Source organism: Candidatus Manganitrophus morganii (genome assembly GCA_021651055.1).
GTDB lineage: Bacteria > Nitrospirota > Nitrospiria > SBBL01 > Manganitrophaceae > Manganitrophus > Manganitrophus morganii.
In genome coordinates this window covers 2936025-2993695 of record JAJHOH010000001.1, presented here as the reverse complement: position 1 = coordinate 2993695, position 57671 = coordinate 2936025, and the positions used below count along the sequence as shown (strand labels likewise).

Genomic DNA, 57671 nt, shown 5'->3' with positions numbered 1-57671 from the left:
TCCGCAGCGAAGGGATTCTTTCCATGATAGACGCTTTCAAGACCGACCTTCAGATATTTCCCGGAGTCATCAATACGAAATGGATTTTCCGCGGTTTGAAGGTTCAGGACTTTGTCGTGAACGTTGATGCTCGCAGGAGGAGCCGGATGAACGGTTCTTAACTCGATCGGCTCGTCAAACTTAGGGAGCATCTTGTTGTATGTCCCGTAGGCAAGAAGCAAAGGAATCGCTGCAAAGGTGAAGTAGCGCGACATCTTTGCCTTTCCACTGTCCTCTTGGAGCATAAACTTGATAGGACTGGTAAACTCTTCCCAGGAAGGCTGGCTGAGCGAGACATAGAGAAAACATGCAATCGTCACAACCGCCATATAGATTGCCAGAAGTGAAAATGGGATCGGCGGCTGCAGAACAAACCGAAAGACGATATAAGCCGCAACCCAGATGATCGGCGCCTGAATGATCTTCGGCAGGGGTATTCCCATCTTATCCTTGATAATCCAGGCCAAGATGATGATCCCGATTCCGACGCCCATTTGAATCAGCAAGGCGAACTTGCCGGCGTCGATAAATCCCGCTCCTCCCCCGGCCCAGACCACCATCGGTAGGGCCAGGACTGCGAAGAGGACTTGCAATGTAAGAGAAGTTGCTCTCTGCTTTAACATAAGATACGCGCCTCCCGTCCTCATACCATTCATTAAAATTTCCCTCCTGAAACCTGCCCTGTAACAGCGGCCTGCATCGAATCCGAATTCGGATTCGATGCAGTTTCAACAGATTTCCCTTCCGATGGGGTGAGGCTCGCCTTCTTTAAAGAGCCCTCCTTCTCGTTCGGCAGCCGGTCCAGTCCGCTTTTGATCGCCGCTTCCGCATCTTGCTGCAGAAGGTAATCAACAAGTTTATCCAGTCCGGAGACAGTGAATTTATGGCGGAAGTCCTTCATCATATCATCAGCAAATCCGGGAACAATGAAGGCCGCCGGATCCATGATAGATTCAATGACATACTCCCTCGGCGTTTTCGCCTTGGCCTTCCCTTCTTTCACCGCCTTCTGATATTCAGGAGATTTAATCCGATTGGGTGCGTTCGTCTTTTCGATCAAAAGAGGCCCCACCATCCCAGCTTTAGCAACTTCAAGACCCGGGATTTTATGGCAAGCGACACAGGCCATTTTGGTGACGATCTGATCAACCGTATCGGCTTCGAGAGCGACGGGAGGTCCCGCCACCACTTTGGCCTCTCCCTCTTTCGGTCCTGCATCTTGCTTCAACGGTTTTCCAAAATAAGCTTCCCAGTCATCCTTTGCGGTGATCTTGTTCATCTCCCCCGCATCTTTTGACTGTAGGAAGCTGACAACCGCGACGATTTCAGTATCGGTTAACTGAATGGGTGGCTTATTGATGATCGGCATGGGGCTTTCCTGATCGTTCGTCCCCTTGATACCAAAGCCTTCCACCACGTAACAGTTCGGGCAGTACTCCGATTCAAGGAGATACTCTCCACCGGTAGCCGCATGAGGCTTGAGTCCGCTATTCGGCTCACCGTTTGCGAGACGCGAAGCGAAAGCTTTATATCTTTCTTCCTTGACCCGATTGCCTGAGCGCTCTTCCTCACCGATCAAAACCGGGCAACGATCCGCCTTCTGCTCCTGGAAGAACATGTGGCAGAGCGGGCACTGACCTTTTCCGATCGGAACATCCCCTTTACCGAAGCTCGGATTTTCAGTTCCGAAAACGATCTTTTTTCCCATCGTCGCCAGCATTTCCGGCGTGACGGAACCAAGGTCTACCGCTTCCGCCGCCTCAGGCGCGTCTCCTCTGATTTGCGGCAACCAATTTGCGATTCCCGCAAAGACACCCAGAACAAAGACGTACCAGATGGCTACTTTTAAGATAGTTCCCCCTGTTTCTTTTTCCTTTTTCATTCTCTTCTCTTACCCCCCACGTATTTTGGGGGGGCGAACCGAATAGGTTGCCCCCCCATTTAAGAGAATTTAATGGCTCCCCGCCGGAATTGTCGCTTTTCCGACACCCGCTGTCTCTTCTGCCGTGACATGGGCCTTCTTCGCGGAGAGGGCGCCAAGCCAGAAGACGAAGAGGAGCATCGTCCAGAATAAGAGCACATTCATTGAGTTGATGTTACCCGCATAACCCAGCGGATTGGTAAATGCCCATGGGGAATTGTCGCGCAGAACCTCATTGACATGCCAATGCAACCGGACGGAAGAGCGGAGGTAACCCATCACCGCCATTGTCCAGGTAAAGGAGACGGCGAGCAAGAAGAGCGCATAGGCTCCCCTCGGGGACATTTGGCCCCATCGAACTTCGCCAAGCTGTCTTGCGTTCTTCAGCATCATCGTATTCACGGTCACCCCGACAAACAGACAGGTCAAGGTCGTGCAGACCTGAGGGACGGAAAGACCGATCCGAACGTTGGCGGGAATGAAGTAGCCGTAGATTCCGAGAAAGACGATGTTGATCGCCGCACCTGTGAAGAGCGCACCAAGGAAGGCATTTCCCATCGCCGCCCATTTCACTGTCGGGACCTTGTTACATCGTTGATAGATACAGAAGCAGAGGACCGTCGTCGAGATCATGATGTTGATCGCGGTATTTTTAGCCGACATAACACCGTAGTTTCCGACCACCGGATGCTGCGCGCCACCCATCGCCTTCAGCTCGGCGGGGGTCATGACCAGCGTATGAGGGGTCAACCAGGCGATCGTGGAAACGATCAGGACAAGGAGCATGTACTTAAAGAACCGGTAATAGCGTTCCGCTCCCGGCATTCTCCCCATCGCCTGCCAGAGGTAGTAGTTGGTGCTCACAAACAAGATTGCGATCATCATCGCCTGCATGATGAACACCCAGGCCAGAAGACCTCCCATCAAGGTGATCCCCATCTGCTGCCGGTAGCCGTAGATTTCCCGCATCAGCCAATAACCTGCGAATGGAAGAGGAATGAGGTTCAAGATCCCCATAAACATCGCGACATAGCTCATCCAGTCGTAATACGCTTTTTCTTCCGGCGTTTTGGCGGCCAGCAGTCGATAAGATGCATAAGCGGCCACCACACCTCCGCCAAACGCGGCATTTCCAAGAATGCGATGGATGTTCAGCGGATGCCAGAGGGCGGTATGCACTGCCTTCCAGATGTCGCCCAAGAAGCGGCCTTTTTCATCGACGCCCGCCGGAGACATCATGAACGCGATCCAGGAGTTGGCGAAGAACATCAGGATGATACCGATCGTGTTGAGAAGGAAGGAGATCGAGAGGTGGACCCACTTCAGGAATCCGCCGTCATTCATTCGATCCCAACCGTAGTAGTAGATATAGAGTGTTCCGCTCTCCAGGATAAAGAGGAGGGCATACACATGCATGATCGGCTTGAAGATTTTGGACAGATAACCGAAGAACCCGGGATAGAGGGCCAGGAAGGTAAAGATGAGAATACCGCCGAGGACCGCGGTGATCGAATAAGCGGTCAAGCTGATTTTCATCATCTCATGGGCCATATCATCATATTTCTTGGCCATCGTCTTGTCTTTTTGCATCATCCCGACCAGCTCCATCACGAACACGAACATGGGGACGGCGAGAACGAAGCTACCGAAATAGAGATGCTGCTGGTTTGCAACCCAGAGAATCGTGCGGCTCTGGAAGGTGCCGTAGGTTCCGTAATCGTCGGGATATTTCAGAGTGGGGGCCGGCGGACCCGAGACGATCCCAAACTCGCCCTCTCCCTTATAAAAAACGTCCTTTGCCTTCTCAACCTTTTGTTCCGTTCCAGCAGCCGCTTCTTTTTTTGCTTCTTCGGCTCCAGCCTGAAGGGGGATAAAGGGGAGGAGGAGGAGCAAGCCTATCACACCCAGAAGGACACCTGCTCCGATCTTCGCCTTTCTAGGATCGTTAAAGCTACGCATTTTAATACCTCCTTGAGAGATGATTAAGATGTGAAACACTTGAAACTGACGGGAAGGGAAGTCCCTCGCCCGAACTTCTGAGAAAACGCAATCAAACTATTTATAAGGAAACGGAAGGTTTTGCATGGGTCCCATCATGACCCAATCAAGAAAATAGTAATAGACTGCGGCAACAATCATAAATACGAAAAAGTAACCGAGCGTTTTGCCGGTCTCCTTACTGCCTGTCTCCTGATTTGACATCTCGCAACTCCTTTTATTCAACATTAATATCGTTGTAAGACTTAATACTCCAGAGCATTACTTGGGAAGTCGCTAAATTTAGTGCCCGAACCCCGGCGGCGGAGCGGAGATATACCAAATGGCCCACGAGCAGAAGATAAGTGTAACTAAGAATATAACTTTCCCTAATTTGACGCCTTGCTGTTGATCCATTTTTCCACCCCCAAGGAATAATGACTGCTACGGTAAACCGGAAAGAAAATTGACGGGACTATATACCAAAAAATAAAGCTTGTCAACAAAAAAGTAAACATGTTCAAACTCAAAAATCTTGACTCTTTTCTGAGTCGTATGATAGTGTACTTTTCACCTACAACACGCGGGAGGCTGAATAACATGGAACCCCCTAAACGCAAAGATCCTCAAATTTTCGATATGATTGTGATCGTCGGCTTGATCTTTAACGCCCTCATCGCGATCTTTCTTGTCCTCTACTGGCTGAATCTGGTTTAGCCGTCCACACCGGACAGCCGCACCAACCTACCGGTCAGTCGACTTGGCGCACCTAAATCCCACTGTAGTATCCCTGTAATCCGGAAACATTTTCATCCGCGCGGAAGTCCGTCCTGAAACCGCGGAGTCATTCCAGGAGCCCCCTCGAAGCGTTTTCATCTCCCCTTGATCCGGACCTTTCGGGTTTCGATTGGGCGCATGCCTGTAATAGTGCTCGTCATACCAATCTTGGACCCATTCCCGCACGTTACCCGCCATGTCATAGATCCGATAAGGACTCTTGTCCTGCTCAAACGAGCCGACAATCGCCGTATAATGCGCTTGATCCTCTCCCCCCAGGAAATTCGCAAAGATCGGCTTGGGCTCACTCCCCCAGGGCCATGCAGCCGCCTCTGCGCCTTTCGAAGCTTTTTCCCATTCCGCTTCTGTGGGAAGGCGCCCCCCCTTCCATCGGCAAAATGCGCCGGCATCTTCCCAGGTAACATATACGACCGGTTGATTCTGGTCATTAAAGCTCTCAATATTTTTCAGATAACGAGAGAGGGGAGAGCGGTGTCCTGTTGCTCGAACGAATTCAGCATAATCATATTGAGTTACTTCATACTGGTTCATCTCAAAAGCATCCACATAGACGCGGCGAGGCGGTTTTTCATCAAACCCACCCTCTTCGCTTCCCATGATGAATTCCCCCGCCGGCACTAAAATCATTGGGTTTTCCTTTGGATCCCCCGAGACTTTTACACTCTGAGTAACCGCCCTCTCTTCCGGGTCCTTTGGGCTGGTAACGCGGATTGCAACAAGGGCAATAAGGCACAAAAATGAAACAAAAAGAATCCAAGCTCTAATAAAAATTTTGTCCATAGACTTCCCTGGAAATCACGGTAGCACAAACAATTGCTACGAAGCAAAGCTTTTTTTACACTCTCCTACGGAGTAAACTCATACTCAATCGTGGAGAGAAGATCGACCTTTCCGGATGCAATCATACTAAATTCTTCTTGAACGAAGATCGTCACGATATCTTCATGACGAAGCGGAACTGGAATATCCCTCTTCACCCCCGCCGTCAGATCGGTCGAATTTAAAACAAGCTCGTCATTGACAAAAACCTTCGCGATAATATTTTCCGGCAACCCCTTTTGTACTTCTTCCGTCCCCGCCGCAATCATCGACTCAGGCGCATTATGGGTGACGCGAATCGATCCTTTTATTGTTCCAGACGGGTCCGGAAGCATTACCTTTAAATCCAAAGTCACCGCGCCTTTCATCGATGCGACGGGAGCGAGAAAATCAGTCGGCATTTTATCCGTCGTTTCCAGATTTCCCTTAAACCGGATGACGCCGTTCTCTATCTCCAAACGGGCTTCCGCTTTGGCGCTCCGGTCCGCTCCGGCTTGATCGGAACTGGCGGCTTGAAGAACCTGCGGAAGAGAAGCGAAATCGGGGAGGGTCGCCTTTTCCGTTTTTTCCGCTCCACCCGAAAAGTTTTGATTCGCCGTTGCAGAGACCATTCCCAATTTGGGTTGTGGAATTACTTTCCAATCGGCCGCTTCAGCGAGCGGAGCCGTGCTCATTGCCATAAAACCGATCATGATAAGGTATTTGATCATTCCTCTCCTCACAACGATGTTGAGTTGCGTGTCCTTTTATATATAATTCTTAACCGGTTGTCCAGTCGCATCCGTCCGACGCAATCGATTAAAAATCAATGATGAGGGTGTGCACTGATTCGGAAGCGTCTTCGGAGAGGTTGAGAATATCGGAGACCGATGCTATTTTCGTTCGTCGCGAGGGAAGACCTTGATCCAGGGGCTCTTGTCAGGTTTGCCCAGTTTTTTCAGCCGCTCCGTCAATTCCGCCCCCCAGGTACCGCTCAAAAGAACCTTCGAAAGCGCAAAAACATCGAGCGACGAGACCTCTTCCCATCGCCCCGCCTCTTTGATCGCCTTCTCCAAAGCGGGCCGCCCGGGATCATTTTTTCCCGGGAAGCGGACATTTTCATATATTTTTACCCGAACCTTATGGGTCTTCGAGAAGAGAACCTCGACCCCCTTTTTCTGCGTATAGGCCAGGAGGGCCTCCTTGACCTTTTCGATCTCTCCTTTGACCCTTGCCTCCTCGATTTGGAGGGCGGCCAGGCGCTCGACCAGGAAGACCCCCTCTTCATTCATATACTCATTTTTGGGAAGCGACGCGGTCTCATAAAGATGGCGGAAGAGGGGGCAGATCGCGCGATATTCGCACCAGCTGCAGAGGGCGCTCTGTTTGACGGGAAATTCGGTGGTCGTTTCGATCTCCTCGATCAAAGCGATCGTCTCCTGCCGCAACGTTTCCAAATCGTCCGTCGTCCGCCGCGAGCGGATCTCTTGATCGAAGATGAGATAATGCCAAATCAGCTCAACCTCTTTTGTTTCGGGCCAGAGCCGTTGCACCGCCATTTGATAATAAGCGAGCTGTCGATCCTGATCGAGATCTTGCTGTGTGGGAAAGAATCCTTTTGTCTTATAGTCATGAATCCAGATCACGCCGTCCTTCGGCTGGCTCAACCGGTCGATGAATCCCTTCATCGCATATCTTCCGTCGGGATCGAGATGAAACTGGACCGGATGCTCCAGGCCGAGCGTTCGTGTCTGATCGAAGGGAGCATACCGGCGATAGTAGTCGACCAAACATTTCTCCCCCAGGGCGCGGTATTCATCCGGGGTCAGCTCATCGCGGATGATCTGAATGTCGCCGTGCCACTCTTTTTCCCAGATTTCGCGATAGTAGGCGAGGAGATCTTCCAAGGACGTTAATTTGCAAAAACGCAGATCGGTATAGAGCTTATAGAGCGCCTCGTGAACGCGGGATCCCATGAAGGCCTCGATCCCCTCCAAGGAGGAAGGGACCTGGTCGATGTAGGTAAACTTAAACTTTTGAGGACATTGGCGGTAGGTCTCTAGCCGGGATGGAGAATAGGTCACTGGCGGCCGCTCCATTTTTTATGGCGATCGGTTCCGTCCGAATAAAGCGGTATCGACACCCTCCCTCGGGCGATTCACCGGGGGTATTCTTGGCCGACATTGTAACCGGGCGGGAAAGAGGAAGTCAAAAGATATTTGCCCCGTAGGGGCGAGGCGCGGCCTCGCCCTGATTTCCTGACCGGGAAAGAAGGGCGACCCACCGGGTCGACCCCTCCTGTAAGGAATTGCCTTTCCGCCCGACGTTACTTTAACATCGAACAAGTAAGGGGTGGTACTTGGACGCAAGCTCAGGGGATGTCCGATGGTAAAGCCGGGTCATACAAAAGAAGGAAAAAGCGCCGACCGCTGGCGTTTTCGCCATCCTTTATGGGTCCGCCTCGCCCATTGGCTGAATGTGCTCTGTCTTCCGATCCTTCTCATGAGCGGGTTTCAGATCTTTAATGCCCACCCTGCCCTCTATTGGGGCGAGCGGTCGGACCGCGATCGGCCGATTTTGGCGATGAAGGCCCTCCGCGCAGAAAACGGCGAGCTTCGGGGGGTCACCACCCTCTTCGGACATTCCTTCGATACAACCGGTCTCTTCGGCGCCTCCCGGAACGAGGCGGGCGCGCTCTACCGCCGCGGGTTCCCGGAATGGGCCACCCTGCCCAAGCACCAGTGGCTGGCGATGGGACGGCGCTGGCACTTCTTCTTCGGTTGGGTCTTCGTCCTCAATGGATTCATTTTTGCCGCCTATTCTCTGGTAAGCCGTCATCTCTGGAGTGACCTTCTTCCGAAAAAGGAAGAGATCCGAAAGATCGGGGCATCGATCCGCGACCACCTTCGCTTCCGCCACCCCTTCGGCGAGGAGGCCGCCCGTTACAATGTCCTTCAGAAAGTCGCCTACACCGGCGTCGTCTTTGTTCTGGCGCCCCTCATTGTTTTGACCGGCCTGACGATGTCGCCGAACCTCAACGCCGCTTTCCCTTGGATGTTGACCCTCTTCGGCGGTCGGCAGTCGGCCCGGACGATCCACTTCATCGCTGCGTTCGCCTTCATCGGCTACACCCTTCTCCACGTATTGATGGTGGCGATCACCGGCCTTTGGAACAATCTGAGATCGATGCTCACCGGATGGTATTTGATCCGGCAATCAGGAGAGAACCATGAAAAAACGAATTAGTCTCGGCCGGCGGGGGTTCCTTGCCCGCGCCGCCCAATTCTCCGGCCTCTTTCTCCTCGCCGGCTGTGACACGCTTTCCCGAAAAGCATGGTTTGAAGGCCTTCTCAGCAGCGCGGAAGGACTCACCCAACGGGCGCACCGACTCATCACCCCCCGCAAAGCGATGGCGCGGGAGTATACCGAAGCCGACCTCTCCCCGGTCTTCCCGGTCAACGGGACAACGCATCCCGGCACGGCCGAATATCTCGCCTGGGTCGAAAACAATTTCGCCGACTGGCAATTGGAGGTCGGCGGACGGGTCGAGCAGCCGGCCCGATTCTCCCTCGCCGCGCTTCGGGACCTCCGGTCGCGAACCCAGATCACCCGCCACGATTGCGTCGAGGGATGGAGCGCCATCGGCAAATGGAAAGGGGTTCCTCTCCGCCTGATTCTCGAACAGGTCCGCCCCCGCCCGGAGGCCCGCTACGTCGTCTTCCACTCGGCCGATCCCGACGAGCTCGGCCACTATTATTACGAGAGCATCGATTTCGAAGAGGCCTATCATCCCCAGACGATCCTCGCGTACGATCTGAACGACCAGTCTCTCCCGATCGGAAACGGCGCGCCGCTTCGTCTCCGTCTCGAACGACAGCTCGGTTACAAGATGGCAAAGTACATTATGCGGATTGAGCTGGTCGAGCGCTTCGACACCCTCGCCGGAGGAAAAGGAGGCTATTGGGAAGATCAAGGCTATGAATGGTATGCCGGGATCTGAACAAACCGAACAATATGAAGAAGGAGAGAATTGTGCTAATTTAGAGGGAGCAGACCCACCTGGAGGCGGGGGAGATTGTAATGAGCTGGACCCTTGGAATTTTAGCGATCGTCGCGGGCGCCTTCACCGTTTTAAGCCCCTGCATCCTGCCGATCCTTCCCCCGCTCTTAAGCGCCTCGATCTCCGGAGGGGATCACCGTCGCCCGCTCTGGATTGTCGCCGGTCTTGCAATCAGCTTTACCCTTTTCGGCGTCATCTTTGCGTTCTTCGGAAGCTTCCTCGGTCTCAGTAATAACGCCCTTCGACACGCGGCCCTCCTCATTTTATTCTTCCTTGGCCTCAGTCTTCTCTGGCCCTCGCTCTGGGAGCGAATCGGGACGAAGATCAGCGCCCTCATCCGACAGATCCCCGGAATGAATCGATCCTCCATCGAGAAAACGCCCCTCTCCGCCGCCTTCCTCGGCGCGTCGCTCGGACTGATCTGGGCCCCCTGCGCCGGGCCGGTCTTGGGGATCATTTTGACCTTGGCCGCCGTGCAGGCTTCGTTCGGACCAACCTTGATTTTGATGAGCGCTTACTCCCTCGGCGCCGCGGCGCCGATGCTTTTAATCGGGTACGGCGGGCGACGGATCTCGGACCGGATCACCTCCCTTCGCCGGTGGGGAGCGTTGACACACAAAGCGCTCGGCGCCCTGACCGTCGCAACGGTCGTCGCCCTCTTCTTTCAGTTCGATACCTTCCTCCTTGCCAAGCTGCCCGGTTCGCTCTTCGTCGCCAATCAAATCGAGAAGCGGCTGGTCGAAACCAAACCGCCGTCCGATGCCGGCAACCGCTCCGGCGCCGAGAACGCTCCCGGCGCCGGCAAGAAATCCCCCTACCCTGTCCTCGGAAAGATGCCGGAGTTCACGCAGATCACGACCTGGCTTAATTCATCGCCCCTGACCAAAGAGAGCCTGCGCGGAAAAGTAGTGCTGGTCGAATTCTGGACCTACTCCTGCATCAACTGCATCCGCGCGCTGCCGGCGGTCACCCGCTGGGACGCAACGTACCGCGACCAGGGTCTGGTCATCGTCGGCGTTCACACGCCGGAGTTTCAGTTCGAGAAGGAGATTGAAAACATCAAGCGGGCCATCGCGCGTCACGGGATCAAATATCCGGTCGCCGTCGACAACGACTACGGCACCTGGAAAGCCTTCCGCAATCAGTTCTGGCCGGCGAAATATCTGATCGATGCGGAGGGAAGGCTGCGGCTGACGCACTTCGGCGAGGGGGATGAGGATATCTTCGAAGGGGCGATCCAATCGGTCTTGATGGAGGCGAAGCTGCTTCACGCGCCGGTGACGATCGAGAAAGCGGAAAAAACGGTGAACGTCTTCAGGATCCGCTCCCCCGAAACCTACACTGGCTACAACCGCGCCGGCAATTTTTTCTCGAAAGAAAAGATGGCTCCCGACGTGACGGTCAACTATACCTCGCCTCCTTCCCTTCGACTCAACCAATGGGCCCTCGGCGGCACTTGGAAAGTCATCGATGAAGCGGCGATCCTCCAGGCCCCCGGAGGCAAAATCCAATTCCGCTTCCAGGCGCCGAAGCTGAATCTGGTGATGAAAGGGACGGAGAAAGGAATTCCGGCGAAGATTCTGATCGACGGCGCGCCGCTCCCGGCGAACATGCGCGGCGTCGATGTCGGAGCGGACGGCAAAGCGATCATTAACGATGCGCGGCTCTACAATCTGGTGACGCTCCCGAAGGAAGACGAGGGGGAGCATCTCTTCGAGATGATCTTCGAGAGTCCGAACGCGGAGCTTTACGCGTTCACATTTGGGTAAATCTCAATCAGCACATGATCCCTCTCAGATGACCCGATCACCGCTCCATTGAAACTAATTGAACACCCCCTCCTCATCGTGTTAACGTATCTCACTTATGTTGGAGTCTTCGATGTCAGAAACCCCCATCGCCATCCTCACCGAAAAGGCGGTCCAAAAGGTCCGCCAGGCCCTTCAAGGCCGCAGCGACATCGGCGTGCGGCTAACGGTGATACGCGAAGCGGGCGACTTCAAATATAAGTTCGACTATGTCGCGCCGGGCGGGGCCGATCCGCGGGACTTTGCCCTGCCGTGCGGAGAATATCAGTTTTTCATCAACCGGGAATCGGAAACCCTCATCAAAGGATCGACAATCGATTATTCGAGCACCGGGCTGGCGCAGGCGTGGGTGATCGATAATCCGAATCCGGCGTGGGACAGCGAGTTGGCGCGCGAAATCTCCAAGGTCTTCAACGAAACGATCAACCCCGGCCTCGCCGAGCATGGCGGGCACATCAAACTGGTCGACCTGAAAGAGAACATCGTCTACGTGGAGATGTCGGGCGGCTGTCAGGGATGCGCGATGGCCGGCAAGACCCTCCACCACGGCGTCATCCGAATCCTCTCCGAAAAATTCCCCGAAATCACCGGCCTGGTCGACACCACCAACCACACCGCCGGCGCCACCCCCTTTTTCACCACCGAATCAGGGACCATCCCCACATTTAAAAACTAATCCGATTCTCAGCCTCCCAAAACTGTAATCACTATCACATTACAAACCAATCATCCTGTCAGAGCCCAACGCCGTGCCATCCCTTGTTAAAAAGTGATAGGTTGTTGCCTCTTTTTGACATGCGCCCCAGTAAGGGAATCCACTTTTATCAGCCTTCAAACAGTCACCAGACCCTTCCCAAACGCCCTCCCCTTACAAAACGATGAGGAGGCATAAAACTTGCCCTTATTCTCGTTCAAAAAATTGGGGGATGAAAGGAAGAAGCCATGGTGTATGGATGTGAGCAAGCACTGATCGAAACCAACCCGGTCAAACGCCTCGCCTTTCGATGGCTGGGAGCCACCCATCTCGGAGACCGATCCCGCAACCATTACCTGATGCGGGCGCTCCGGAAAATTTCCCTTCCGGAGGATGCGAACGTCCTGAATGCCGGATGCGCAAACGGCGCCCATTCATTCTACCTGTCGGAGAGGCACCCGGGCTGGAAGATCACCGGGATCGAAATCGAGTCGGAACAGGTCACGCGGGCGGCGGCGATCGCCGAAAAAAAGAGAACAAGCAATCTCTCGTTCCACGTCGGAGACCTTCACCAGATCCGTTTTTCCGAGCTGTTCCACCTTATCTTTTCGATGCACGTTCTGACTTACCTTAAAGACGATCTGGAAGTATTAAAGCGGTTTTCCCGCGCGCTCAAACGGGGAGGCTATCTGATCCTCTCCATTCCGACCCCGCCGGCCCCCTCCCCCCTCCCTCGTCCGCTCCAAAGACTCTTCCAACCCGCCGCTCCTCCGGCGGGCGCCCCCCCCATTTCGATCGAGCGGAGCGGCTACTCGAATGAGGAGATCACCCACAAGCTCAATGAAGCCGGATTCCGCCCCCTCTCCATCACCCATCCGGCGGGACCGCTCTGGCAATCAGCTTGGGAAATTCATACGTTGATCGAGAACAAACGGCTCCTGCGGGCCATGGCCCATCCGTTTCTTCTCTTCCTCGTCGATCTGGACCAGTGGCTTTGTAAAGAGTACCCTTATCCAATGGGGAGAGATTCTTTGATCATTGCACAGAGATCCGTTTGAAATGTGATCGGAAGGGGGGATGCCTCAAGCCGCTTTGGGGTAGGACTCGGCCGCGCGCAGGATCGATTCGGCCACGGTGGGATAAACATGGATCGTCCGGCAGACATCCTCGACCGTGAGACCGTTCTTGACAATAAAGATCGCCTCATGGATCGCCTCCGCCGCCTTGGCGGCCAGGAGATGGACCCCCAAAATCCGGTGGCTTCCCTTTTCCACCACCAGCTTGACCCATCCGCGGTCGGCGATCGCCTTCGGCAGCTCTTCCGGCAGGGAGAGATCGACCTGCCGCAACGCGAAACCGGCGGCGCGCGCTTCTACCTCTTTTAATCCGACACTCGCCACCTGGGGAGAGGTCAAAATCGCATAGGGGACGCCGAGATATTCCATCGTCTGCCGGCTCCCTCTCAAGGCGTTTTCGGCCGCCAGCTCCCCTTCGCGATCGGCAACGGTCGCAAGCTTGCGGACATGCCCGCGGATATCCCCTGCCGCAAAAATATGGGAATGCGACGTTTCGAAAGAGGGGGTCGTCTCAACCGCGCCGTCCGGAAGGCGCTTCACGCCGGCCTCTTCCAGGCCGAGACCGTCGGTGTTCGGACGCCGTCCGGTGGCGACGAAAACGGCGGACCCTTCCAACAGGAGGATCTCTCCTCCCTTCCGTGCTGCGACCCGATAACCCCGCCGGCGGGGGAGCGGCTCGACCGCTTCGATCTCGACGCCGGTATGAATCTCCATCCCCTCTTCTCCCAGGTAACGGCGCAGCGCATTCGAAATCTCCGGCTCCTCCCTCGGCAAAATCCGCGCTTCTTTTTCGAGGACGATCACCCTCGCCCCGAAATGGAGAAAAAGCTGGCCGTATTCGAGGCCGATCTCACCGCCGCCGATCACGATCAGGCTTCGCGGTAAACGGGTGATGACCTGAACGCGGTCGCTGTTCAGAGGGGAAATGTCGGCCAAGCCGGGAATCGGCGGGGTGATCGGTGAAGAGCCGGTCGCAAGAAGCGTTTTATCGGCCGTAACCGGTTGACCGTCGATGGCGACATGATGCGGCGAGACAAGACGGCCCCTCCCCGGGAGAAACGTGATGTTCGGGTGGGCCGCGATCATCCGCTCCTTCTCCTTCCTCGCCTGTTGAACCACCGCTTCTTTCTCCCTCATCACCGCCGCAAAGTTGAGCCGGGCCTTGCGGGGCTTCACCCCCCGGAACGCAACCATCTGGCCGTAATAGTAACGCTCCGCCGCCGTCACCAAATGTTCGGTCGGAAGACAGCCCCGGTTCGGACAGGTTCCGCCGACATCACCCCCCTCGACCAGCGCCACCCGCGCGCCGAGCTGCGCGGCCTTGATCGCCCCGTAAAGCCCCGCGGAGCCCGACCCAAGCACCAGGAGATCGTAACGCTCCATTCCCATTCTCCAGCCTCTATAAATATATAGAAGATTTAGATCCCGATTACGCCGCCAACCGTTCGACTTTGGCTCCGCCGAGAAAGGCGATCAGATCCCTTTCAACCTCTCCCGGCTGGTCGATCATCACGAAATGGCATGCTTGTTCGATTCGGATCAGCCGGGCTCCGGGGATGTCCCAGGCAAGCCGCTCGCCATAATCGACCGGCTGCAACCGGTCGTCCTCTCCCCAGAGGATCAATGTGGGCACGGTGATCCGTTGAAGGAGCGGAACGATTTCCATCGTCTGATTCGTGTCGACCGCCACGGCATCCCGGATAAGCGACAGCTTTCCCGTCTCAGTGGCATAGGGGATGAGCAGACCGTCCAATAGATCGTTGGACGGGGAGGAGGTAAATCCCATCTTGAGGCCCTGTTTCATCAGCAGGATCGCGGTCCGGGCGGAGAGCCGCCGCCGCGTTTCGGGGTGGCCGAGTTGCAATATCGCTTCCACCGGCCAGGAATCGTAACAGACCGAGTTCATCAGACAGAGACGGTCAACCCGCCCGGGAAAGAGGGTCGCCAGCCGCAGGGCCACCCCGCCGCCGATGTCGTGCCCGACGAACGTCGCCCGCTCCATTCCGATTTTCTCCATCCAGACATGGATTGCCTCGGCCTGTTTTGCAATGGATCGATCGAACCCGTCCCGCTTGTCCGAGTAGCCGTAGCCGATCAGATCGGGAATCAGGACGCGGTGCGATTTGGAAAGAGAAGAAAAGAGGGGATGCCAAAGAAACCCCCAGGTCGGCATCCCATGAAGGAGGATCACCGGATCACCCGATCCCTCGTCGACATAGCTGATGAAACGATCTCCGATCTCGGCCACCCGCTGCTTTGCCTGATACTCTCTCCAGTTCACGCCATCCCTCCTGCCGCGACAACCTGTCGCCGGGAAGGGGCGGGAAAAGGGGAGGAGGCCAACGCGTCGGGGTCTCTCCAATCGCATTGGAGAAGGGCGATATTCAGGATGCAGCGGGCGTATGCGCGCTCGAAGTCCGACGTCAGCGTAGTGATTTCTCCAACATCAGAGACAACCCCCTTCACCTTCTCCCTCGGGATCGACACCGGATAGGGAAGGTTGCCCGCCTCTTTTCGCGCCGTCTGCTTCAGACGCTCTTCGGCCTGTTTATACTCCGGGCCGACGATGATCGGCATCAATCGCTTCCGGGCTTCAAACAAATAGTCGGGCCAGAGCGCCAGGGTACGGATCTCCATGACGACGCTCGGAAGCTTCGAGGTTTTTTTTATCTCTTCAAACAACGCTCGAAGGCGGGGGTCTTGCGGCTCTTCCGGCGCCAGCTCCATCGCAATCATTCCGGCAGGGGCGCCGCGTTCGATCCGCTCCAATTCCCGGTTCTCCTCTTTCCCGATCCGCTCGCCGGCGAGAGCGCGTTGAACGGCCGAAGTCAGCACGAGCAATTTTGGGTAGAGATAGTGATAGAGATCGAGGGAGGCCCGAAGGTGATACGTTTGACTCTCTCCCAGTCGCACGTGCGCAGAAACATCCGGTTTTTCCATCGGCTTGATCAGACGAGCCCCTTCCGCGCGAAGCCGGTCGGACGCTTCTTCATAGAGACGGGTCTCGGCATTCGGCCGAAGGGCGCTCCAGACCAAGGGAAGAAATTTTCCGTAGCCTGCCCAGCTGCAGAACAGTTGAGGAACGCCGGTGGAACGAAGGGTCTGGCGGATCTCATGATAGATCCGCTCGGTCTCTCCGGCGCTCTCCTGTTCCGGAATCGGCTTGGTTTTATTGAAAATCGCCATCCGCGCACTCCAAACCACTTTTTCTATTTTAGAGAGTTCACCCGGCGCGGACAACCTATCCGATAGGATTATCCCGGCAAAAGAAGGGGGCCGAGAAAATCAAAACCGAATCAGCCAGCGGGCCAGCTTCGGGAACCAGCCGGTGAAGAGTTTTTCGCGGAAGTATTGATCGGCCGCCTTCTTGACCCCCTGGGAGAGGGTCGGGTAGACATGGATCGTGGTGGAAAGGGAGGTGATTTTCAGATCGGCCTTCATCGCCAGAACATATTCATGGAGGAGATCTCCGGCGCTCGGGCCGATCAGGTGGGCGCCGACGATCCGGAGCCGCCGGTCGGCGATCAGCTTGATGAAGCCGGCCTCCTCCCCTTCGATGATCGCCCGATCGACCTGCTTGAAGGGAAAGCGGTAGACATGCACCGGGCCGGCCTTCTCTCTTGCCTCCGCCTCCGTGAGGCCGACCCGCGCCACCTCCGGATCGGTGAAGGTCACCCGGGGAACGACCCGGTAATCGACCTTCCGGCGGACGAACGGGAAGAGGGCGTTGGAGACGACGATTCCTCCCTGGTATTCCGCCATGTGGGTGAACTGATACGGTCCGACCAGATCGCCGCAGGCCCAGATATGCCGCGCCGTCGTCCGGAGGGCGGCGTCGACCTTCACCCCCTCCCGGTCATAGGCGACCCCGGCCGCTTCGAGTCCCAGCCCTTCGACGTTGGGCGCGCGGCCGACGGCAACCAGGATCTCCTCGGCGGCGATCCGCCGAACCCCCTCTTTACCTCCGACGAGGAGAACTTTTTGATTCCCCTCCCGCCGGACTTCTTGAACCGAAGCGCCGGTCAGAAAATCGATTCCTTCCTTTCGGAAGATTCCTTCGACCCCTTCGGAGATCTCCCGATCCTCATTCGGCAAGAGATGATCGCTTTTTTCGAGAATTGTAATCCGAACCCCCAGCCGGTGGAAGATCTGGGCGAATTCGAGACCAACCGGTCCCCCTCCGATGATCGCCATCGTCTCGGGACGCTGTTTGAGCGCCAGCGCGGTGACGTTCGTCAGAAATCCCGCCTCGGCCAGACCTGGAATCGGCGGGGCACCGGGTCGGGAGCCGGTGGCGAGGACAAACCGCCGCCCGGCAATCCTCCGGCCGGCGACTTCAAACGTTTTCGGATCGACAAAACGCCCCTCTCCGAAGAAGAGCCGAATCCCCATCGCCTCAAACCGTTTCGGATCGTCATGCTCGCCGATCCGCGCGACCATCCGCCGCATCCGTTCCATCGCCCCCGTGAAGCTCTCTTCGGACGGAATCACCCGGCCGAGGCCGAACTCCTCCGAGCGCCGGATCAATGAAAGGACCCGCGCGGAATGGACCAGCGTTTTCGTCGGGACGCACCCGTAATAAAGGCAATCTCCGCCGAGGCCGCGCTCTTTTTCAACCAGCGCCACCCGCGCCCCGAACTGCGCCGCCCCGCTTGCGACGACGAGCCCGCCGGCGCCCCCTCCGATGATCACAATATCGAATGGGTCAGACATTATTTCGCCTTTAAAAAAATATCGGCATAAAACGCCGTCGCCTCTTCACCCGTATCGTCGGTGTCGGTCATCACGGCGATGCCCGAAAGGGGCGGCGGCGCCTCATCGAAGAGCCATTGATAGTCGGCATACAGGCTCCGGGCTTGGCAGACCCATTCGCCGACCCGCTCATTCCCGCTCTCGACGGCGACCATCCGCGCCCGGTCGGTGTAAGCGTTTGCAATGGCCTCCCCTTTCGGAAGCCGGTTCGCCCAGATGTAGTTGATCGCCGCCTTCGGCGGATACTCCCCGTAGATCCGCTTCAGGACGCTGAACTTGGTCCGCTCCCAAAAGGTCGCCTTGTCCGGATCGAACCGGAAGGTGACGTAAACCCGCGCGGCGTAATCATCCCCCTTCTTCTCCGTCTCATCCCCCTTCGAAATAATCCGGTCGACCTTCCAGCACCAAGAGAGGGTTTCGTAGCGGCGAGGGTCAAGATCGAGCGGGTGAATCAAACCGGAGGCCGCCTGCCGGCTGACCGCCCGGATCACCGGGCGTCCTTCCTCTTCCAGAAGATGATAGTCGGTGTGGCGGGAGATCCGCTGGAACGTCAGCGGCCGCCATCCCTCCGGAAGGCCGCTCTCACCCTGCCGATTCGTGAGGAGGTCGATCCGCTCCTCCGCATCGGCTTTTTGAATCGCAAGAAACGGCAGAAGGAGCGCCGCCCCCCAGATGATCACTTTTGGAAGGGAGTCTTTCGATCCCTTCCAGCGCCGATAAAAAAAGGGGATGACGGAGAGGGCAACCAGCAGGACCAGCCCGATGAGAAACGCCGGCGAGAGATCCCCCTTGATCAGATCGAGGAGCGAGCTGGAAAAAATCACATACGCGGCGGTCCCGGGGAGCATGAAGAGCCAGGAGGTAAAAAGATAAATCGCAAAAGGAATTCGGGTCAGGCCGAAGGCATAGTTGAGAAGATTAAACGGGAAAAGCGGGATCAAGCGGGTGATGGCGACAAAGACCCAGCCCCGCTCCGCCACCCCCGCGTCGATCCGCTTCCATCGCTCTCCGAGCATTTCTGAAACGGCTTCCCGCGCAAAGTAGCGGGCCACCAGGAAAGCGAGCCCCGCCCCCAGCGTCGATCCGATCGAAGCGTAGACCGTCCCCCAGAGGGGGCCGAAGGCCAATCCCCCGGCGACGGTGATCGGGAGGCCCGGCAGAAAGAGGACCGGGGCGATCGCGAAGATCAGAATATAGAGAAGCGGTCCCCAGGCCCCCCATCGATCGATCCCGCTCCGGAGTTGCTGCTGATCGAGCGCGTCGTGCAACCCGAGCAGCCGGACGGCGGCGACCAGGACGATCAGGAGCAGCAAAAAGAAAAAGAAGCGTCTCTTCGAGGCCATACCCCTCCTGTTTTTGCTGATTGTATCGAATCGGGCCTGGAAGCGCCAGCGCAAAAACAGGGAGAGCTTCGAGCGCGGAGATTCGAAGAGAACGGATCTAGGAGGATCGCGCGTCGTTTTGATCCGGCGGGAAGAAGGTGAACATCTCGATACATCCGAAGAGGAGAAGGAGGAAACCCAAAAGCTCGCCGCTCTCCTCGACGATCCGGGCCACCGACCGGATATAGCGCTCCTGGAGCGCCGCCTGCCAGAAACGCTGTTGTCCCAGGAGAGGCGTAAAAAGGGTCACGACAAACAGGCCGGCCAAGAGCAATCCGAAGGGACGAGAAAAAATGAGAGACTGAAGCTGCGCCGCGATCTTCCTGCGCCGGGGCCAAGCGTAGAGCAAGCCGGAAAGGATCAACCCCGTCACCACCAGCTGCCAAGCGCCGTCGAAAACGTAGCGATCGAGATTGGCATCCATCTCGCGAACGGCCGCCATCAGAATGAAAAGGGTCCCGAGGTGGAAGATCTCGCGCCGCGATCCGGAGCGGACCGCGATCGCCTGCAGCCAGCCGCAGCAAGTGAGGAGGAGCAGGAATTGGCACCACTCTACCGGACCGTTCTCGGAGAAGAGCCGCTTCGCTTCGATAAAATAAGAGGCAAAGATAAATCCCTGAAAGAACCCGGCCGTGATCAAACCGTAGAAGCCGAAGCGGACCGCCGTCGGAAAAACGCGGCGCTCCTTGCGCCGGATCTGATCGGCGCTTCGCCGATGATCCCGGCGCCGCTCTTGATCGTCGGCCCTCCGCTCCCGAGAGAGCGGCAGGTCGAATACATGCGCCATTCCCCTTTCCCTCCTTAGAACGAGTCGACGCGAAAAAGAACACCTTCCATCCCTCTTGCGAGGGGAACGGCTCTCCGGTAAGACCTTCTTTCCCTTATACGCCGAACCCCTTGCCGATTTCAAGCGGTCCCTTTTTTCTGATTTAATCAGCAGGAGAATCAACCCCTTCAGGCGGGTCGCCTTATGGGGACCGGATCGGTGGCCGGGGGCCGCCCATGTTTGCCGACCTCATGGAGATAGGCCTCCTCTTTCGTTTTAAATTCCTCCCCGCAAACGGCGCATTCATAGCGGGGGGCATGCTCGAGTTCGTGGGCCAGCAGATCTTGCTGCGTTTTGAATACCTTGCCACAGTCCTGACATTTCCACTCGGCCATCTTCATTCCTCCCCTTGTCTTGACGATGCCTATCGGCTGTTATGAATAGGATAGTCTGTTAGCGGAACTTTGAAAGTAGCCCCGCTTACACCCTTCCGGAGCGCCACCTCAGCAAATATATTTGCAAGAATCAAGGAAACATGCTAAAAAACTGGCCAGTGAGGGACCTTCTTTGATCAGCGAACCCGCCATTGATCGAAAACCGGACGAGGGGACTCCATCGTCCGACCCCGAGAAGTGGGTCGAGATGCATGGCGATGCCCTCTATCGGTTTGCGCTTCTCCGGCTCCGCGATCCGAAGCTCGCCGAGGACGCCGTCCAAGAAACCCTTCTCTCCGCGTTTCAGGGCCGGAATCGTTTTTTAGGACAAGCCTCGGAGCGAAGCTGGCTGATCGGGATTCTCAAGCACAAGGTGATCGATTATTTCCGGAAGATCAGCCGGGAAACACCGATCGAGGACCTCTCCCGGTTTGAAGATCAGATGGAAGGAGCGTTCGACGAGAACGGCCATTGGAAGCGGGACGGAACCGGCCCGTGCGAGTGGAACGCCGACCCGGAACGCCTGCTTGAGAGAAAGCAGTTTTGGATCGCATTGGATCGATGCCTTTCCAAGCTTCCTTCCCGAATGGCCCACGTATTCTCGTTAAGAGAAATCGACGGCGTCAGCAGTGAGCAGGTCTGTGAAGTACTGAACCTGACGGCCTCGAACCTCTGGGTGCTGATGCATCGCGCCCGGATGCAACTGAGGCAGTGTCTGGAAATACACTTCTTTGGAAAAGAAAAACAGGTGAAAGAATGACCCGATGGCTCACGAATTTTCTGGCGCGTCATACCCCTTCCTGCAAGGAGATCATTCAGTTGATTTCCAATTCAATGGAACGGCCCCCCTCGATTCGGCAGCGGCTCTCCATCCGGCTCCATTTTCTGATCTGCAAATGGTGTTTTCGTTATCAAAAACAAATCCGCTTCATCCACAACATCCTGGGCGGTAATCCCGAGAAAGTCGGGGAGACCGCCCCCGGCGCTCTCTCCCCTGAAGCCCAGGAGCGAATCAAACAGGCCCTCCGTCCAAAAAGCAAATAACCTCCGTTCCTTTCCTGAGTATCTTTAGTAAGGATTTCATTTTTTCCCGACTCATTTTCCCCTGATCATTTCCAAAGCGCTCTCTAAAATCCTTTCTGTTTTTTTCCTACTTTGAAATGTAAGGATTTCAAAATGGGGCCGACATACGTCCGTGCAAGCGATAGATCACCCAACTCAACATAGGAGAAGAACAATGAAGACAACGAGACAAGCACTTGCCGCCTGGACGCTCCTCCTCTCCCTCTCCGCTCTTTCGCCGACAGCGTCGGCGTCGGCGATGGATGGGATGATGAAAGACGACAGGATGATGAAGAAGGGACACACGCTTCTTCTCCAGAGCGCGACCGAAAGCGCCGACCTGAGCAGCGTGACCCTGCCGATCTTCGAGGGAAAACGCGGGACGGAGACGGTCTGGTTTGTCGTGACCGAATCATCCAACAAAGAAGACGCCGCGCGGCGGAAGGTTCACTATTCGCCGAAGATGGCGAACGCCAAAGGAACCAATGCCGTCGAGAAGGTAAAAATCGTGAATGGGAGGATCGCGTTTACCGGGAGCGTCATCTTCTCTCCGGTGCGCAGCGTCGTTCCGGGACCGACCGGCTTTCCTCCGAAAGAGGCGAAGCCGGGGGCAATCGCCGAAGCCGGTTATACTCCGCTCATCGAGCTTCCGGACGGAACGGTCTTGAACGCCCCCCACGTGAAGAACAGCACGGGAGAACATGACCGGACCGTCTCCTTCGATCTTAAAAATAAAAAGGCAACGTTCAAGATGACCCAGGGCTTCTTTGAAGGGAAGGTCGTCCACTACACTTCGTTCAATGCCTCCGACCCCGGCGTCGCCGCGGTGGAAGCGGCCACCTACACCCCGCGGCTTGCAGCGACCCCGATGAAAGGGTCCAGCGGCCCGGGCTCCGCCTTGATCGGATTGATCCCCTTTGCAAACGGCCAGACCGGAAAAATGAACCCCGCCCGCCAGGGGCTTGCTTCGGCGCTGATGGGTGAAGGCGATCCTTTCAACATCGTTCAGGAAATCCCCTTCGGCGATCGCGCAGAGCTTTACACCCCCATGTGGGATGTCCATATCGCCGTTTGGAAAGCGGAGGCGATCGGCGCCAAAACCAACGCCGCCCAAAAAGACTTCAACACCGTCGCCCGCCTCGCCGCGGAAGGCCGCGTCACCGGTCCGGAAGGCATGCCCTGGGGGGCGATCGGGGTCGTCGTGAACTGCCCGATCGTCAGCATCGATCAGTAAGATAAACAGCATCAAGCTCGCCCTGCCGAGGAAGTGACCTCGTTGCTTCTCCGGCAGGGCTTTCCCTTTTCACCTCTCCCGAGACGGACACCGAAGAGGATTGCAAGAACGGCCGGGACATGGTACACATCATCAGAATGCATTCTTCGTTAGTCCAAATGATCGGACGACATACATCAAAAGGGGGAAGGAATGGAGACCTATTATCACCCGGGGGATCTTGGAAAATTTGCAGAGATGGGAAAAGGAAACAAAGAATTGTGGGAGAAGTTCACCAGCTATTACAACGCCGTTTTCGCCGAGGGGGCACTGACCGAGCGGGAGAAGGCGCTGATTGCCCTGGCGGTCTCCCACGCGGTACAATGTCCCTACTGCATCGATTCCTATACGCAGGCCTGCCTTGAGAAGGGCTCCAATGTCGAGGAGATGACCGAGGCGGTTCATGTCGCCTGTGCGATCCGCGGCGGCGCCTCGCTGGTCCATGGGGTCCAGATGCGGAACGTGGCTCACAAGCTCTCGATGTAGCAGGAGAAAGAATGTCTGAAACGAGACTCAGCCTAAAGGCCCGAGGGAGTTTATTAACCTCGGAAACCGAGCAGCTCCGGATTCTCTCGGAGATCAAAGGGTGTCCGCCGTTCGATGCGCCGATGCGACAGGCCGGTCTCGATCCGCTCCACGCCACCGGGATTTCGGTTTTTCAGATGAACCTCGGGAAACTCTGCAATCAGGCCTGCCGCCATTGCCATGTCGATGCCGCTCCCGACCGCCGGGAGATGATGACGCGTGAAACGGCCGAGGCGTGTATCGACGCGCTGGCTCAAACCGACATTCCGACCGTCGATATCACCGGCGGCGCGCCGGAGTTGAATTCGCACTTCCGATGGGTGGTCACCCAGGCGCGCGCCCTGGGCCGGCATGTGATCGATCGATGCAATTTGAGCGTCCTGCTCCTCCCCTCTCAGGCCGATCTTGCGGCGTTCCTGGCCGATCATCAGGTCGAAATCATCGCGTCGCTTCCCTACTATCGCCCCGCACAAACCGACGCGCAGCGGGGAGAGGGGATCTTCGAAAAGTCGATCGCCGCCCTGCGGCTCCTTAATCAAATCGGCTACGGCGTCGAAGGAAGCGGGCTGATTCTGAATCTGGTGCATAATCCGGTCGGCGCGTTTCTTCCCCCCAAACAGGAAGCGATCGAGGCGCAATTCCGGAAGGAGTTGGACCTCCGCTACGGCGTCGTCTTCAACCGGCTCTACACGATCACCAACATGCCGATCAGCCGCTTTCTGGAATTTCTGATCGAGACCGGCAATGTGGAAGGGTACATGGAACGGCTCGCCAACGCTTTCAACCCGGCCGCCGCGGCGGGGGTGATGTGCCGTTATACGATCTCGGTGGGATGGGACGGCACATTGTACGATTGCGACTTCAACCAAATGCTCGATCTGCCGGTGGACGGCGGCGCGCCCCGGCATCTCTCCGATTTCGATCCGGCGGCGCTTCACCACCGCCGGATCGTCACCGGCAACCATTGCTACGGCTGCACCGCCGGCGCCGGCTCTTCCTGCGGCGGGACGCTGACTTAATCATGCAAACATAAAACATGAATCTTGTAGGGGCCCGCCCCTGCCACAAAAAATAAAAAGGGGAAGCGGTTCAACCGCTTCCCCTTTTTTGTTGATCTTGAAAGGTGCTATTTGCCGGCAAACTCGAAATCGGCCGTTGCTTTTCCGCCGCCGGCCACTTCCACTTCTTTCTCCACAAATCCCAGCTTGGGGTGGAACGCCTCAATCTTATATTTCCCCGGAGGAACGTCCCCGATGGTGAAAGTGCCGTCCTCGCCGACGATGGCATAATAAGGATTTTCGATCGGGCGGAACCAGACGTTCATGTAGTTGTGCTGGTCGCACTCCACCTTCAGGAAGGAACCGTCCCTCTTGAAGTTGATCGGCTTGATTTTCTCGGTAATGGTTTGGCCCTTCTTGGGAAGCGGCTTGTTGAAGGTGGTGGAGCTCTTCGGTCCGACGATTTCGTAACCGTGCGGGTTGTGGAGCACCCCTTCCTTCGATTTCTCTTCGCTCGGATCGGCATCGTTATTGGTGAACGAGATCTCACCCTTCTTCACGACGACACCGACCGACTTGGAAGCTCCCCCCTCAACCAAGAAACGGCACTGGTCGGCCACCACCTTGGTGGCTTCGGGCTTGAACGGTTTTCCTTTTTCGATATTGGTGATGTAGACGACGACATCGGCCAACGCGCCGCCCTTTACCTTCACATCATGGCGGAGCCGGGTCATCCCCTCGGAATCAACACTGCTGCAGAATTTGGCCTGAGGAAACTTGGCTAGATCGAATTTCTCCGGTGGAGGAGGGGTCCCCTTAAAAGTGATCTTTCCCGACACCGACCCCCCGCCGGAGACGGGTGCTTCTGCGTAATCTGCGAAAGCAAACGTCGCAGACAACAGACTGACAGCAACTGTGGTACCGAATAGCTTGACGAACCTGTTCATCTGTTTATCTCCTTTTTTAAAGTAGTGAAACTTTCAGAGAGCCCCCCGGCTCCCCCGTTCCCTGATTCATGCTTACGACTGTTTCCAGGTGAATGATGGGAAACGCTTGGATATTGTTCTACTTTGCGCTTCCACAGTGAAGGGAGGATTATTTTTCTTCATACGAACGATTCCAAATCAGCCCCACTTCCCCTGCCGCCGTGGAAGGCACTTTCTAATCCATGTGATATGCCTTCTGTCTTGCATCGTACCCTGATGACTCAGGATCGGATGCCGCGTCCGAAGAAGCGCGCGGCCCGAATAAGGGTATGAAGCTGCCCCATCATATTTAAAATGGTTGACACTTGTCAAGAACCTTTTCAAAGAATGTCCTGGAAAAAAGGGGACAATCCGCAGGATCCACTCGGACAGAGGCCGGAAGAAGACGCATTGATCCGCCGGCTTGGAGCTGTCTGACAAATTGAGCATTGGCTTAAAAATCGGGGAAGGTGCCTGGAGATGCCCTCGCGAGGGGCCTCTCCAGGCATGAGGTCCGCTCTTTAACTGTTTAAGGAGCGGCGGTGACTTTAAAATTATCAAACCCGGTTGTCCCAACCGCACCCGCATAGGAACGGATTCCGGCATAATTTCCCGCCGTCAAGGAGTTGTCCGTGACGGTGATGGCCGGGGTACTCTCCCCGGCAAAGTAAACCCGAATCGTGTTCCCCTGGGTCACCAGGCGAACCCGATAATGAGTATTGAAGCTCAAGACCCGATTCGCCGTTGCCAATCGCGTAAAGACGCCATTCACCTTTTTGAAAAGAACTGTACTTCCCAGTCCCGGATCGAGCAACGCATAATAGAAATTATTTGCATTCGACCACCGCGCCATCACCCCGCAGCTGCTGCCGGCGGCGGTCGTCTTACAGTCGGCCGAGACATCTTGATCCGGTCCGATCGATTGGGTCCACCGCGCCTCCTGGCTGGCGGCATCACGGTTGCGGACCTGATTGCCGTTGATCTCGAAATCGACCATATACTCGTTCCAGTTCACTCCCAAGCTTGTGCCGTTGGCCCGATCGAACGAGTCGCTGAGCGAGCTGCCTGAGGCGGAGACCACATAGAAACGATCAAACCAGGTGGTCCCGACCGCGGAAGCGTGGGAACGAATCCCGGCGTATTCTCCCGTGCCAAGAGAGGAGTCGCTGACGGCGATCGCCGGCGCTCCTTCCCCTGCGAAGTAAACATTGATCGTGCTTCCTTTGATCACCAAACGGAGCCGGTAATAGGTGTTGTAGCCGATCGGCCGCGCCGTCATCGCCAGTTTCGTATAGACGCCGTTCACCTTCTTGAACAGAGCGATATCTCCCATCCCGGCATCGAGTCGAACATAATAGAAATTATTTGCATTCGACCACCGCGCCATCACCCCGCAGCTGCTGCCGGCGGCGGTCGTCTTACAGTCGGCCGAGACATCTTGATCCGGTCCGATCGATTGGGTCCACCGCGCCTCCTGGCTGGCGGCATCACGGTTGCGGACCTGATTGCCGTTGATCTCGAAATCGACCATATACTCGTTCCAGTTCGCCCCCAAGCTCGTGTTGTTGGCCCGATCGAACGTATCGCTGACGTTTGCGGGAGGCGGCGGGGCGGGAGCGGTCACCGTCAGCGCGAGGGTCGCCTGACGGAGCAGGCTTCCGGAGGCCCCTCTCACTGTGACCGAATAACTTCCGGCCGGAAGGGTGGCGAGCGTCCGGAGATTTACCGTGGTCGCGCCCGATCCGTTGGCCGGCGGGGTGACGGCGGCGCTGACATCGCTGCAGGTTACGCCGGGGTTGGAGGTCGTGCAGGTCAGGGAGACCGAAGAATTAAAGCTGTTGACCGATGAAACCGTCAGTGTAGAAGCCGCCGTCCCTCCCGCCGTTGTGCTGAGTGAGGCGGGGGAGACCGTCAACTGGAAATCGGGCGCCGGCCTCACCGTGAGGGTGAACGTCGCCGGGTGAGAAAGATCTCCCGCTGCCCCGTTCACCGTGATCGTGTGATTCCCAATCGGCGTCGTCGCCTGTGTTCTCACCGTCAGGGTGGAAGAGGCATTGCCGTTGATCGGCGGGAGGACGGAGGAAGGACTGTAACTGCATGTCACGGTCGGATGGGAGGCGTCGCAATTGATTCCGACAGAAGTATTAAAGCCGTCCTTCGAAGAGATCGTCACCGTCGATGCGGCCGTCCCTCCGGCCACCACCGAGGCGGAGGTGGGAGCGGCGGCGATCGTAAAATCGGGCTGTGCGGAGAGGACTTTGGCTAATTCTTCCCTCGCCCGCAGGAGTCCGCTGCTCGACGTGGGGCTTCCCGGATTTTTGTTCCAGACATAGGTGATCAATTTTCTCGCCCCGTCCGCCGGGTCGACCGCGGCCATATAAGGATCGAGGATGTTTTGTTTGATCCAGGCCTTTCCGTCGACTCCTTCCTCTTCCTTTTTTGTCTCGACGAGGGTGAGATATTCGTAATCCTCGATCCCTTCCCGGAGCATCTTCAGCCGGATGCTCGGGATCGGAATGTGCCTTGTCCCGCCGATCTTGTCGGGACGGCCCGGATAAAAGAAGGTGCCGTCGCCGTTGCCGCTGAAGTAGTAGATGTTTTTCCACGGATCGTTGGCCGGGAATTGATAGGCGTAGACCGTATCGAAATAGAGTTGAGTGCCGGGACCCGGCGCCGCGTAGCCGATTTGGTATTGATAGGTCAGCCACTCAAAGGCGCGGCTGTAGATCGCCGGCAGGTCGGCCATCGGGGTGGGATATCCGGTCTCCGACCCGCCGCAGCCGTGGCTGCCGCAGGCGTGATACCACCAGAGCTCCTTTCCGGGGGTGATGATCGTGTCATAGCTGCGCCGAAGGTTGGTGTTGAAAGGGAAACCGCCGGTCGGCTTTCCATTCATCCAGCTGTTCGGGACGGTCCAGATGTCGAGATAACGGGTATAATCGGGAACGCTCAGATAATTGGTGAAGCAATCTTCGCTCGCCTGCCGGCTGCTGGTGATCATGATCGGAATGTCGATGGCGTTGTCCTTGAAAAACTTCGCCTTCTGGTAGACCTCTCTCCAGGCGGCCGAGGCGCCGCCGCTGTAATTCTGGTCGCACCGCCGGACCCCGCTCACCGAGGGATAGGGAGGCTCATCCCAGAGATAATAGAAAAGCTGCGATTTCCATCCTTTGTCGGCGATGTACCGGGTATAATCCCGGTAATAAGCGACCGTTTCCACGCCGGTGGCGCTCAGCCCCGTTCCGTCCCGCATCCGGGCCCGGGTCAGCTTCGTCCCCGGGAGCTTTCCGTTCGGAAGGAGGTTGGGATCCCCGCCGCTGAGAAACTCCGGATACCGCTGGTTGCAGGTGGTCGAGATCGCCGGGAGCGACCAATTGATCCCTCCGAGGGAGTTGCTCCAGACCGGCCTCGGCCAGATGGCGTTTTCGTTCGAGACCCGATGGAGCAGCATCTCCTTTGTATAAAGACAGATGATCTCCCAGTACTTGTCATCCCCGACCGCGGCGGTACCGTAATGGCCGGTCTTCGCCTCGCCGATTCCGACCGCATAGGCTGTTTTTAAAGAAGGAATGGAGGGAAGGTCAAAATTGCGGACCGTCAGCTGGATCGGAATTGTGGCGGCGACGGCGCTCCCGATCGTCACCTGGGCCGTCCCCCGGTAGAGGCCGGCGGGGGTCCCCTGCGGAACATACAGATCGACCCAGATCCCCTGCTTCTGATTCGCGGCGACGTTAAACGGAAAGGCCGGCGCGGTCTCCCCCGGCATCCGCCGGACCTCGCCGAAATATTCATCGACCTTGGGAACCAAACCGTCCGGCCAGAGTCCTAATTTTCCTTCCGAAGAAGAGGTGGAAGTAACGGGGAGATAATGCTCGCGGTAAATAACGATATTCTTAGGACGGCCGTTGGCAAGCGCGGCGATGACGTTCCCCCGGCCGTCGGAAAGGTCGGTGATTGTGACGTTGACTTGAGAGAGCGCGGAAGAGGCGGCGGCAATAAAAATTTGAAATGGCTCGAACTCGTTTCTTCCTGCGGAGAGGGTTGCCCCCCCTTGGCTGCATCCGGTGCTGGTGCAGAGATCGATTCCAGCGGGGACCGGATCCCCTGTCGTCCCGCTGTTGGCTTGGCGGAGCTTGACCATCCCGGTATCCCACCAGATCGTCTGCGCCTCTGCAACACCGATCGAGAGGAAAAAAGAACTGACCAGAATCACCCACTGCCGCCATCGGTTCATGCCGCGCTCCACACATAAAGGTTTGGATGAAGACAAAGCGCAAGCATACCAAAACGTGATCGATCGGCTATAGGGCAACCGCTCTAATTCCTTTTGATATTTTCCTTAGATCGGATCAATCGGAACAAAAGGAGGGAGATACTCTACTGGAAAGTCGGACTGGGATGCCGGAAATGAATTGAAGAACGTGCCGAAGATTTCCTTTCCCCTTTTTCGTGTGACCGAAATCACACAAGCCGAAGGGATTCATCTCTTTTTCGAAGACCGGCACAGGCGTCCTTTAAAAAGCCGCGGTGGCCATGGAGCCGATGAGATATTTCAGATCATCATCTTCAAACCGGAGCCCGGCGCCGATGAAAAAGGTATTCAGATCATTGTTGAGGATCTGGTCGTAGCCGGCTTCGAAAGTGATGTATTTAAAGAGGGTATAGGCGGTGGTCAACTTCAGATGCGCCCGCTCCGACAAGGGATCGTCGCTGTTGAAATCCCAAACGTCGACGCTGACCCGGAAGGCCTCATTAAATAAAAAGTAGTCGGCCCCGGCGCCGAAGGTATTCTCAACGAGACCGATCCGGAGACCGAGGTTGGAAACCCGCTTTCCGAAGAGGGCGGAGAGCTTTAACCGGCGCTGCGTCTCCAGCTCGGTGATGGTGCTCGGCACCCCGTCGGTGGTGATGACCGTGGTTTTCTCGCGGACGCTCCCCCGCGGATCATCCACAATCTCCACCCGGTAGAATTTGTCGGCGCGGGGTTGAAGTTGAATCGTGAAGTAGCCTTTGTTTTGGCTCTCCTGAAGCTGATATTCGTTTCGGAAGCCGACATGGGTCCGGAATTTTTCGATCCGGCCGACCGCGTTGCCGATCCCTTCCAGGGCGCTGTTGATATTTTCGTACGCGGTCTCATCGGTAAAGAGCTTCCCGATGGTTCCCTCCCCCCGCTCGACCTTGGCCGTGAGTTTCTCCACCCCCTTCAACGAATGGCCGAGGTCGTCCAGGGCGCGGGTCAGCTTCTCATAAGCTTCATCATCGTTGATCAACTTGCCGAGGGTCCCCTCCCCTCGCTCCATCTTCTGGGCCATCCGGGTGAGGCTCTCCACAAGCTCATTCCCCTCCTCTTTGAGCGACGTGGAGAACGACTCGAAATTGCTGATGGAGCGGCTGAGCGGCTCCTGATTTTTCTGGACCCACTCGTTGATCCCTTTCGTCAGCCCCTTCGCATTTTCCAGGACTTCCTTTAGATTCTGTTTTCCCTCCTCGCTCCCGAGAACCTCCCGGAGCGACGTGGTGACCGCTTTCACATCGTCGGCGATGCTGGAAAAGCGCGTCATCAGATTTTCAAGGTCCGCGGAGGCCTCCTGGACCGGGATCGTCTCCCCGTTCCCCCAAAACGTATTCTCCGTGCCGGGGACGATCTCCACATAGCGATCCCCCAAGAGCCCTTCCGACCGGATCGCAGCGTGTCCCCCCTTTCGGATCTTGATTTCCGACTGAAGTTTGAGGATCACCTTCGCACCCCCGTCCACCAGTTCGATACTTTCCACCTGTCCAACCTCCACCCCCGCCACCCGGACGGGGGCCCGTCGATCAAGACCCGAAGCGGAGCTGAATGTGGCATTGAGGCGATACCCCTCTTCCTGAAGAAAGGCGAATCCGCCGACTTTGAAAGTCATATACGTGAGAAGAAGAAGACCGACAAGGACAGCGACTCCAACCTTCGCTTCAGTGGTGATTCCCTTCAATGGATCTCCTTATAGAAGTGAATAGGAATGAAAGATAAGCGCTTAGGCTTCCTTATCCTCGCTCTTTGGACCGCCGATCCCCTCCCCCACGGTGATCGGGCCGACCGCGCTCCCGGTGATGAACTGTTGGACCACCGGGTTGGGGCTGTTCCGAATCTCCTCGGGGGTGCCGACCTCTAAAATTTTACCCTGATAGAGCATCGCAATCCGATCGGCGATTTTATATGCGCTCTTCATGTCGTGCGTAATCGAAACCGAGGTCACCTGAAGCTGTTTGTTCATCCGGCAGATCAGCTCGTTGATGACGTCGGACATAATCGGATCGAGTCCGGTGGTCGGCTCGTCGTAAAGAATAATTTTCGGATCCATCGCGATCGCCCGCGCCAAGCCGACCCGCTTCTTCATCCCGCCGGAGAGATCGGCCGGCATCCGATCCTCGATCCCTTTCAACCCCACCATTTCCAATTTCTTGCGGGCGATCTCCCGGATTTTTTCAGCCCGCAAATCGGTATGCTCCCGGAGCCCGAAGCCGACATTCTCCCAAACGCTCAACGAGTCGAAGAGGGCCGCCCCTTGGAAGAGCATCCCGAACCGCTTCCGAAATTCGCTCAGCTCTCTCTCGGGAAGGGTCTCAATTTCGACCCCGTCGATGAGAATGCGTCCGGAATCGGGCCGCATCAGGCCGATGATGTGCTTTAGAATAACGCTCTTCCCGGTTCCGCTTCCCCCGATGACAACCATGTTTTCGCCGGCCTCGACCTGGAGGTTCACCCCCCGCAAGACATGGTTGTTGCCGAAACTTTTCTTTACATCGATCAGCTCTATCATCGGTTTCATGACCTTCCCCCTCCTAAAATCATTCTAAAAGAGAAAGGCGGTCAGGAAATAGTCGGAGATCAAAATGAGCATCTCCGCGATGACGACGGCCCCGGTGGTCGCCCGCCCGACCCCTTCGGCCCCCCCTTGCGTATTAAATCCCTTGTAGCAGCTGATCGTTGCGATGAGGGTGCCGAAAACCATCGCCTTCAAGAGCCCCCCCCAAATATCGTTCGGCTCCAGATACTGAATCGTCCGGCGGATATAGATCCCCGGATTCGCCTCCAGCATCTGCACCGAGATCAGGTATCCTCCGATGATGCCGATGAAATCCGAAAAGACGGTCAGGAGCGGAAGCATCAACATCCCCGCGAGCAATCTCGGCGTAATCAGATATTGGACCGGATCGACCGCCAGCGACGCCAGGGCGTCGATCTGCTCGGTCACCTTCATCGTCCCGAGTTCGGCGGCCATCGCCGCCCCCGCGCGCCCCGCCACGATCAGCCCGGTCAGGACCGGCCCGAGCTCCCGCGTCATCGAAAGGGCGACGACCGTCCCGACCAGCCCCTCGGCATTAAACCGCTGGAAACCGGTGTAGCTCTGCAGCGCCAGGACCATCCCGGTGAAGGTGGCGGTGATCAGGACGACCGGGATCGACTCGACCCCCACCGCCTCCATCTGCCGGGCGATGTTCCGAAAACGAAGCGGGGGCCGGAACGTCCAAAGGAACGCCTTGATGAAAAGGAGGGCAATCGCCCCCACCTCCGTCAAAAAGCCAAGAAGCCAACTCCCTATTTTTTCGAAGTAGCGCATAAGAGTATAGGTCTTATGGTCTTATACGACCTATATTTTGCCTCACCTCTCCTTGTATATTCTCGGCACCCGCTCCCCGATCCCGCAGAGAATCTCATACGGGATGGTCTCGGCCTGGCGGGCGAGTTCGTCGGCCCAGACCGCTTCGCCCCCTTCTTCCCCAATCACCGTGACCCAGTCGCCGACATTCAGGGAAGGGGCCTCGGTGACATCGAGCATCGTCATATCCATGCAGACCCGGCCCGCCACCGGCACCCGTTGTCCTTTGGCGATCATCACCCCGCGGTTGGAGAGAAGCCGCGGATAACCGTCTGCATAACCGACCGACACGGTGGCGATGAGACTCTCCCGCCGGGTGAAGAAGGTGCGCCCATAGCTGATGGAGCTTCCCGCGGGAACTTTTTTCACTGCGATGACGCGGGCCCGTAGCTGGAGGATCGGCTTCAGCGGGATCTCCGTTTCCTCTTCCAGAGGGGAATACCCGTAGAGCATCAATCCCGGCCGGACCAAGTTAAAGTGCGCCGCGCCGAAGTGCATAATAGCAGCGCTGTTGGCGAGATGGCAATAGCGGACTTTCATTTTTGCCTTCTGAAGCGCGGTCCAGATTTGCTTCAGCGCCTCAAACTGTTTCTTCGCAAAAGAGAGATCCTTCAGATCGGCCTCGGCAAAGTGGGTCAAAATCCCTTCCACCCGAATCCCTTTCTGTTCCGTCGCCGTTTGAATGAACGGGAGGGCTTCGGAAACCGGCAGGCCGATGCGTCCCATGCCGGTATCGAGTTTGACATGGACGTTCACCCGCTTTTCCCGCCGGACGGCATACCGGCTCAGGGCGGTGAGCGACGCCGCGTCGAAGAGGAGGGGGGTGAGTTGATATCGGACGATTTCAGGGATCTGCTCGATCGGGCAGCCGGTCATCAACAAAATCGGATGGGTGATCCCGGCCTTTCGAAGCTGGATGGCCTCTTCCAAATAAGCGACCCCGAGCAGGCTGATCTCCTTCGACCGTTTCTTTCCCACCAGAAATTGCGCGATCGGGACGGCGCCATGGCCATAGGCATTCGCCTTGATGACCGCCAAGATTTCCCTCCGGCCGATTCGCTTCTTGACCTGTTGAAGATTGTCCCGCAATGCCGAGAGATCCACTTCCGCCACGCTGGCCGAGCGCCTTCGAACATCCATCCTTATCCCCTGCTCAATCCACTCCCTCGCCGGCCCGGCCGTTCGGATTCGATTCCACCGGAGCGGCCACGCCGTTCGAGGTTTTTTCTTCGAGCAATTCTAGCACATGATTCTGTTGTTCGCTCAGCTGTTTCAGGAGAAGCGGATCGGAGGGAGCCAACGCTTTCGCCTCCCGGACCGCGGCGAGGGCCGGTTCGTATTCGGCGCGCGCCAGGTAAATGGCGGCGAGGGTGTCGAGATAGTAGGGCTTTCGCGCCGGGTCGATCTCGATCGCCTGCTGAACCCAGCGCTCCGCTTCGAGCAGATCTCTCTCTTCGATCAGATAAAGCGACGCCAGATTATTGAGAATGGGAGCGTTCCGAGAGTCGAGACGGAGTGACTTTCGATAGGCCTGTTCCGCGGCGGCGTAATTTTTCTTTGCGTAGTAAACGTTTCCCAAGTAGCCCTGGATCACCGAGGGGGATCCTCCCTTGTCGAGCGCCGCTTGATATTCAACGACCGCCAGGTCCCACGCCCCCCGCGCTTCATAGGAAAGCCCGAGTTGAAGATGCTCTTCACCGGAGAGCGGGTCGTTGAGAATGACGACTTTGGGAACGGCGCCGCAGCCGGCGAGCCCGAACAGGAGAAGGAGAAGCAGCGTCCGTGCAAGTCCCAACAGGGCTAGCTTGAGCTTCGGGGAACGACTTGAAGCGTCCAATAATTCGTCTTCTCCCAGGCTGCGACAAAGGTTGGATACGGAATCGGTTTGTTCTCTTCTGATCCGGAGTGGACGATCACCTCTTCCCGCGTTTCATCCAGACCGGTAATGACGACAAAATGACCGACGGGGAAAACACGTCCCCCCAGATTCAAAAATGCGATCAGCGGAATGCCTTGCGAGAGATGTTTCTTGATATCGGGGAGGCTGCCGGCGTAACTCTCGGCCCGCATCCCCTTCTTCCGCGCGAAATGGGTGAGATCGATCCCCAACGCCCCGTTTAACTCCGGAAGATAGACGGCGCGCGTCACCTCCTCCACCGAAATCTCCTCCCGCCAGTAATGGAAGACGGAGGTCAACGACGCCGGACCGCAGAGTCCGACCTGCTGGGGGAAATAAGGAACGTTTAACCGAAGCGCCTCCGGGGAGGGAGAACGCATTTGACCCGGGGCACAGGCTGAAACGAGTGTAAGGAAAAGAATCGCCAGAGAAGACCGCAACAGAACTGGGATCATCCCGGAAGAAATCGGCTGGATCTCATCAGCAAGCCCCGTACGATGAAGTCGACTCACATTCGATCTACTTTGTGATGATGACTTTATGCCCGGTCAGTTGAAGTAGAATCACCACGAGGATCGCAATCACCAGAAGCGCGATCACCACGCCGAGCCCGTCCCCTCCGGCATAGAGGGAATCGATTTGACTGGCGACTTGATGGACTTCCTGATCGGAGAGCTGCGCCAGCCGGGAAGTGATTTCTTCTTGGCTTAAACCGAGATCGGCCAGGCGTTGGTGAATCATTTTTGATTCGAGAACGGTCTGTATCTTGGAAAGATCCTCTTGGCGGATCGAAGAGGTCTGATTGGAGGGGAGAAACATCGCCCAACCTTCGGACGTTGGGAAAGCGGAAAGGAGTCCAAGAACCACTGTTGCAACCACCAAATAACCGACCAAAGATCGTTTAAAGAAAAGCTGAACCCGAAAACCCATCGACGACCTCCTATCCGCAACTGTGAGAACCGTGAAACGACACGCCGTCTAGACTTTCACTTAAACTTCCAGAATCTCCGCTTCTTTCTTCTTTAAGATTTCATCGACCTTGGTGATCGTTTGGTCGGTCATTTTTTGAACTTCATCCTGCGCCTTGCGGAGCGCGTCCTCCGTCAGCGTTCCGTCCTTCTGCAGCGATTTGAGCTCTTCGTTTGTATCGCGCCGGATGTTTCGGATCGCCACCTTCGACTCTTCCCCGATCCTTTTCACCAGCTTCACGAGATCTTTTCTTCGCTCTTCGGTCAGAGGAGGGATGCTGATCCGGATGACCTTTCCATCGTTGGAGGGGGTGAGTCCCAGCCCGGAGCCCAAGATCGCTTTTTCCATCTCGGGAAGCTGGCTGGTATCCCATGGCTGAATGAGGACCGTTCTGCTGTCGGGGATGGAAAGGGTCGCGATCTGCTTTAAAGGAGTGGTTGCTCCATAATAATTAACCTGAACGGAATCGAAGAGAACCAAGGAGGCGCGGCCGGTTCGAACGCCGGAGAGCTCCACCTTCAGGTGTTGGAGGGAAGCCTCCATCTTCTCGACCATTTTCTTTTTCGCGTCAGAAAGCATGAAATCCTTTTATAGATCTTATAGGTTTTATAGGTCCTATAAGTCGTATAGGACCTATAAAATCATCGCGACTTTCTAATAATCGTTCCCACACGCTCGCCGGTGAGGACCTTGCGGATGTTTTCTTTTTCTTTGACGTTGAAGACGATCAGCGGAAGGTTATTATCCATGCAAAGAGTCACCGCGGTGGAATCCATGATCTTCAATCCCTTCTCGATCACCTCGAAGAAGGTCAGCTCGGAGAACTTGCGGGCCGCCGGATCTTTCATCGGGTCCCGGTCGAACACGCCGTCGACCTTGGTTCCCTTTAAGATTACTTCGGCGCCGATTTCCATCGCTCGGAGCACTGCTGCGGTATCGGTTGAGAAGTAAGGATTGCCGGTCCCGGCCGCGAAGATGACCACCCGTTTTTTTTCCAAATGACGGATCGCCTTTCTTCGAATGTATCCCTCGGCCAACTCTTTCATCTCGATCGCCGACTGAACGCGGGTGAAGACCCCCTTCTTTTCGAGGATATTCTGGAGAGCAAGCGCATTAAGAACGGTCGCCAACATCCCCATGTAATCGGCCGAGGTCCGCTCCATTCCCGCGGCGCTCCCGGCGATGCCGCGGAAGATGTTTCCGCCGCCGATCACGACCGCCGTTTCAACCCCCATCGAGGCGATCTCCTTGATCTCCTCAGCGATGGTGTCGAGCATCTTGGGATCGATCCCGTACCCCTGGTCACCCGCCAATACCTCCCCGCTGACCTTCAGAAGAACTCTTCGATACTTGGCATCGGACATGGCGGCGATCCTGTTATGAATGGATAAGGTCAACACTGCCGGAGCGAACGGCATAAGGGCCGTTCGCTCCGTTCGGGCATGAAAATGGGTGGATGCGGAGACCCTTAAGCCTCCCCTTCACCCAACTGATATCGCGTAAACCGTCGGATGTGCATGTTCTCTCCGACCTTTGCAATTTTCTGGGCCAACAGATCTTTGATTTTGGTCTGAGGATCTTTGATGAACGGCTGCTCCAGCAGGCAGATCTCTTCAAAAAACTTCTCGAGTTTTCCCTCGGCGATTTTCGCGATCACTGCCTCCGGCTTTTTCGTCTCACGCGCCTGAGCGATGTAGATGTTCCGCTCCTTCTCGATCACCTCCGCAGGAACCTCCTCGCGCCGGATATACTGGGGCGGGGGGGTCGAACCGGCAATCTGCATCGCGATATCTCGAACGAAGTCCTGGAACTCCGGATTTCGCGCGACGAAATCGGTCTCGCAACTCACCTCGACCAAAACGCCGATTTTTCCGCCGAAGTGGATGTAGGAGCCGATGCTCCCTTCACGGGTTTCCCGGCCCGCCTTTTTAGCAGCGGTCGCAAGTCCCTTCTGCCGGAGGAAATCAATCGCCTTGGAAAGATCGCCCTGCGACTGTGCGAGGGCGGCTTTGCAATCCATAATACCGGCCCCCGTCTTCTCGCGTAACTCTTTAATCGTATCGACTGCCGACATTCCCTTCCCTTTCTTTAACAAGATACTTAGAGCCCGAGGTAGCGCTTAAGAAGCAGTCGCTCCCGGCTCTCCCTCCGCCGCGGCCATCACCGGTTCCGGTTTTACCTCCTGCTGGGAAGCGGGAGCCGGCCGCTCGGTCTGAGTCTTCTCCCGAATACGCCGACCTTCCAAGACCGCATCGGCCATCCGGCTGGTAATCAACCGAATCGCCCGGATCGCATCGTCGTTGCCCGGAATGACATAATCGATCTCATCGGGATCACAATTCGTATCGACGATGGCGATGACCGGAATCCCCAGCCGATTCGCCTCTAACACGGCGGTTCGCTCTTTCATCGTATCGATCACAAAAATCGCCGCCGGAAGACTCCGCATATCCTTGATTCCGCCGAGATTCCACTCGAGGTGCTCCCGCTCTTTTTCCATCTGGAGCACTTCTTTTTTCGGCAGCCGCTCATGGGTCCCGTCTTCGCGCGCCGATTCGAACTTCTTTAACTTTTCAATGCTCTTCCGGATGGTGGCGAAGTTGGTGAGCATTCCCCCCAGCCACCGGTGGTTCACATAAAACATCCCGCACCGTTTCGTCTCGGCCTCTACGATCTCCTGCGCCTGTCGCTTCGTTCCGACGAAGAGGATCGTCTCTCCATGCGCCACAAGGTCTCGGACGAAATCGGTCGCTTCCGCGAACTTCTTAACGGTTTTCTGAAGATCGATGATATAAATATCATTTCTCTCCCCGAAGATATATTTGGCCATCTTCGGATTCCAACGATTGGTTTGGTGTCCGAAATGAACACCCGCTTCAAGTAATTCTCTCATTTCAGTCATTGCTTCTCCTTATTTTGGTCTGAGCCTCCGCTCCCGCTTTTACGCACTGATTGCCTCATGGACAAAAAGGGCGACCCGACCTCCGGCTGCGCCGTTTCGGTCGGGGACCGAGCCCCAGCGGGGAGCGTGTGTATTTTGTGTTGATTGTTGAAGGTGTTACACGATCTCGATCACAGGAATTTCAAATGATGAGATTTTAAAAAGTAACATAATTATAGCTGAATTTGCAATAGGAAAAAAGGATCTCTTTCCTCATCTTAGCTCCGGTACGCCGCATTGATCTTGACATAGTCGAGGCTGAGATCGGAGGTCCAGAAGTCGGCACGACCCCTGCCGGAATGGAGGTAAACCGTCAATTCAATCTCCTTTTGTTTCAAGAGGACCGCCACCTTCGATTCCGCATCCTTTCCTTGGTAGACCCCCTTACGGACGAGCGCCACCGGGCCGAAGGAAAGATCGACCTGCTCCGGATCGACCGGAACTCCGGCATTGCCGATGGCCGCAACAATCCGTCCCCAGTTGGCATCCTCTCCGAAAAAGGCGGTCTTGACCAGACTGGAGCAGGCGATCGATTCGGCAATCCGCCGGGCCGCCGAATCGCTTCGGCCGCCGGTGATCTTAATCTCGATCAGCTTCGTCGCCCCCTCCCCGTCCCGGACGATCATCTTGGCAAGCGAGAGGCAGGCCGCCTCCAACAGGACGACAAACTGGCCGTAGGCCGTTCCCTTGGAGCGAATCTCTTTTCCCCGCTGTCCGCCGGCAAAACAGAGGACCATGTCGTTCGTGCTGGTGTCGCCGTCGACGGTGGTGCGGTTGAACGAACGATCGACCGCTTGCCGGAGCGCCTCCTGAAGCAGACGGGGCTCCATCGCTACATCGGTCGCCAAGAAGGCAAGCATCGTCGCCATGTTCGGATGGATCATTCCGGAACCCTTGGCGATCCCACCGACCCGGACCTCTTCTCGACCGACCTTACCGGTGAAGGCGACCTCTTTCGGAAAGGTATCGGTCGTCATAATCGCTTCCGCCGCCGCGTGGCCGCCGTTTCGCGAAAGCTGCAAGGCCAACCGCGGAACCGCGCCGGTGATCTTTTCAATCGGCAGGAACTCGCCGATGACCCCGGTCGAGGCGACATAGACCGACGCGATCGGGACATTCAACGCGCGCGCCGCCGCCTCGGCCATCGCTTCGGCATCCCGACCGCCCCGCGCCCCCGTGAAAGCATTGGCGTTGCCGCTGTTGGTGATGATCACCTGGCCCTTTTTCTTTCGAAGGTGCTTTCGATCGAGCAGAAGCGGGGCGGCTTGGAATCGGTTCTTGGTGAAGACCCCCGCCACATTGCAGACGTTCTCGGAGAAGATTAACGCGAGATCGGGCCTCTCCATCTTCTTGATCCCGGCAAATGTTCCGGCCGCCAGAAAGCCGTCGACGGCGGTGATCCCCCCTTCAATCTGTTCCATCGTTCATCCAAAATAAAAAGCGTTTAGGGGAAGATCCCCGGCGACATCAGGCCAAGCCGCTCGTCCCATCCCATCATGACATTCATATTTTGAATCGCTTGTCCCGATGCCCCTTTTACCAGGTTATCGATCGCCGACATGAGGATTGCCGTCCGACCGGAGGGGGTCGCAAAGGCGCCGATGTCGCAAAAGTTCGATCCACGGACCTGATTCAAGTTCGGCGCGTCGTTGAACCTCCGGATAAAGGGCTCACCCCGATAGAGGTCCAAAACCGAATCGATCTTCTTCTGTGTGAATTTTTCCTTTAACGGAAGATAGATCGTCGTCAATATCCCCCGGTTGACCGGGAGAAGGTACGGGGTGAAGAGAGTGGTCATCTTCTGTTTGCCGATCCGCCGAATCTCCTGTTCGATCTCAGGGAGATGTCGGTGAACACCGACGTTGTACGCCACCATTCCTTCGTTGACCTCGGTAAAGTGGGCCTTTGCGGAGGGAGTCCGTCCCGCCCCGGAGACCCCCGACTTCGAATCGATGATGATCTCCCGGCTTGGATCAATGCACCCGGCCTTTAAAAAGGGGGAGAGGAGCAGCAGCGCCCCGGTCGGATAACAGCCGGGATTTGCGATGAGATGACTTTTTGCGATCTCATCCCGATAGATCTCGGTAAGCCCGTACACCGCCTCCTTCAAGAGCTCGGGGCGGGAGTGGGGCAACTTGTACCAGCGCTCATACAGCGGGGCAGATCGGAGGCGAAAATCGGCGGAGAGGTCGATCACCTTTTTGCCCAGATCGATGAGCTGCCGCGCCGGTTCCATTGCTTTTGTGTGGGAGAGAGCGAGGAAGACCAGATCGGCCTTTTCGGCGATCTTCTTCGGATCAAAGGATTCCAGCGTCAGGTCGTAATACCCTTTTAACGAGGGGAGCCGATGAACGAGCGGCTCTCCGGCCGACTGCTCGGAGGTCGCACTGACCACCTCGACATGGGGATGCTGAGACAGGAGCCGGAGCAATTCTCCACCCGTATAACCGGTGGCGCCGGCAATGGCAACTTTGAGGGTCATCTCTTCACTTATCTTTGTGGGAGGGACCTCTGGTCCCGATATTTACTTAAAAAAAAGGGAAGGTCTTTCGACCTTCCCGATCACGTGCGAGGTGAAAAGAACTTTTACCGCTTGGAGTATTGGAACCGCTTGCGCGCTCCTTTTTGCCCATACTTCTTTCTCTCTTTGACCCTGGGATCGCGGGTGAGCAATCCTTCTTTCTTTAAAGCGGTCCGTGATTGGGGGATCGCTTCCAAGAGGGCCTTGGAGATGCCGTGACGGAGCGCGCCGGCCTGGCCGGTCAGTCCGCCGCCATGAACAGTGGCAACAGCGTTGTATCGTCCGACCGTCTCCGTCAATTGGAAGGGCTGGATGAGGAGATACTTCCAGGCTTGGCGGGGGAAATACTCATCCGACGGCCTGCCGTTCACCAAGATCTTCCCCTCTCCCGGCTCTAAATAAACCCGCGCGACGGCGTTTTTTCTCTTTCCTGTGGCAAAATAACGGGTTGCCGCCATGATCATGAACCCCTTTCTTTTTCTTTTACTGCAAAAGCTTGTGGTTGCTGCGCCTGATGCGGATGGTCGGGCCCGGCATAGACTTTCAATTTCTTCGCCATCGCCTTGCCAAGCTTGGTCTTCGGGAGCATTCCGGCAATCGCGTAGGTGACAAGCCGTTCCGGCTTCTCCCGCAGCATCTTCTCCGCATTCGTCTCCTTCAGTCCTCCTCGCATATAACCGCTGTGGTGATAGTATTTCTTTTTGACCGCTTTGCCGGCGGTCAAAACAACCTTCGCCGCGTTGATGACGACCACATGATCTCCGAGGTCCTGGTTGGGGGTAAAAACCGGCTTATGCTTTCCACGAAGAACTGCCGCGACTTGCGTCGCCATGCGTCCCAAGACCTTGCCGTTCGCATCAACGACGAACCACTTTCTCTGAATATCGGACTCTTTCACTGCCGTTGTTTTCATCTTTATCCTTCATTTAAACGCTGTAAAGTAGTGTATTTTTATACAATGATCGGTCTTTTGTCAAGGGGAAAGATTGAAACGGGGGGTATTGGGGACGACCCGTTGGGTCCCTTCACGCATTGTAGGAGCCGAAATCTTTCGGTTTAAGCCGCTCAAGCCACTCGTCCAGGTTCTCCGAAGACTTCTTTCGTAGCACCTCTTCGGTGACATAGATCGGAACCCCGGTGCGAAGCGCCAACGCAATGGCGTCGCTCGGTCGGGCATCGATCGTAAACTCTCCGGCCCCTATTCCTTCTTGCTCCAATGTCCGCCGATGCACCAGATAAAGGGTCGCGAAATAGGTATTGTTGTTGAGATCATGAATGACGATCTTTTCCATCTGAATGCCCAGATGGGTCAACAGGTCTCGCAGAAGATCATGTGTGAGAGGACGCTGCGGGACGATCCCTTCCAGGGCAAATCGGATCGCGTTTCCTTCGGTCGTCCCAACCCAAATCGGAAGAAGCTCCACATTCTGTTCATCCTTTAAGATGACGATCTGTGCTTCCGTATTCGGATCGGAGACCACCGCGTGCACTTTTAGTGGGATATTCATCTCTGACTCCCTGCCTTCCTGAGTTCTTTGTTCATCGACATCGCCAACCCGGCGCCTTCCGAATGATCGCTTACGGCAGCCGCTTAATGAGGCCTCGGCTTGCGACCTCCGCCGCTTTTTCGAAACTGGCCGGAACACGCGGAAAGAAGAGGAAGAGATACCCTCTCGACTCCCCCGTTCCCTCCCAGATGATATCGCCCATTTCGATGTCCCACAACCGGCCTTGGAGGCGAACGTGTGTCGCCCCTTCAATCACCTCTACCTGCTGTAGTTCGGTCTGCAGGAGAAAGCGCGTCCCGAAGACTTTCTTCAGCTCGGCGACATCTTTTTCCTCGGCCACCTTTTTAAACGATGTCTCCTTCTTCAGCCGTTCCAGCAGCGGACCGAGTTGATTCGCTTCGATTTTGTTTCGCCCCTCTTCGGGAGAAATCAACTGTGTTTGCTGCCGCATTTCGGTCAGCGCCCGGAAGAAGATCTTCTCCGCCGTTTTCGTATAGTCGCGGTTCGCCCCCCGTCCGATCATCGGCATGACGGCGATCGTTTCCGTTGAAAGATTACTGGTATAGAGAACCCCTCTACGGTAGTCCTCCCGGGAGAGGTCGTCGATGCCGACGCACCCGAAAAATAAAAGACCAAAAATAAAAAAGAGGGATGTCCGTTTCATGATGAGAGGATTCTTCAGCCGATGCCTCCTTTATAACCGCTCTATTCTTGTAGAGAGAGGGCCCGATATTTCCGCGAGTCTGGGACGGTTGTTCCCATTCTTGCGGCCGTTTTCGAAATAATAAGCTGCAATCTTAAACTGATATTTATCGAGCGAGCCCGAGACCGTATGATCGAACTGGAAAAGTCTTGACCGCGACCGCTTGTTCTCGTTGATTGCGATGACGATCTGAAGATCATCATCGGCCATATATTGAATATCCTCCGAGCTAAGGGTAACATGCGCCCGGATATCGCGGTACATTGTATGAGAATGAAAGTCCCCGATGACATCCAATTTCGGAAAATTCTTCAGGACCTCCGTAATGATCCGCCACTTTTCAGGCCGCAGCTCCGTCCAGCTATGGCCCCGCTTGACACTTTGATAGGGGATCGCATGCTCGACAATGAACTTATCGGGGTTACGATAACCCAAGAGGAGACCGAAGCATTCTTTCTTGTACACTTCCACGGCAGAGAGGATTAAACCGATGAAGACATTTTCGTTGAGATAGACCTGCACCTTTCCCCCCTCTTCCGCTGATCATCATACCACTCTTTATACGATCATCAATTTGATTTTGATAGGAGATCGATGCCGCCCGCTTAGGTGTCGTACTTCCCGAAATCTTCAGGCCGGAGATTCTCCAGCCAGCGGTCCAATTCCTCGGAGCTCTGCTTTTTGATGACCCCTTCGGTCGCAAAGATCGGGGCGTCGACGCGAAGCGCCAGGGCAATAGCATCGCTGGGCCGGGAGTCGATGGTGAATTCAGAATCGCCGTACATGAGATGAATTTTCGAAAAATAGGTGTTGTCTTTTAGATCGGTTACAACGATACTAATGACCTTCGCATCGAGGGAATCCAAGACGTTTTTGATGAGGTCGTGGGTCATCGGTCGGGGGGTAAACACCCCTTCCAGCGCCAGGCTGATGGCGTTGGCCTCCGGCTTTCCGACCCAAATCGGCAAGACTTCGGTATTCTCTTCGTCTCGAAGAATAATAATATAGGCATTATTATAGGGGTCAAACATGAGACCCCGCACCTTCATCTGGACCAACATGATTGATGTCCTTCCCATCATTACCGAAAGATTTATTTTAAATCTATCACTTTCACCGATTCTTTGTCAACGAACAACCCCGATCGATCGGCCCCACAAACCCTTGTTCTCTCTTGGAATTAAGCTTGACACCCTTTTGACCAACGGCTATAATGTGTCACCCTTAAAGCGAATCTGATTTCGATGCTAAATGTTTTATTTTTTAAAGTCACCCTCCTTTTTTATTTCCTCGGCACCACCTTTTTCTTGCTTAACCTCTGGGGTCGGAAGGGAGAACGCCTCCCCAAAAAACCGATTTTCGGAAACTCGGAAACCGATTCGTCGACCGGATCGTTTGCCGATTCCTCTTGGAGTCAAAAGCTAGCCGTCGTGGTGACCGGCGCCGGATTTATCTTCCACACCCTTGCCCTGGTCGCCCAAATCAGAGAAGCCGGGTATATCCCCTTTACCAACCTCCATGAAGCCATCTCTTTTTTTTCCTGGGCGATCGTGCTCGCTTTTTTCCTGGTGGAGTTCCGTTACGGAATTGACATCCTCGGATCTTTTATTCTCCCGCTCGCCTTTCTCTCCCTGGTCTCGGCGGCGGCCCTTCCGGATGAAATCCGCACCCTCGACCCGACGCTGAAGACCATCTGGTTCGGCATCCATACAACCCTCTCCCTGCTCGGCATCGTCGCCTTCGCGATTGCATTCATTGCCGGAATTATGTATCTTCTCCAGGAAAGTTTCCTAAAATCGAAACAATTCAGTCCGCTTTATTATAAGCTCCCCTCCCTCGATCTGCTCGACGAGTGGAACAAGAAAGCCATCCTGCTCGGATTTCCGCTTCTGACCCTCGGCATTATTTCGGGAGCGCTCTGGGCGCAGTATTCGATCGGTTCGTTTTGGATCCAGAACAATCCAAAACAGGCGCTTTCTTTGGGAACCTGGCTTTTTTACTTGATGGTCCTCCATGGCCGGATTACGATTGGATGGAGGGCGAAGAAAGCGGCCCACCTCGCCATCATCGGCTTTGTGGGGGTCGTTTTTATTTTCGTCACCCTGGCTTAAACCGCCTCTGATCGCTTTGGGTCTGATGTTTTGAAGATGGCGCAACGGAAGAAAACGTCATGAATATCGTGATCGTCGGTCTCAACCATCGCACCGCGCCGGTTGAAATTCGGGAGCGCTTTTCGATCTCCGAAAAACAGATCGGAGAGGCTCTCTATCGACTGAAGTCGAATCCCGTCATCGAGGAAGGTTTGATCTTATCCACCTGTAATCGGGTGGAAGTCTGCGCCATGGTCAAGGAGACAACGAAGGGTTTCGAAGCGATCAAAAATTTCCTAATCCATTACCAGCCGGGCATTTCGCCCGACGTCCTCACCCCTTGCCTCTACATGTATGCCGCCGGGGACGGTCTTCGCCACCTCTTCCGCGTCGCCTCCAGCCTCGATTCGATGATCATCGGAGAGCCTCAAATCTTGGGCCAGATCAAAGATGCGTTCGATCAAGCGATCCTCCATAAGACTACCGGGGTCGTTCTGAACAAGGTTTTCAAAAAGGCGATCTCGGTGGCGAAACGGGTCCGGACCGAAACGAAGATCGCCGAGAATGCCGTCTCCATCAGCTTCGCGGCGGTCGAGCTGGCGAGAAAAATTTTCGGAAAGCTCGACCGAAAATCGGCCCTTCTGCTCGGGGCCGGCGAGATGGCCGAGCTGGCGGCGCGCCACTTCGTCGGCAACGGCGTCCAGTCGGTCGCCATCGCAAACCGGAGCTACGAGCGCTCGCTGGAGCTGGCGAAAGAGTTCAACGGCGTCCCGGTGAAGTTCGAAGATTTCGTGGCGCAAATGGCCGAATCGGATATTGTTCTCTGTTCCACCGGCGCCCCGCACTACTTAATCGGGGTTGAAGAGGTCTCGAAGGTGATCGCCATCCGCCAGAACCGGCCGATCTTCTTCATCGATATCTCCGTGCCGAGGAACATCGACCCGGCGATCAACAAACTCGACAACGTCTTTCTCTACGATATCGACGATCTGCAGCTGGCGGTGGAGACCAATCTTCGCGCCCGGGAGCAGGAAGCGCTCAAGGCGGATCAGATCATCGACGAGGAGATCGAGCGCTTCTCCCGCTGGTTCAAGTCGCTCGATGCCGTTCCGATGATCGTCGCCTTAAGAGATCGGGCCGAAGAGATCCGCAAAGCGGAGATCGAAAAAATCGTCGGAAAGCTCGGACCGTTGACCCCGGCCCAACGAGAGATGCTGGAGAGCCTCACCAGCTCGATCGTCAACAAGCTCCTCCACAGCCCTCTGACCGTGTTGAAGGAAGAGGCCCACTCGACCAATGGCAACATGATTCTGGAGGCGACCCGAAGGCTCTTCCATCTCGAGGAGGTCCTCTCCAAGCTCGATGAGGAGAAGAAGGTCCCCCCCGAGGAACCGTTGTAATGAACCGGGGCATCGGACTTCCCCTGTTGCTGGCCTTTCTGATTCTCTCCCTTATCAGCTGTCGACGCGATCCCAATCAGGTCAACCCAAAACCGACTCTTCCGCAGGCGGCCCCTGTTACGGAAGAGCGGAAAGTCGCTCCGTCGTTTCCTCCGGGAGTCCCGCCGCATGGAAGGGGCGGCCCCTACCTTTTGACGGGGAGTTTCAGCACCGGTGAAGGAAGTTACGTCCGCTCGCTTATGGCGGACGGTGACTTTCTCTGGGTCGGGACCTCCGAAGGGATCATCAAGGTCGCTCGACGCACAGGAGAAGCCCTTGGAACCTACACGATGGCGGATGGATTGAAGAGCCCCTATATCTTCACGATGAAGAAAGACCCGAGAGGGGTTCACTGGTTCGGAACCAATAATGGGGGGATCAGCCGCTTTGACGGGAAAGATTGGAAGACCTACCTTCCCTCCGACGGCCTCGCCGACTTCTGGGTCTACGGAATCGACTTCGCCGCGGACGGGACGACCTGGATCGCCACCTGGAACGGGGTCAGCCGGTTTGATGGAACCACGTTCAAAAATTACAACACCGAAGACGGTTTGGCCGACCGATGGGTCTATGCGCTGGCGATCGATCGGGACCAGTCGGTCTGGTTCGGCACGGAGGGAGGGGTCAGCCGCCTCGACCCGCAAGGAAATTGGAAGAGCTGGCGGCACGAGGACGGTCTCGGGGCGCCGAATAAGCTGGGACTGACCCGGAGCGAGAACACCGGTTTCGGCACCCTCTCCAAATCGGAGATGGATGACTACAAACACCGGCACGACCTCTCGATCCTCGATCCGGGCGGCAACGAAACCTACAATGAAAATTATGTCTTCTCGATGGCAATCGACCGCGACGGGAACAAATGGTTCGGGACGTGGGGAGGGGGCGCCGCCCGTTTCGACGGCGCGACCTGGAAGAACTACACAACGGATGACGGTCTCGCCGGCAACATCGTTTACGCGATCACGGTCGATCCGGCCGACGGAGCGATCTGGTTCGGGACCAACCACGGCGTCTCCCGCTTCGACGGCCGGCAGTGGATGAACCTCACCCCCCGCGAGGGGCTGACGAACGAACATGTTTATGCGATCGCCATCGATGCCGACCGGCACCTCTGGCTGGGAGAAAAGGGGGGGGTCGATGAGTGGATACCGAGAATGCAGGGGAGAATGAATTAGACAATGGCGAAGAGCGTTTTAAAAATCGGGAGCCGCGGGAGCCAGTTGGCGCTCTGGCAGGCGAATTGGGTGAAAAGCCAGCTCGAGCAGAAGGGATTTCAGGTCGAGATCGTAAAGATCAAAACCACCGGCGATAAAATCCTCGACGTCCCCCTCGCCAAAGTGGGGGGGAAGGGACTCTTCGTCAAAGAGATCGAGGAGGCGCTCCTGCGAAACGAAATCGATCTGGCCGTCCACAGCATGAAGGACGTTCCGAGCGAACTCCCCGAGCCGCTCCACCTGGCAGCCATCCCCAAACGGGAAGACCCGCGGGACGCCTTGATCAGTCATCGGGGGCTTCGCTTGGCCGACCTCCCCTCCGGGGCGAAGATCGGGACCAGTTCTCTTCGACGCCAGGCGCAGCTCTGGGCCTATCGCTCCGATCTCGACTTCGCCATGCTCCGCGGGAATCTCGACACCCGCCTGCGCAAAGTGGCCGAGGGGGAGTTCGAAGCGATCATCCTCGCCGCCGCCGGTCTTCACCGGATGGGATGGAACGATCGGATCACGGAGTATCTCTCAACCGAGATCAGCCTTCCGGCGATCGGACAGGGGGCGTTGGGAATCGAGTGCCGACGAGAGGACCGGGAGGTCAATCAACAGATCGCTTTTTTGAACGATCCGGAAACCGCCTGCACGGTCACCGCCGAGCGGGCCCTCTTGATCCGGTTGGAGGGGGGCTGTCAGGTCCCGATTGCAGGTTATGCCACCCTCTCTGGGGAAGAGATCACCCTCGAAGGACGGGTCGCCACGCTGGACGGACGGGAGGTTCTCCGGGAGCGGCAACGGGCGCCGATTTCCGAGGCGGCCCGGCTGGGGGCGCAGGTCGCCGAATCGCTCCTGTCCAAGGGTGCGGATAAAATCCTCAAAGCGGTTTATGAAGGGGGAAGACCGCCGGCGCCCGGAACACCCTGACACAATCGATTGGGAAACAACGTGGGACAACATCCCTCCAACAAAAAGACCGGAACCGTCTACCTGGTCGGCGCAGGCCCGGGCGACCCAAAGCTGATCACCCTCCGCGGCAAAGAGCTGCTGGCCGAGGCGGATGTCATCATCTACGATTACCTCGCCAACCCGAAGCTGCTCGAATTCGCAAAAGAGGGGGCGGAGAAGGTCTACGTCGGGAAAAAAGGGGGCTCGCGAAGCTCCCTTCATCAAGAGCATATCGATCACCTGATGATTGCGGCAGCGAAGGCCGGAAAATCGGTCGTTCGGCTGAAAGGGGGAGACCCTTTTATCTTCGGTCGAGGTGGAGAAGAGGCGGAAGCGTTGGTTGCGGCGGGAATTCCGTTTGAAGTGGTCCCCGGCGTCACTTCCGCCATTAGCGTTCCGACCTATGCCGGCATTCCGCTGACCCACCGCGACAAAGCGTCCACCGTTGCTTTCGTCACCGGCCACGAGGATCCCGCCAAAGAGGGAAGTCTCGTCGACTGGGCCAAGCTCGCCGGCGGACCCGACACCCTCGTCTTCCTGATGGGAATGGGGAACCTCGCCGGAATCGTCTCGGAGCTGGTCCGGCATGGGAAAGACCCGAAGACGCCGATCGCCCTGATCCGGTGGGGGACCCACCCCTTTCAGAAGACCTTGACCGGCCGGCTCGAGGATATCGTCGAAAAAGTCGCCGCCGAGGGGATGAAGCCGCCGGTGGTGATGGTGATCGGCGAAGTGGTCTCGCTTCGAAACCGGCTCAATTGGTTCGAATCAAAACCGCTTTTTGGAAAACGGATCATCGTCACCCGCGCCAAAGAACAGGCGCCGGAGTTCATCGATCTTCTTTCTTCTTATGGGGCGGAGGCGGTCTCCTTTCCAACCCTTGAGATCGCGCCGCCGCCAAGCTGGGTCGAAGCGGATGCCGCCATCGAACGGATCGAACATTACCATTGGCTCATTTTCACCTCGGTCAATGGGGTGCAATCGTTCCGAAAACGGCTCGCGACCCTTCGAAAAGATCTCCGGCTATTAAAAGGAATTTCGCTCTGCGCCATCGGCCCGCGAACGGCGGAGGAGGTGGAGGCGTGGGGCCTGCAGGTTGATCTGGTTCCGTCCGAATTTAAAGCCGAAGGGGTGCTTCAAGCGCTGGAAGGACGGGGGATTGCCGGAAAGCGCTTTCTCATCCCCCGTGCCCTAGAGGCACGAGAGATCCTGCCGGAGGAGATTCAGAAAAAGGGGGGGAAGGTCGATGTCGTTCCGGTGTACCAGTCGGTCCGGCCTACGCCTGATCCCGCGATCCTGGAGACCATTCTTCGTGCTAAGGGTGTCGATCTGATCACCTTCGCCAGCTCGTCCACCCTTCGCAATTTCATGGAGATCCTCGGCCCGCAGCGGCAATCATGGCTGACCGGGAGCGCCGTCGCCTGCATCGGGCCGATCACGGCGGAGACGGCGCGGGAGTTCGGATTGAAGGTCGATATCATTCCGGGCGAGTATACCCTTTCCGCTCTGGCCGAATCGATTGTGGACTATTTCGGGAAAAAAGAGTAAATTGGAACAGAAAATGACAAGCCTTTAGGAGTTCTTATGGGATTTCCAACGCACCGGCCGAGGCGGCTTCGGGCAAGTGAAGCATTGCGCCGAATGGTCCGCGAGACCGAGCTTTCGGCCGGCCACCTGATTTACCCTCTTTTTGTCACCCAGGAAAAGAAGGGGAAGAGCGAGATCGCGTCGATGCCGGGGCAGTATCGCCTGTCGATCCCCGAGCTTCTTAAGGAAACGACGGAGGCGGCCCGGCTGGGCATTCCGGCGGTGATTCTCTTCGGCATCCCGAAGACGAAAGACGACTACGGATCGGCCGCCTGCGACCCGCGCGGCGTGGTCCCGCAGGCGATCCGGGCGATCAAGGAGAAAACGCCCGATCTCCTCGTCATCACCGATGTCTGCATCGATGAATACACCTCCCACGGACATTGCGGCGTGGTCAAGGAGGGGAAAATCCTCAACGACGAGACGCTGGAGATCCTCTCCAAGATGGCGCTGGCACACGCGGAGGCCGGAGCCGACATGATCGCCCCGTCAGACATGATGGATGGACGGGTCCGGATTCTTCGGAAGACGTTGGATGAAAACGGGCAGACCGAGATCCCGATCCTTTCTTACGCCGCCAAATATGCCTCCTGCTTCTACGCCCCTTTTCGGGATGCGGCCCAGTCGGCCCCCCAGTTCGGAGATCGGAAGAGCTATCAGATGGATGCGGCCAATCGGCGCGAGGCGATCCGGGAGGTGGCGCTCGATATCGAAGAAGGGGCCGATATCGTGATGGTAAAGCCGGCCCTTCCTTACCTTGATATTATTCGGGAAGTGAAGGATACTTTCAATGTTCCGGTGGCGGCCTATCAAGTCAGCGGAGAGTTCTCGATGATCAAGGCGGCGGCCCAGAAGGGATGGATCGACGAGACGCGCGCCATGATTGAATCGCTCCTCTCGATCCGGCGGGCCGGCGCGGATATGATTTTAACTTATTTTGCAAAAGAAATGGCGCACATTTCGGGGGAAAAGAGATGAGAATGTTTATCGGCTCGGCCAACATTAAACCGATCGAGGCCTATCCGGTGGTTGCCATCGGCAACTTCGACGGACTTCATTTGGGACACCAGGCGATTTTGGCGGAGGCGATCCAGCGGGCCCAGGAAAAAGAGGGAACCTCGGTCATCCTGACTTTTGAGCCGCATCCCGTGAAGGTGTTGCATCCGGAGCGGGACCTTCGACTGTTGAGCACCTTTCAGGTGAAGATGCGGCAGATCGAGGCGACCGGGATCGATGTCGCCTTCAGCGCCGAATTCAACAAAAACTTCGCCCAGTTGAGCCCCTATGATTTCGCCAAGACCTATCTGCACAACAAAATCGGCGCGAAAGAGGTAGTGGTCGGCCGCAACTTTCAATTCGGGAAAGATCGCGCAGGAAAGGTGGAGGATCTGATCCGATTCGGTAAAGAGCTCGGATTCGAAGTGGTGGTGAAAGATCCGGTGACCGTCGACGGCATCCCCGTCAGCTCCACTAAAATCCGTGAGCTGATGAAAGAGGGAAACGTCTACCTGGCCGCGCGAATGATGGGGCGGTATTATACGATGGAAGGGAAAGTCCTCCAGGGGGATGGAATGGGAAAGAAACTCGGCTTCCCAACCGCCAACTTCCGGCTCCCCAATGAACTGGTGCCGAAGGAGGGGGTCTACGCCGTCCGGGTGGCCACCCTCAAGGCGGAAGGGTATGTCACCCTCGATGGCATTGTCTACATCGGATCGCGGCCGACCTTTGGAGAACATGAAAACCGGATGGAGGTCCATATCTTCGACTTCAATGAAGATATCTACGGCAAGCGTCTGCTCGTCACCTTCGTCGACTGGATTCGGGGTGACCAAAAATTCGAGTCGACCGAGGCGCTGACCCAGCAGATGAACAAGGACAGCGAACAGGCACGGGCGGTCCTGAAAGAGAAGGGGGCCACACCCGCGTAACGTGGAGATGCTCTCAGCCCGCAGGAATCGATCGATTCTTAAAATCTTTACCCAGCACTTCCGGCAATTTCCCCGCCAACCTGGAGACAAGATCGTTGTGGGCGTTTCCGGCGGGGCCGATTCGGTCTGCCTGCTTCATCTTCTCCGGCAACTTTCCTCCCGCCATCAGTTCACTCTACATGTGGCCCACTTAAATCATGGTTTTCGACCGGAGGCGGCGCAAGAGGCTGCTTTCGTCCAGCGGCTCTGCGACCAATGGGGAGTTCCGGCCACCCTTTCTTCCCTCCCGGTCCCGCGCATTTGCAAAGAGCGGCATCTCTCAAAACAGGAAGGGGCCCGTGAAGTCCGCTATGCCTTTCTAAAAGAGGTCGCGGGAGCCACCGGCGCCCGATGGATCGCCTTGGGCCATACGGCCGACGATCAGGCCGAGACTTTTCTGATGCGCTTGCTTCGGGGGGCCGGACCGCAAGGGCTCGGCGCGATCCCCCGGATGCGCGACGGCATGATCATTCGCCCTTTGCTGTCCATTTCGCGGAAGCAGATCGTCGATGAGTTATCGCGGGAGCAGATCCCGTTCATCGAAGATCCCTCCAATGAGCAGGAAATCTATCTCCGGAACCGCGTCCGCCATCGGCTTCTTCCCCTTCTCGAGGAATACAATCCGAAAGTGAAGGAGGCGTTCTATAGGGAATCGGAACTGCTGCAGGAAGAGAATGATTTCTTGACCCGCTACACAGAGGAGATGATCCCGCACCTCGGCGTCGAAAAAAAGAAGACGTCGGTCTCTTTCGATCTCGAACGCCTCCGGTCGCTTCACCCCGCCCTTCAACGCCGAATCGTCCGGTGGGGGCTCGACCAACTCCATCCCGGTCTGAAGGGAATCGGTTTTCATCATATCGAAACCGTTTTGTTGAAAGCCCTCGCCGGCCGGACCGGGAAGCGCTATCCGCTTCCTCATCATCTTTGGGTCGAGAAGGGATATACAGAACTCGTTCTCCGAAAAAACCCTTTGAAAGAGGAACGGGCGGGGTCTTTTCAATCCGCGCGACTGGAGACGATTCTCTTTCCTTCCCCTGACCCGATCGACCTTCCGGAGTGGGGCTTGCGCCTGAGCGTTTCGCTCCATCGGAACCGAGAAAACCGGCCCGCTTTTTCCACTTGCGCCGCTTCTTTCGATTTTGATAGAATTTCCAATCCTTTGACCCTTCGCCGCTGGCGGGCGGGAGATTACTTCGTTCCGACCGGTATGGGGGGCAAACATAAGAAACTTCAAGATCTGTTTGTTGATGCAAAGGTTCCAAAATCACAAAGGGCCTCAATTCCCCTCCTGACCTGTCCGGAGGGAATCTTGTGGGTCGTCGGCTTGCGGATCGACGACCGGTTTCGGGCGACGGAAAAATCAAAAGAGGTATTGATCGTGGAGGCGCACGCGCTGGATCGACCCGCTTCTCTGCCGGGCGTGAAGCCACTCCCTGAGGGCCCCTGATGGAAGGACGGATTTTTGGAAAGCCGATGATCACCCAAGAGGAGATGCGAAAGCGGATCCAGGAACTCGGCTTGCGCATTGCCCAAGATTATCAGGAAAAAGACCTTCTGATGATCGGTGTTCTAAAGGGGGCCTTCGTCTTTTTTTCCGACTTGGCGCGGGCCGTCCCCCTTCCGCTCCATGTTGATTTCCTGGTCGTTTCAAGTTATGGTGAAAAGAAAAAAAGCAGCGGGGCGGTCAAGGTTATTTCGGATACCACACAAAATCTAAAGGGAAAAGATGTCCTTGTAGTCGAAGATATCGTCGATTCCGGACTGACGCTGACCTTTCTTAAGAAAAAACTCATGGCCCGAAAGCCGAACTCGCTCCGATTCTGTACCCTGCTCGATAAGCCGCAACGCCGGAAAACGGAAGTCACCATCGATTATGTCGGCTTTACCATCCCCAACAAATATGTCGTCGGATATGGGCTCGATTATGAGAACAAGTACAGGAACCTCCCCTATATTGCCGTCTTGGAAAATGTCCAAGAAGATGCATGAAAGATCGGCCCAGTCGGCTGAAACGATCTCTTTGCTCCACGAATTGTGAATTGTATGGAGGCGCTTTCTCGACAATTCCACCTTTGCAGAATTGATTGTCACCGCCAAAAAACTGTGTTAGAATGTGGAGCAATATTTTTTTGATTTTTAGGAGGATTAAATGAACCCTCGTTTCAAGAACTTAGCCCCCTGGATCGTGGTGGCCCTCTTTATGATCCTGCTCTACAACCTCTTCAATACCTCTTCACGGCCGATTGAGGATGAAATCATTTTCTCCGATTTCATGGCGAAGACGGAAAAGGGCGAAGTCTCCGAGGTGACGATCAAGGACAACTACATTTCGGGAATCCTGAAGGACGGAACCAAATTTAAAACCTACTCCGCCGCCTATCCCGATCTTGTTAAAAATCTCCGGGAGAAAAACGTCCGGATCACCGCCAAGCCTCCCGAAGAGCCCCCTTGGTACATGACCTTCTTGATGACATGGGGTCCGTTTATCCTCTTTGTCGGTCTCTGGATCTTCTTCATGCGCCAGATGCAGGTCGGCGGGAACAAAGCCCTCTCCTTTGGAAAGAGCCGCGCGCGCCTTCTTTCTGAAGACCGAAAAAAGATCACCTTCTCCGATGTCGCCGGGATCGATGAGGCGAAAGGAGAGGTGGAAGAGATCATTGAATTCCTGAAAGACCCTCCCAAATTCCAGAAGCTCGGCGGCCGCATTCCGAAAGGGGTCCTGGTCGTGGGACCTCCCGGAACGGGAAAAACCCTGCTTGCCAAGGCGATCGCCGGCGAGGCAGGGGTTCCCTTCTTCTCGATCTCCGGCTCCGATTTCGTTGAAATGTTCGTCGGTGTCGGCGCCTCGCGGGTCCGCGATCTCTTCGAACAGGGAAAGAAACACGCCCCCTGTATCATCTTTATTGATGAGATTGACGCCGTCGGACGTCATCGCGGCGCCGGATTGGGCGGCGGTCATGACGAGCGGGAGCAGACCCTCAACCAACTTCTGGTCGAGATGGACGGTTTCGAAACCACGGAAGGGGTCATCTTAATTGCCGCCACCAACCGGCCCGACGTGCTCGATCCGGCGCTTCTCCGTCCCGGACGGTTTGACCGTCAGATCGTCGTCGGACGACCCGACCTTAAGGGACGGGTTGAAATTCTGAAAGTCCACACGAAGAAAATCCCCATCTCTCCCGATGTGGGGCTGGAAATCATCGCCCGGGGAACGCCCGGATTTGCCGGAGCAGATCTTGAGAATCTCGTCAACGAGGCGGCGCTCTTGGCTGCCCGGAGAGGGAAAAAGACGGTCGAGATGAACGATTTCGAAGCGGCCAAAGATAAGGTATTAATGGGAGTCGAGCGTCGAAGCATGGTCATCTCCGAAGAGGAGAAACGGATCACGGCGGTGCATGAGGCGGGTCATACCTTGATCGCCAAGCTGTTGCCGGGGACTGACCCGATCCATAAGGTCACCATCATCCCGCGCGGTCGGGCCTTGGGGGTCACCATGCAGCTGCCGACCGACGATCGGCACAACTATCATAAAGAATATCTCTACAACACCATCGCCATCATGATGGGCGGACGGGTCGCAGAGGAGCTGGTGCTCAACAATTGCACTACCGGCGCTGGAAATGACATCGAGAAGGCGACCGACCTGGCCCGGAAGATGGTCTGCGAGTGGGGCATGAGCGAGAAGATGGGTCCGCTGACCTTCGGGAAGAAAGAGCAGGAGATCTTCTTGGGACGCGAGATCAACCAACATCGCGACTATTCGGAGTATACCGCGATTGAGATCGATAACGAAGTCAGACGCTTGGTCACGGAAAACTACGAACGGGCCAAAACCTTGATCACGAACAATATGAAGGCGCTCAAAGCGTTGGCCGAGGCCCTCCTGGAGAAAGAGTCGTTGGATGCACCGGAAATCGATCGGATCCTTCAGTCGTCGATTTCTCCCTCTCCAGCCTAACGGTTAAAACATGTCGAACGAAGAACCCGTCTCATCTCCTAAAACGAAGGGGAGAGACGGGTTCTTCGTTTCTTCCCCGCAAAAAGGGTCTGTTCTCAATCATCGCCGCCCGTCCCGATCCAAAAAACAGGCGGGTATCTGGCGCTGCGGCTCGTATCGGCTGAATTACGCCCGGCGGCCGTTGATCATGGCCGTTTTGAATATCACCCCAGATTCCTTTTCGGACGGCGGACAGTTTTTTAATTCGGATCAAGCGGTCGAACAAGCGCTTCGGATGGAAGGGGAAGGAGCCGACCTGATCGACATCGGAGGGGAATCGACCCGGCCCGGCGCAACCCCGGTTTCAGTCGAAGAAGAGGCCCGCCGTGTGGTTCCGGTCGTAGAGCGGCTGGCAAAACAACTTGCGATCCCGATCTCAGTCGATACGACCAAGTCGGAGGTGGCGCGGCGGGCAATCGAGGCGGGGGCTTCGATTATCAACGATGTCAGCGGTTTCATGCGCGACCCCCATATGTTGTCCGTGGCCGCAAGGGGAAAAACCGGTCTCGTCATCATGCATACAAACGGAACACCAGATACAATGCAGCGCCGTCCCCGCTATCTCGATCTGATCGGAGAGATCCGCCGGTTCTTAAACGAGCGGATCGACGCGGCCGTCGCTCACCGGATTCCAAGAAACCGGATCGCCGTCGATCCCGGCATCGGATTCGGGAAGACCGCCAATCACAATCTGAAAATTCTCCATCGCCTCGGTGATTTCGCCGATCTCGGGGCCCCCTTGCTGGTCGGTCCCTCGCGTAAATCGTTCATCGGACGGATTCTCGACCTTCCTCCCTCGGAACGGCTGGAAGGAACCGCCGCCGCCGCCGCGATCGCCGTCTTCCAAGGAGCGCGGATTATCCGGGTCCATGATATCAAACCCCTCGCACGGGTTGTCCGTGTTGCGGAGGCGATCCGCAGGGAGAAAGGGAAT

General features: G+C 56.4%; 55 protein-coding genes (2 of these 55 cut by a window edge). 21 read left to right on the top strand and 34 right to left on the bottom strand.

Features of this window, described 5'->3' with window-relative positions:
• The 6 genes from MCM46_13845 to MCM46_13820 form a co-directional block, all read right to left on the bottom strand.
• Window positions 1–662 carry the 5' portion of a cytochrome c gene (locus MCM46_13845; GenBank protein MCG3112895.1) on the bottom strand. The gene continues 343 nt to the left of window position 1, outside the view, so 662 of the gene's 1005 nt are visible here — the first part of the coding sequence; its start codon is at window positions 660–662; its stop codon lies off the left edge, out of view.
• Window positions 663–694: 32 nt separating this feature from the next.
• On the bottom strand, window positions 695–1921 hold the full coding sequence (locus MCM46_13840) for a nitric oxide reductase (protein MCG3112894.1): 1227 nt from the start codon (window positions 1919–1921) through the stop codon (window positions 695–697).
• 69 nt (window positions 1922–1990) lie between these two features.
• Window positions 1991–3919, bottom strand: coding sequence for a cytochrome ubiquinol oxidase subunit I (locus tag MCM46_13835; protein ID MCG3112893.1), 1929 nt, complete (start codon window positions 3917–3919; stop codon window positions 1991–1993).
• Window positions 3920–4681: 762 nt separating this feature from the next.
• A complete protein-coding gene (locus MCM46_13830) occupies window positions 4682–5515 on the bottom strand; it encodes a formylglycine-generating enzyme family protein (GenBank protein ID MCG3112892.1) in 834 nt (277 codons plus the stop codon).
• Between the two features lie 65 nt (window positions 5516–5580).
• Window positions 5581–6264, bottom strand: a complete 684-nt coding sequence (locus MCM46_13825) for a hypothetical protein (protein ID MCG3112891.1) — start codon at window positions 6262–6264, stop codon at window positions 5581–5583.
• Between the two features lie 162 nt (window positions 6265–6426).
• Complete coding sequence (locus tag MCM46_13820; GenBank protein ID MCG3112890.1) at window positions 6427–7617, bottom strand: PD-(D/E)XK nuclease family protein; 1191 nt, start codon at window positions 7615–7617, stop codon at window positions 6427–6429.
• A 301-nt stretch (window positions 7618–7918) separates the two neighbouring features.
• Between MCM46_13820 and MCM46_13815 the strand changes: the two genes are divergently transcribed.
• From MCM46_13815 to MCM46_13795, 5 genes are all read left to right on the top strand, one after another.
• The gene (locus MCM46_13815) at window positions 7919–8779 is read left to right on the top strand and encodes a cytochrome b/b6 domain-containing protein (GenBank protein MCG3112889.1); all 861 of its coding nucleotides are present in this window, start codon (window positions 7919–7921) and stop codon (window positions 8777–8779) included.
• Window positions 8763–9533: a molybdopterin-binding protein gene (locus MCM46_13810; protein MCG3112888.1), complete on the top strand. Its 771-nt coding sequence runs from the start codon at window positions 8763–8765 to the stop codon at window positions 9531–9533. The genes MCM46_13815 and MCM46_13810 overlap by 17 nt, the downstream gene beginning before the upstream one ends.
• A gap of 80 nt (window positions 9534–9613) precedes the next feature.
• Complete coding sequence (locus tag MCM46_13805; protein MCG3112887.1) at window positions 9614–11362, top strand: cytochrome c biogenesis protein DipZ; 1749 nt, start codon at window positions 9614–9616, stop codon at window positions 11360–11362.
• A 112-nt stretch (window positions 11363–11474) separates the two neighbouring features.
• On the top strand, window positions 11475–12077 hold the full coding sequence (locus MCM46_13800) for a NifU family protein (GenBank protein MCG3112886.1): 603 nt from the start codon (window positions 11475–11477) through the stop codon (window positions 12075–12077).
• A 266-nt stretch (window positions 12078–12343) separates the two neighbouring features.
• The gene (locus tag MCM46_13795; GenBank protein ID MCG3112885.1) at window positions 12344–13153 is read left to right on the top strand and encodes a class I SAM-dependent methyltransferase; all 810 of its coding nucleotides are present in this window, start codon (window positions 12344–12346) and stop codon (window positions 13151–13153) included.
• Between the two features lie 24 nt (window positions 13154–13177).
• Here the strand turns inward: MCM46_13795 and MCM46_13790 are convergent, their stop codons facing one another.
• The 7 genes from MCM46_13790 to MCM46_13760 form a co-directional block, all read right to left on the bottom strand.
• A complete protein-coding gene (locus MCM46_13790) occupies window positions 13178–14554 on the bottom strand; it encodes an NAD(P)/FAD-dependent oxidoreductase (protein ID MCG3112884.1) in 1377 nt (458 codons plus the stop codon).
• Between the two features lie 46 nt (window positions 14555–14600).
• On the bottom strand, window positions 14601–15452 hold the full coding sequence (locus tag MCM46_13785; protein ID MCG3112883.1) for an alpha/beta hydrolase: 852 nt from the start codon (window positions 15450–15452) through the stop codon (window positions 14601–14603).
• The gene (locus MCM46_13780) at window positions 15449–16357 is read right to left on the bottom strand and encodes a halocarboxylic acid dehydrogenase DehI family protein (GenBank protein ID MCG3112882.1); all 909 of its coding nucleotides are present in this window, start codon (window positions 16355–16357) and stop codon (window positions 15449–15451) included. The genes MCM46_13785 and MCM46_13780 overlap by 4 nt, the downstream gene beginning before the upstream one ends.
• Window positions 16358–16456: 99 nt before the next feature.
• Entirely contained in the window at window positions 16457–17884 is a 1428-nt protein-coding gene (locus tag MCM46_13775; GenBank protein ID MCG3112881.1) for a mercuric reductase, read from the bottom strand.
• Complete coding sequence (locus tag MCM46_13770) at window positions 17884–19266, bottom strand: DUF3047 domain-containing protein (GenBank protein MCG3112880.1); 1383 nt, start codon at window positions 19264–19266, stop codon at window positions 17884–17886. The genes MCM46_13775 and MCM46_13770 overlap by 1 nt, the downstream gene beginning before the upstream one ends.
• A gap of 97 nt (window positions 19267–19363) precedes the next feature.
• Window positions 19364–20092 (bottom strand): hypothetical protein, encoded by a 729-nt coding sequence (locus tag MCM46_13765; protein MCG3112879.1) that lies wholly within the window; start codon window positions 20090–20092, stop codon window positions 19364–19366.
• Window positions 20093–20259: 167 nt separating this feature from the next.
• On the bottom strand, window positions 20260–20466 hold the full coding sequence (locus MCM46_13760; GenBank protein MCG3112878.1) for a C2H2-type zinc finger protein: 207 nt from the start codon (window positions 20464–20466) through the stop codon (window positions 20260–20262).
• A 172-nt stretch (window positions 20467–20638) separates the two neighbouring features.
• Between MCM46_13760 and MCM46_13755 the strand changes: the two genes are divergently transcribed.
• From MCM46_13755 to arsS, 5 genes are all read left to right on the top strand, one after another.
• Window positions 20639–21265, top strand: a complete 627-nt coding sequence (locus tag MCM46_13755) for a sigma-70 family RNA polymerase sigma factor (GenBank protein ID MCG3112877.1) — start codon at window positions 20639–20641, stop codon at window positions 21263–21265.
• The gene (locus tag MCM46_13750) at window positions 21262–21549 is read left to right on the top strand and encodes a hypothetical protein (GenBank protein MCG3112876.1); all 288 of its coding nucleotides are present in this window, start codon (window positions 21262–21264) and stop codon (window positions 21547–21549) included. Before MCM46_13755 ends, MCM46_13750 begins: the two co-directional genes overlap by 4 nt.
• A 193-nt stretch (window positions 21550–21742) precedes the next feature.
• Window positions 21743–22801 (top strand): hypothetical protein, encoded by a 1059-nt coding sequence (locus MCM46_13745; GenBank protein MCG3112875.1) that lies wholly within the window; start codon window positions 21743–21745, stop codon window positions 22799–22801.
• A gap of 192 nt (window positions 22802–22993) precedes the next feature.
• Window positions 22994–23326, top strand: a complete 333-nt coding sequence (locus tag MCM46_13740) for an arsenosugar biosynthesis-associated peroxidase-like protein (protein ID MCG3112874.1) — start codon at window positions 22994–22996, stop codon at window positions 23324–23326.
• A gap of 11 nt (window positions 23327–23337) precedes the next feature.
• Window positions 23338–24384 carry an arsenosugar biosynthesis radical SAM protein ArsS gene (arsS, locus tag MCM46_13735; protein MCG3112873.1) on the top strand — a complete coding sequence of 349 codons (1047 nt, stop codon included), beginning with the start codon at window positions 23338–23340 and terminating at the stop codon, window positions 24382–24384.
• Window positions 24385–24491: 107 nt separating this feature from the next.
• Here arsS and MCM46_13730 read toward each other — a convergent pair whose 3' ends face one another.
• The 21 genes from MCM46_13730 to MCM46_13630 all read right to left on the bottom strand — a co-directional run bounded on the left by MCM46_13730 (window position 24492) and on the right by MCM46_13630 (window position 44568).
• Complete coding sequence (locus MCM46_13730) at window positions 24492–25310, bottom strand: hypothetical protein (GenBank protein ID MCG3112872.1); 819 nt, start codon at window positions 25308–25310, stop codon at window positions 24492–24494.
• Between the two features lie 547 nt (window positions 25311–25857).
• Entirely contained in the window at window positions 25858–29562 is a 3705-nt protein-coding gene (locus MCM46_13725) for a DUF4091 domain-containing protein (protein ID MCG3112871.1), read from the bottom strand.
• Between the two features lie 280 nt (window positions 29563–29842).
• Window positions 29843–31300 carry an MlaD family protein gene (locus tag MCM46_13720; protein ID MCG3112870.1) on the bottom strand — a complete coding sequence of 486 codons (1458 nt, stop codon included), beginning with the start codon at window positions 31298–31300 and terminating at the stop codon, window positions 29843–29845.
• Window positions 31301–31342: 42 nt separating this feature from the next.
• Window positions 31343–32137 carry an ABC transporter ATP-binding protein gene (locus MCM46_13715; GenBank protein ID MCG3112869.1) on the bottom strand — a complete coding sequence of 265 codons (795 nt, stop codon included), beginning with the start codon at window positions 32135–32137 and terminating at the stop codon, window positions 31343–31345.
• A gap of 24 nt (window positions 32138–32161) precedes the next feature.
• Window positions 32162–32929, bottom strand: a complete 768-nt coding sequence (locus tag MCM46_13710; protein ID MCG3112868.1) for an ABC transporter permease — start codon at window positions 32927–32929, stop codon at window positions 32162–32164.
• A gap of 42 nt (window positions 32930–32971) precedes the next feature.
• Complete coding sequence (alr, locus tag MCM46_13705; GenBank protein ID MCG3112867.1) at window positions 32972–34108, bottom strand: alanine racemase; 1137 nt, start codon at window positions 34106–34108, stop codon at window positions 32972–32974.
• 13 nt (window positions 34109–34121) lie between these two features.
• Entirely contained in the window at window positions 34122–34805 is a 684-nt protein-coding gene (locus tag MCM46_13700; protein ID MCG3112866.1) for a tetratricopeptide repeat protein, read from the bottom strand.
• Complete coding sequence (locus MCM46_13695) at window positions 34769–35245, bottom strand: C39 family peptidase (GenBank protein ID MCG3112865.1); 477 nt, start codon at window positions 35243–35245, stop codon at window positions 34769–34771. Before MCM46_13695 ends, MCM46_13700 begins: the two co-directional genes overlap by 37 nt.
• Before the next feature lie 139 nt (window positions 35246–35384).
• Complete coding sequence (locus tag MCM46_13690; GenBank protein MCG3112864.1) at window positions 35385–35795, bottom strand: PA2779 family protein; 411 nt, start codon at window positions 35793–35795, stop codon at window positions 35385–35387.
• A 60-nt stretch (window positions 35796–35855) separates the two neighbouring features.
• Window positions 35856–36413: a ribosome recycling factor gene (frr, locus tag MCM46_13685; GenBank protein ID MCG3112863.1), complete on the bottom strand. Its 558-nt coding sequence runs from the start codon at window positions 36411–36413 to the stop codon at window positions 35856–35858.
• A gap of 62 nt (window positions 36414–36475) precedes the next feature.
• Window positions 36476–37198 (bottom strand): UMP kinase, encoded by a 723-nt coding sequence (gene pyrH, locus MCM46_13680; GenBank protein ID MCG3112862.1) that lies wholly within the window; start codon window positions 37196–37198, stop codon window positions 36476–36478.
• Between the two features lie 104 nt (window positions 37199–37302).
• Window positions 37303–37908 carry a translation elongation factor Ts gene (gene tsf, locus MCM46_13675; GenBank protein MCG3112861.1) on the bottom strand — a complete coding sequence of 202 codons (606 nt, stop codon included), beginning with the start codon at window positions 37906–37908 and terminating at the stop codon, window positions 37303–37305.
• 45 nt (window positions 37909–37953) lie between these two features.
• The gene (gene rpsB / locus MCM46_13670) at window positions 37954–38736 is read right to left on the bottom strand and encodes a 30S ribosomal protein S2 (protein MCG3112860.1); all 783 of its coding nucleotides are present in this window, start codon (window positions 38734–38736) and stop codon (window positions 37954–37956) included.
• A gap of 257 nt (window positions 38737–38993) precedes the next feature.
• A complete protein-coding gene (gene argJ, locus MCM46_13665; protein ID MCG3112859.1) occupies window positions 38994–40196 on the bottom strand; it encodes a bifunctional glutamate N-acetyltransferase/amino-acid acetyltransferase ArgJ in 1203 nt (400 codons plus the stop codon).
• 23 nt (window positions 40197–40219) lie between these two features.
• Window positions 40220–41257 carry an N-acetyl-gamma-glutamyl-phosphate reductase gene (gene argC, locus MCM46_13660; GenBank protein MCG3112858.1) on the bottom strand — a complete coding sequence of 346 codons (1038 nt, stop codon included), beginning with the start codon at window positions 41255–41257 and terminating at the stop codon, window positions 40220–40222.
• 104 nt (window positions 41258–41361) lie between these two features.
• Window positions 41362–41754 (bottom strand): 30S ribosomal protein S9, encoded by a 393-nt coding sequence (rpsI, locus tag MCM46_13655; GenBank protein ID MCG3112857.1) that lies wholly within the window; start codon window positions 41752–41754, stop codon window positions 41362–41364.
• 2 nt (window positions 41755–41756) lie between these two features.
• Window positions 41757–42209, bottom strand: coding sequence for a 50S ribosomal protein L13 (gene rplM / locus MCM46_13650; protein MCG3112856.1), 453 nt, complete (start codon window positions 42207–42209; stop codon window positions 41757–41759).
• 112 nt (window positions 42210–42321) lie between these two features.
• A complete protein-coding gene (locus MCM46_13645) occupies window positions 42322–42804 on the bottom strand; it encodes a bifunctional nuclease family protein (GenBank protein MCG3112855.1) in 483 nt (160 codons plus the stop codon).
• 70 nt (window positions 42805–42874) lie between these two features.
• Window positions 42875–43468 (bottom strand): hypothetical protein, encoded by a 594-nt coding sequence (locus MCM46_13640; GenBank protein MCG3112854.1) that lies wholly within the window; start codon window positions 43466–43468, stop codon window positions 42875–42877.
• A gap of 30 nt (window positions 43469–43498) precedes the next feature.
• Window positions 43499–44029, bottom strand: a complete 531-nt coding sequence (locus tag MCM46_13635; GenBank protein MCG3112853.1) for a Mov34/MPN/PAD-1 family protein — start codon at window positions 44027–44029, stop codon at window positions 43499–43501.
• Between the two features lie 83 nt (window positions 44030–44112).
• Entirely contained in the window at window positions 44113–44568 is a 456-nt protein-coding gene (locus MCM46_13630) for a bifunctional nuclease family protein (GenBank protein ID MCG3112852.1), read from the bottom strand.
• 183 nt (window positions 44569–44751) lie between these two features.
• Here MCM46_13630 and MCM46_13625 point away from each other — a divergent pair, with 183 nt between their 5' ends.
• The 11 genes from MCM46_13625 to folP all read left to right on the top strand — a co-directional run.
• Window positions 44752–45618, top strand: coding sequence for a cytochrome c biogenesis protein (locus tag MCM46_13625; GenBank protein ID MCG3112851.1), 867 nt, complete (start codon window positions 44752–44754; stop codon window positions 45616–45618).
• Window positions 45619–45677: 59 nt separating this feature from the next.
• Complete coding sequence (hemA, locus tag MCM46_13620) at window positions 45678–46997, top strand: glutamyl-tRNA reductase (GenBank protein MCG3112850.1); 1320 nt, start codon at window positions 45678–45680, stop codon at window positions 46995–46997.
• Window positions 46997–48211 (top strand): hypothetical protein, encoded by a 1215-nt coding sequence (locus tag MCM46_13615; protein ID MCG3112849.1) that lies wholly within the window; start codon window positions 46997–46999, stop codon window positions 48209–48211. The genes hemA and MCM46_13615 overlap by 1 nt, the downstream gene beginning before the upstream one ends.
• Window positions 48212–48214: 3 nt before the next feature.
• Window positions 48215–49165: a hydroxymethylbilane synthase gene (hemC, locus tag MCM46_13610; GenBank protein MCG3112848.1), complete on the top strand. Its 951-nt coding sequence runs from the start codon at window positions 48215–48217 to the stop codon at window positions 49163–49165.
• A gap of 21 nt (window positions 49166–49186) precedes the next feature.
• Window positions 49187–50734, top strand: coding sequence for a uroporphyrinogen-III C-methyltransferase (cobA, locus tag MCM46_13605; GenBank protein MCG3112847.1), 1548 nt, complete (start codon window positions 49187–49189; stop codon window positions 50732–50734).
• Window positions 50735–50770: 36 nt separating this feature from the next.
• Window positions 50771–51751: a porphobilinogen synthase gene (gene hemB / locus MCM46_13600; GenBank protein MCG3112846.1), complete on the top strand. Its 981-nt coding sequence runs from the start codon at window positions 50771–50773 to the stop codon at window positions 51749–51751.
• Window positions 51748–52701 (top strand): bifunctional riboflavin kinase/FAD synthetase, encoded by a 954-nt coding sequence (locus MCM46_13595; protein ID MCG3112845.1) that lies wholly within the window; start codon window positions 51748–51750, stop codon window positions 52699–52701. Before hemB ends, MCM46_13595 begins: the two co-directional genes overlap by 4 nt.
• Window positions 52702–52798: 97 nt before the next feature.
• Window positions 52799–54187, top strand: a complete 1389-nt coding sequence (gene tilS / locus MCM46_13590; protein MCG3112844.1) for a tRNA lysidine(34) synthetase TilS — start codon at window positions 52799–52801, stop codon at window positions 54185–54187.
• A complete protein-coding gene (hpt, locus tag MCM46_13585; GenBank protein ID MCG3112843.1) occupies window positions 54187–54729 on the top strand; it encodes a hypoxanthine phosphoribosyltransferase in 543 nt (180 codons plus the stop codon). The genes tilS and hpt overlap by 1 nt, the downstream gene beginning before the upstream one ends.
• 160 nt (window positions 54730–54889) lie before the next feature.
• Entirely contained in the window at window positions 54890–56698 is a 1809-nt protein-coding gene (gene ftsH, locus MCM46_13580) for an ATP-dependent zinc metalloprotease FtsH (protein ID MCG3112842.1), read from the top strand.
• Between the two features lie 10 nt (window positions 56699–56708).
• Window positions 56709–57671: the 5' portion of a dihydropteroate synthase gene (gene folP, locus MCM46_13575; protein ID MCG3112841.1), read on the top strand. The gene runs 6 nt beyond the window's last position; only the first 963 of its 969 coding nucleotides appear in the window; it begins with the start codon at window positions 56709–56711; its stop codon lies beyond the right edge, outside the window.

What these genes read in the sequence shown, in the direction of transcription:
- MCM46_13695 (MCG3112865.1), bottom strand. Translation starts at nt 35,245, where the DNA reads ATGCGTTCTCCCTCCCCGGAGGCGCTTCGGTTAAACGTTCCTTATTTC.
- hpt (MCG3112843.1), top strand. Translation starts at nt 54,187, where the DNA reads ATGGAAGGACGGATTTTTGGAAAGCCGATGATCACCCAAGAGGAGATG.
- hemC (MCG3112848.1), top strand. Translation starts at nt 48,215, where the DNA reads ATGGCGAAGAGCGTTTTAAAAATCGGGAGCCGCGGGAGCCAGTTGGCG.
- rpsB (MCG3112860.1), bottom strand. Translation starts at nt 38,736, where the DNA reads ATGACTGAAATGAGAGAATTACTTGAAGCGGGTGTTCATTTCGGACAC.
- MCM46_13690 (MCG3112864.1), bottom strand. Translation starts at nt 35,795, where the DNA reads ATGGGTTTTCGGGTTCAGCTTTTCTTTAAACGATCTTTGGTCGGTTAT.
- pyrH (MCG3112862.1), bottom strand. Translation starts at nt 37,198, where the DNA reads ATGTCCGATGCCAAGTATCGAAGAGTTCTTCTGAAGGTCAGCGGGGAG.
- MCM46_13625 (MCG3112851.1), top strand. Translation starts at nt 44,752, where the DNA reads ATGCTAAATGTTTTATTTTTTAAAGTCACCCTCCTTTTTTATTTCCTC.
- tsf (MCG3112861.1), bottom strand. Translation starts at nt 37,908, where the DNA reads ATGTCGGCAGTCGATACGATTAAAGAGTTACGCGAGAAGACGGGGGCC.
- MCM46_13745 (MCG3112875.1), top strand. Translation starts at nt 21,743, where the DNA reads ATGAAGACAACGAGACAAGCACTTGCCGCCTGGACGCTCCTCCTCTCC.
- MCM46_13645 (MCG3112855.1), bottom strand. Translation starts at nt 42,804, where the DNA reads ATGAATATCCCACTAAAAGTGCACGCGGTGGTCTCCGATCCGAATACG.
- MCM46_13595 (MCG3112845.1), top strand. Translation starts at nt 51,748, where the DNA reads ATGAGAATGTTTATCGGCTCGGCCAACATTAAACCGATCGAGGCCTAT.
- MCM46_13795 (MCG3112885.1), top strand. Translation starts at nt 12,344, where the DNA reads ATGGTGTATGGATGTGAGCAAGCACTGATCGAAACCAACCCGGTCAAA.
- MCM46_13815 (MCG3112889.1), top strand. Translation starts at nt 7,919, where the DNA reads ATGGTAAAGCCGGGTCATACAAAAGAAGGAAAAAGCGCCGACCGCTGG.
- MCM46_13725 (MCG3112871.1), bottom strand. Translation starts at nt 29,562, where the DNA reads ATGAACCGATGGCGGCAGTGGGTGATTCTGGTCAGTTCTTTTTTCCTC.
- MCM46_13750 (MCG3112876.1), top strand. Translation starts at nt 21,262, where the DNA reads ATGACCCGATGGCTCACGAATTTTCTGGCGCGTCATACCCCTTCCTGC.
- MCM46_13740 (MCG3112874.1), top strand. Translation starts at nt 22,994, where the DNA reads ATGGAGACCTATTATCACCCGGGGGATCTTGGAAAATTTGCAGAGATG.
- MCM46_13830 (MCG3112892.1), bottom strand. Translation starts at nt 5,515, where the DNA reads ATGGACAAAATTTTTATTAGAGCTTGGATTCTTTTTGTTTCATTTTTG.
- MCM46_13730 (MCG3112872.1), bottom strand. Translation starts at nt 25,310, where the DNA reads ATGAACAGGTTCGTCAAGCTATTCGGTACCACAGTTGCTGTCAGTCTG.
- argC (MCG3112858.1), bottom strand. Translation starts at nt 41,257, where the DNA reads ATGACCCTCAAAGTTGCCATTGCCGGCGCCACCGGTTATACGGGTGGA.
- MCM46_13805 (MCG3112887.1), top strand. Translation starts at nt 9,614, where the DNA reads ATGAGCTGGACCCTTGGAATTTTAGCGATCGTCGCGGGCGCCTTCACC.
- MCM46_13775 (MCG3112881.1), bottom strand. Translation starts at nt 17,884, where the DNA reads ATGTCTGACCCATTCGATATTGTGATCATCGGAGGGGGCGCCGGCGGG.
- frr (MCG3112863.1), bottom strand. Translation starts at nt 36,413, where the DNA reads ATGCTTTCTGACGCGAAAAAGAAAATGGTCGAGAAGATGGAGGCTTCC.
- MCM46_13780 (MCG3112882.1), bottom strand. Translation starts at nt 16,357, where the DNA reads ATGGCGATTTTCAATAAAACCAAGCCGATTCCGGAACAGGAGAGCGCC.
- MCM46_13770 (MCG3112880.1), bottom strand. Translation starts at nt 19,266, where the DNA reads ATGGCCTCGAAGAGACGCTTCTTTTTCTTTTTGCTGCTCCTGATCGTC.
- alr (MCG3112867.1), bottom strand. Translation starts at nt 34,108, where the DNA reads ATGGATGTTCGAAGGCGCTCGGCCAGCGTGGCGGAAGTGGATCTCTCG.
- MCM46_13630 (MCG3112852.1), bottom strand. Translation starts at nt 44,568, where the DNA reads ATGTTGGTCCAGATGAAGGTGCGGGGTCTCATGTTTGACCCCTATAAT.
- MCM46_13760 (MCG3112878.1), bottom strand. Translation starts at nt 20,466, where the DNA reads ATGGCCGAGTGGAAATGTCAGGACTGTGGCAAGGTATTCAAAACGCAG.
- MCM46_13840 (MCG3112894.1), bottom strand. Translation starts at nt 1,921, where the DNA reads ATGAAAAAGGAAAAAGAAACAGGGGGAACTATCTTAAAAGTAGCCATC.
- ftsH (MCG3112842.1), top strand. Translation starts at nt 54,890, where the DNA reads ATGAACCCTCGTTTCAAGAACTTAGCCCCCTGGATCGTGGTGGCCCTC.
- rplM (MCG3112856.1), bottom strand. Translation starts at nt 42,209, where the DNA reads ATGAAAACAACGGCAGTGAAAGAGTCCGATATTCAGAGAAAGTGGTTC.
- MCM46_13825 (MCG3112891.1), bottom strand. Translation starts at nt 6,264, where the DNA reads ATGATCAAATACCTTATCATGATCGGTTTTATGGCAATGAGCACGGCT.
- MCM46_13790 (MCG3112884.1), bottom strand. Translation starts at nt 14,554, where the DNA reads ATGGAGCGTTACGATCTCCTGGTGCTTGGGTCGGGCTCCGCGGGGCTT.
- arsS (MCG3112873.1), top strand. Translation starts at nt 23,338, where the DNA reads ATGTCTGAAACGAGACTCAGCCTAAAGGCCCGAGGGAGTTTATTAACC.
- MCM46_13765 (MCG3112879.1), bottom strand. Translation starts at nt 20,092, where the DNA reads ATGGCGCATGTATTCGACCTGCCGCTCTCTCGGGAGCGGAGGGCCGAC.
- MCM46_13615 (MCG3112849.1), top strand. Translation starts at nt 46,997, where the DNA reads ATGAACCGGGGCATCGGACTTCCCCTGTTGCTGGCCTTTCTGATTCTC.
- argJ (MCG3112859.1), bottom strand. Translation starts at nt 40,196, where the DNA reads ATGGAACAGATTGAAGGGGGGATCACCGCCGTCGACGGCTTTCTGGCG.
- MCM46_13710 (MCG3112868.1), bottom strand. Translation starts at nt 32,929, where the DNA reads ATGCGCTACTTCGAAAAAATAGGGAGTTGGCTTCTTGGCTTTTTGACG.
- MCM46_13715 (MCG3112869.1), bottom strand. Translation starts at nt 32,137, where the DNA reads ATGAAACCGATGATAGAGCTGATCGATGTAAAGAAAAGTTTCGGCAAC.
- MCM46_13835 (MCG3112893.1), bottom strand. Translation starts at nt 3,919, where the DNA reads ATGCGTAGCTTTAACGATCCTAGAAAGGCGAAGATCGGAGCAGGTGTC.
- hemB (MCG3112846.1), top strand. Translation starts at nt 50,771, where the DNA reads ATGGGATTTCCAACGCACCGGCCGAGGCGGCTTCGGGCAAGTGAAGCA.
- MCM46_13800 (MCG3112886.1), top strand. Translation starts at nt 11,475, where the DNA reads ATGTCAGAAACCCCCATCGCCATCCTCACCGAAAAGGCGGTCCAAAAG.
- rpsI (MCG3112857.1), bottom strand. Translation starts at nt 41,754, where the DNA reads ATGGCGGCAACCCGTTATTTTGCCACAGGAAAGAGAAAAAACGCCGTC.
- MCM46_13810 (MCG3112888.1), top strand. Translation starts at nt 8,763, where the DNA reads ATGAAAAAACGAATTAGTCTCGGCCGGCGGGGGTTCCTTGCCCGCGCC.
- hemA (MCG3112850.1), top strand. Translation starts at nt 45,678, where the DNA reads ATGAATATCGTGATCGTCGGTCTCAACCATCGCACCGCGCCGGTTGAA.
- MCM46_13640 (MCG3112854.1), bottom strand. Translation starts at nt 43,468, where the DNA reads ATGAAACGGACATCCCTCTTTTTTATTTTTGGTCTTTTATTTTTCGGG.